The organism is Streptomyces sp. NPDC088785, from assembly GCF_044750685.1.
Lineage (GTDB): Bacteria > Actinomycetota > Actinomycetes > Streptomycetales > Streptomycetaceae > Streptomyces.
In genome coordinates, this window is sequence record NZ_JBIVKH010000009.1 from 165,701 (window position 1) to 220,643 (window position 54,943).

General features: G+C 73.0%; 51 protein-coding genes and 1 pseudogene (1 of these 52 only partly in view). 23 read left to right on the forward strand and 29 right to left on the reverse strand.

The genetic code is table 11. The annotated features are described in order from the left end of the window. A protein-coding gene (locus ACIP5K_RS24235) for a hypothetical protein (RefSeq protein WP_401412563.1) crosses the window boundary here: on the reverse strand, positions 1-44 show its beginning. The gene continues 265 nt to the left of window position 1, outside the view; 44 of the gene's 309 nt are visible here — the first part of the coding sequence; its start codon is at positions 42-44; its stop codon lies beyond the left edge, outside the window. A gap of 7 nt (positions 45-51) precedes the next feature. Then, the gene (locus tag ACIP5K_RS24240; protein WP_401412564.1) at positions 52-687 is read right to left on the reverse strand and encodes an ATP-dependent Clp protease proteolytic subunit; all 636 of its coding nucleotides are present in this window, start codon (positions 685-687) and stop codon (positions 52-54) included. A gap of 83 nt (positions 688-770) precedes the next feature. Between ACIP5K_RS24240 and ACIP5K_RS24245 the strand changes: the two genes are divergently transcribed. After that, positions 771-1,061, forward strand: a complete 291-nt coding sequence (locus tag ACIP5K_RS24245; protein ID WP_401412565.1) for a type II toxin-antitoxin system Phd/YefM family antitoxin — start codon at positions 771-773, stop codon at positions 1,059-1,061. A gap of 154 nt (positions 1,062-1,215) precedes the next feature. Here ACIP5K_RS24245 and ACIP5K_RS24250 read toward each other — a convergent pair whose 3' ends face one another. Further along, positions 1,216-2,208: an ABC transporter permease gene (locus ACIP5K_RS24250; protein ID WP_401412566.1), complete on the reverse strand. Its 993-nt coding sequence runs from the start codon at positions 2,206-2,208 to the stop codon at positions 1,216-1,218. A 104-nt stretch (positions 2,209-2,312) separates the two neighbouring features. Between ACIP5K_RS24250 and ACIP5K_RS24255 the strand changes: the two genes are divergently transcribed. The 8 genes from ACIP5K_RS24255 (at position 2,313) to ACIP5K_RS24290 (ending at position 9,544) form a co-directional block, all read left to right on the forward strand. Beyond that, entirely contained in the window at positions 2,313-2,936 is a 624-nt protein-coding gene (locus tag ACIP5K_RS24255; RefSeq protein WP_401412567.1) for a TetR/AcrR family transcriptional regulator, read from the forward strand. A gap of 195 nt (positions 2,937-3,131) precedes the next feature. Beyond that, positions 3,132-3,434 (forward strand): urease subunit gamma, encoded by a 303-nt coding sequence (locus ACIP5K_RS24260; protein ID WP_401412569.1) that lies wholly within the window; start codon positions 3,132-3,134, stop codon positions 3,432-3,434. Between the two features lie 16 nt (positions 3,435-3,450). Next, positions 3,451-3,762 carry an urease subunit beta gene (locus ACIP5K_RS24265; RefSeq protein WP_401412571.1) on the forward strand — a complete coding sequence of 104 codons (312 nt, stop codon included), beginning with the start codon at positions 3,451-3,453 and terminating at the stop codon, positions 3,760-3,762. Continuing rightward, a complete protein-coding gene (locus tag ACIP5K_RS24270) occupies positions 3,755-5,476 on the forward strand; it encodes an urease subunit alpha (protein WP_401412573.1) in 1,722 nt (573 codons plus the stop codon). Before ACIP5K_RS24265 ends, ACIP5K_RS24270 begins: the two co-directional genes overlap by 8 nt. A gap of 22 nt (positions 5,477-5,498) precedes the next feature. Then, positions 5,499-6,173 carry an urease accessory protein UreF gene (locus tag ACIP5K_RS24275; protein ID WP_401412575.1) on the forward strand — a complete coding sequence of 225 codons (675 nt, stop codon included), beginning with the start codon at positions 5,499-5,501 and terminating at the stop codon, positions 6,171-6,173. A 151-nt stretch (positions 6,174-6,324) separates the two neighbouring features. Beyond that, entirely contained in the window at positions 6,325-7,008 is a 684-nt protein-coding gene (gene ureG, locus ACIP5K_RS24280) for an urease accessory protein UreG (RefSeq protein ID WP_401412777.1), read from the forward strand. Next, positions 7,008-7,775 (forward strand): urease accessory protein UreD, encoded by a 768-nt coding sequence (locus ACIP5K_RS24285; RefSeq protein ID WP_401412577.1) that lies wholly within the window; start codon positions 7,008-7,010, stop codon positions 7,773-7,775. The genes ureG and ACIP5K_RS24285 overlap by 1 nt, the downstream gene beginning before the upstream one ends. 131 nt (positions 7,776-7,906) lie before the next feature. Next, complete coding sequence (locus tag ACIP5K_RS24290; RefSeq protein WP_401412578.1) at positions 7,907-9,544, forward strand: alpha/beta hydrolase; 1,638 nt, start codon at positions 7,907-7,909, stop codon at positions 9,542-9,544. A gap of 50 nt (positions 9,545-9,594) precedes the next feature. Here the strand turns inward: ACIP5K_RS24290 and ACIP5K_RS24295 are convergent, their stop codons facing one another. The 7 genes from ACIP5K_RS24295 to ACIP5K_RS24325 all read right to left on the reverse strand — a co-directional run bounded on the left by ACIP5K_RS24295 (position 9,595) and on the right by ACIP5K_RS24325 (position 16,082). Further along, positions 9,595-10,629 carry an NAD-dependent epimerase/dehydratase family protein gene (locus tag ACIP5K_RS24295; RefSeq protein WP_401412580.1) on the reverse strand — a complete coding sequence of 345 codons (1,035 nt, stop codon included), beginning with the start codon at positions 10,627-10,629 and terminating at the stop codon, positions 9,595-9,597. Between the two features lie 63 nt (positions 10,630-10,692). Further along, complete coding sequence (locus tag ACIP5K_RS24300; protein ID WP_401412581.1) at positions 10,693-11,409, reverse strand: lysophospholipid acyltransferase family protein; 717 nt, start codon at positions 11,407-11,409, stop codon at positions 10,693-10,695. A 91-nt stretch (positions 11,410-11,500) separates the two neighbouring features. Next, positions 11,501-11,659, reverse strand: a complete 159-nt coding sequence (locus ACIP5K_RS24305) for a hypothetical protein (RefSeq protein ID WP_401412583.1) — start codon at positions 11,657-11,659, stop codon at positions 11,501-11,503. Between the two features lie 101 nt (positions 11,660-11,760). Then, positions 11,761-12,717, reverse strand: a complete 957-nt coding sequence (locus ACIP5K_RS24310) for a cytochrome c oxidase assembly protein (RefSeq protein ID WP_401412585.1) — start codon at positions 12,715-12,717, stop codon at positions 11,761-11,763. Between the two features lie 124 nt (positions 12,718-12,841). Further along, on the reverse strand, positions 12,842-13,867 hold the full coding sequence (locus ACIP5K_RS24315) for a 6-phosphofructokinase (RefSeq protein WP_401412586.1): 1,026 nt from the start codon (positions 13,865-13,867) through the stop codon (positions 12,842-12,844). 195 nt (positions 13,868-14,062) lie between these two features. Further along, entirely contained in the window at positions 14,063-14,797 is a 735-nt protein-coding gene (locus ACIP5K_RS24320; RefSeq protein WP_111663520.1) for a type 1 glutamine amidotransferase, read from the reverse strand. Between the two features lie 46 nt (positions 14,798-14,843). Next, complete coding sequence (locus ACIP5K_RS24325) at positions 14,844-16,082, reverse strand: MurT ligase domain-containing protein (protein ID WP_401412588.1); 1,239 nt, start codon at positions 16,080-16,082, stop codon at positions 14,844-14,846. A 129-nt stretch (positions 16,083-16,211) separates the two neighbouring features. On the opposite strand from ACIP5K_RS24325, the gene def reads away from it, so the two are divergent. Further along, entirely contained in the window at positions 16,212-16,760 is a 549-nt protein-coding gene (gene def / locus ACIP5K_RS24330) for a peptide deformylase (RefSeq protein WP_401412590.1), read from the forward strand. Positions 16,761-16,773: 13 nt separating this feature from the next. Here def and ACIP5K_RS24335 read toward each other — a convergent pair whose 3' ends face one another. Beyond that, positions 16,774-17,427: a TetR family transcriptional regulator gene (locus tag ACIP5K_RS24335; protein WP_401412592.1), complete on the reverse strand. Its 654-nt coding sequence runs from the start codon at positions 17,425-17,427 to the stop codon at positions 16,774-16,776. 163 nt (positions 17,428-17,590) lie between these two features. Here ACIP5K_RS24335 and ACIP5K_RS24340 point away from each other — a divergent pair, with 163 nt between their 5' ends. Next, complete coding sequence (locus ACIP5K_RS24340; RefSeq protein WP_401412593.1) at positions 17,591-18,817, forward strand: acyl-CoA dehydrogenase family protein; 1,227 nt, start codon at positions 17,591-17,593, stop codon at positions 18,815-18,817. A gap of 10 nt (positions 18,818-18,827) precedes the next feature. On the opposite strand, the gene ACIP5K_RS24345 is transcribed toward ACIP5K_RS24340, so the two are convergent. The 6 genes from ACIP5K_RS24345 to ACIP5K_RS24370 form a co-directional block, all read right to left on the reverse strand. Then, entirely contained in the window at positions 18,828-19,580 is a 753-nt protein-coding gene (locus ACIP5K_RS24345) for an SDR family NAD(P)-dependent oxidoreductase (protein WP_401412594.1), read from the reverse strand. A 5-nt stretch (positions 19,581-19,585) separates the two neighbouring features. After that, complete coding sequence (locus ACIP5K_RS24350; protein ID WP_401412596.1) at positions 19,586-20,149, reverse strand: cupin domain-containing protein; 564 nt, start codon at positions 20,147-20,149, stop codon at positions 19,586-19,588. Then, the gene (locus ACIP5K_RS24355) at positions 20,146-21,366 is read right to left on the reverse strand and encodes a cytochrome P450 (protein ID WP_401412598.1); all 1,221 of its coding nucleotides are present in this window, start codon (positions 21,364-21,366) and stop codon (positions 20,146-20,148) included. The genes ACIP5K_RS24350 and ACIP5K_RS24355 overlap by 4 nt, the downstream gene beginning before the upstream one ends. Next, entirely contained in the window at positions 21,363-22,442 is a 1,080-nt protein-coding gene (locus tag ACIP5K_RS24360; protein ID WP_401412600.1) for a type III polyketide synthase, read from the reverse strand. The genes ACIP5K_RS24355 and ACIP5K_RS24360 overlap by 4 nt, the downstream gene beginning before the upstream one ends. Before the next feature lie 101 nt (positions 22,443-22,543). Continuing rightward, positions 22,544-23,932 (reverse strand): SWF or SNF family helicase, encoded by a 1,389-nt coding sequence (locus ACIP5K_RS24365; RefSeq protein ID WP_401412602.1) that lies wholly within the window; start codon positions 23,930-23,932, stop codon positions 22,544-22,546. After that, entirely contained in the window at positions 23,929-26,865 is a 2,937-nt protein-coding gene (locus ACIP5K_RS24370; RefSeq protein WP_401412604.1) for a DEAD/DEAH box helicase, read from the reverse strand. The genes ACIP5K_RS24365 and ACIP5K_RS24370 overlap by 4 nt, the downstream gene beginning before the upstream one ends. 334 nt (positions 26,866-27,199) lie before the next feature. Here ACIP5K_RS24370 and ACIP5K_RS24375 point away from each other — a divergent pair, with 334 nt between their 5' ends. Further along, positions 27,200-28,237, forward strand: coding sequence for a fatty acid desaturase family protein (locus ACIP5K_RS24375; protein ID WP_401412606.1), 1,038 nt, complete (start codon positions 27,200-27,202; stop codon positions 28,235-28,237). 143 nt (positions 28,238-28,380) lie between these two features. Continuing rightward, positions 28,381-28,563 carry a hypothetical protein gene (locus tag ACIP5K_RS24380; protein ID WP_401412608.1) on the forward strand — a complete coding sequence of 61 codons (183 nt, stop codon included), beginning with the start codon at positions 28,381-28,383 and terminating at the stop codon, positions 28,561-28,563. A 314-nt stretch (positions 28,564-28,877) separates the two neighbouring features. Here the strand turns inward: ACIP5K_RS24380 and ACIP5K_RS24385 are convergent. The 3 genes and pseudogenes from ACIP5K_RS24385 to ACIP5K_RS24395 all read right to left on the reverse strand — a co-directional run. After that, positions 28,878-29,219: pseudogene (locus ACIP5K_RS24385) on the reverse strand (hypothetical protein); the annotation flags it as partial. Positions 29,220-29,331: 112 nt separating this feature from the next. After that, on the reverse strand, positions 29,332-30,303 hold the full coding sequence (locus ACIP5K_RS24390; RefSeq protein WP_401412609.1) for a hypothetical protein: 972 nt from the start codon (positions 30,301-30,303) through the stop codon (positions 29,332-29,334). 181 nt (positions 30,304-30,484) lie between these two features. Next, positions 30,485-31,102 (reverse strand): class I SAM-dependent methyltransferase, encoded by a 618-nt coding sequence (locus tag ACIP5K_RS24395; RefSeq protein ID WP_401412611.1) that lies wholly within the window; start codon positions 31,100-31,102, stop codon positions 30,485-30,487. A 216-nt stretch (positions 31,103-31,318) separates the two neighbouring features. Here ACIP5K_RS24395 and ACIP5K_RS24400 point away from each other — a divergent pair, with 216 nt between their 5' ends. Genes ACIP5K_RS24400 through ACIP5K_RS24420 form a run of 5 tightly spaced genes read left to right on the forward strand, consistent with a single transcriptional unit; the run spans position 31,319 to position 36,132 of the window. Continuing rightward, a complete protein-coding gene (locus tag ACIP5K_RS24400) occupies positions 31,319-32,095 on the forward strand; it encodes an MHYT domain-containing protein (RefSeq protein WP_401412612.1) in 777 nt (258 codons plus the stop codon). A 49-nt stretch (positions 32,096-32,144) separates the two neighbouring features. Further along, complete coding sequence (locus ACIP5K_RS24405; protein ID WP_401412614.1) at positions 32,145-34,631, forward strand: nitrate- and nitrite sensing domain-containing protein; 2,487 nt, start codon at positions 32,145-32,147, stop codon at positions 34,629-34,631. Then, the gene (locus tag ACIP5K_RS24410; RefSeq protein WP_401412616.1) at positions 34,628-35,065 is read left to right on the forward strand and encodes a roadblock/LC7 domain-containing protein; all 438 of its coding nucleotides are present in this window, start codon (positions 34,628-34,630) and stop codon (positions 35,063-35,065) included. Before ACIP5K_RS24405 ends, ACIP5K_RS24410 begins: the two co-directional genes overlap by 4 nt. Positions 35,066-35,081: 16 nt before the next feature. Further along, positions 35,082-35,552, forward strand: coding sequence for a DUF742 domain-containing protein (locus tag ACIP5K_RS24415; protein ID WP_401412617.1), 471 nt, complete (start codon positions 35,082-35,084; stop codon positions 35,550-35,552). Beyond that, positions 35,533-36,132 (forward strand): GTP-binding protein, encoded by a 600-nt coding sequence (locus ACIP5K_RS24420; protein ID WP_401412618.1) that lies wholly within the window; start codon positions 35,533-35,535, stop codon positions 36,130-36,132. Before ACIP5K_RS24415 ends, ACIP5K_RS24420 begins: the two co-directional genes overlap by 20 nt. Before the next feature lie 14 nt (positions 36,133-36,146). Here the strand turns inward: ACIP5K_RS24420 and ACIP5K_RS24425 are convergent, their stop codons facing one another. After that, positions 36,147-36,575, reverse strand: coding sequence for a PPOX class F420-dependent oxidoreductase (locus ACIP5K_RS24425; RefSeq protein WP_401412620.1), 429 nt, complete (start codon positions 36,573-36,575; stop codon positions 36,147-36,149). Between the two features lie 119 nt (positions 36,576-36,694). On the opposite strand from ACIP5K_RS24425, the gene ACIP5K_RS24430 reads away from it, so the two are divergent. Further along, positions 36,695-37,108: a roadblock/LC7 domain-containing protein gene (locus tag ACIP5K_RS24430; protein WP_401412622.1), complete on the forward strand. Its 414-nt coding sequence runs from the start codon at positions 36,695-36,697 to the stop codon at positions 37,106-37,108. A gap of 127 nt (positions 37,109-37,235) precedes the next feature. Further along, positions 37,236-38,144 carry a DUF6397 family protein gene (locus ACIP5K_RS24435; RefSeq protein ID WP_401412624.1) on the forward strand — a complete coding sequence of 303 codons (909 nt, stop codon included), beginning with the start codon at positions 37,236-37,238 and terminating at the stop codon, positions 38,142-38,144. Between the two features lie 19 nt (positions 38,145-38,163). Here ACIP5K_RS24435 and ACIP5K_RS24440 read toward each other — a convergent pair whose 3' ends face one another. From ACIP5K_RS24440 to ACIP5K_RS24450, 3 genes are all read right to left on the reverse strand, one after another. Further along, the gene (locus tag ACIP5K_RS24440; RefSeq protein WP_401412625.1) at positions 38,164-38,697 is read right to left on the reverse strand and encodes a tetratricopeptide repeat protein; all 534 of its coding nucleotides are present in this window, start codon (positions 38,695-38,697) and stop codon (positions 38,164-38,166) included. Further along, positions 38,694-39,566 carry an acyl-CoA thioesterase gene (locus ACIP5K_RS24445; RefSeq protein ID WP_401412626.1) on the reverse strand — a complete coding sequence of 291 codons (873 nt, stop codon included), beginning with the start codon at positions 39,564-39,566 and terminating at the stop codon, positions 38,694-38,696. Before ACIP5K_RS24445 ends, ACIP5K_RS24440 begins: the two co-directional genes overlap by 4 nt. Before the next feature lie 82 nt (positions 39,567-39,648). Beyond that, entirely contained in the window at positions 39,649-42,222 is a 2,574-nt protein-coding gene (locus ACIP5K_RS24450) for a DEAD/DEAH box helicase (RefSeq protein WP_401412628.1), read from the reverse strand. A 133-nt stretch (positions 42,223-42,355) separates the two neighbouring features. Between ACIP5K_RS24450 and ACIP5K_RS24455 the strand changes: the two genes are divergently transcribed. Next, a complete protein-coding gene (locus ACIP5K_RS24455; RefSeq protein ID WP_401412630.1) occupies positions 42,356-43,150 on the forward strand; it encodes a metal-dependent hydrolase in 795 nt (264 codons plus the stop codon). Positions 43,151-43,179: 29 nt separating this feature from the next. Here ACIP5K_RS24455 and ACIP5K_RS24460 read toward each other — a convergent pair whose 3' ends face one another. Further along, on the reverse strand, positions 43,180-44,967 hold the full coding sequence (locus ACIP5K_RS24460) for an ABC transporter ATP-binding protein (RefSeq protein ID WP_401412632.1): 1,788 nt from the start codon (positions 44,965-44,967) through the stop codon (positions 43,180-43,182). Then, entirely contained in the window at positions 44,964-46,916 is a 1,953-nt protein-coding gene (locus ACIP5K_RS24465; RefSeq protein ID WP_401412633.1) for an ABC transporter transmembrane domain-containing protein, read from the reverse strand. Before ACIP5K_RS24465 ends, ACIP5K_RS24460 begins: the two co-directional genes overlap by 4 nt. A 242-nt stretch (positions 46,917-47,158) precedes the next feature. On the opposite strand from ACIP5K_RS24465, the gene ACIP5K_RS24470 reads away from it, so the two are divergent. Continuing rightward, positions 47,159-47,902, forward strand: a complete 744-nt coding sequence (locus ACIP5K_RS24470) for a L,D-transpeptidase family protein (RefSeq protein ID WP_401412634.1) — start codon at positions 47,159-47,161, stop codon at positions 47,900-47,902. Between the two features lie 28 nt (positions 47,903-47,930). On the opposite strand, the gene ACIP5K_RS24475 is transcribed toward ACIP5K_RS24470, so the two are convergent. The 3 genes from ACIP5K_RS24475 to ACIP5K_RS24485 form a co-directional block, all read right to left on the reverse strand. Further along, positions 47,931-49,439, reverse strand: coding sequence for an ArnT family glycosyltransferase (locus ACIP5K_RS24475; RefSeq protein WP_401412635.1), 1,509 nt, complete (start codon positions 49,437-49,439; stop codon positions 47,931-47,933). A 120-nt stretch (positions 49,440-49,559) separates the two neighbouring features. Next, a complete protein-coding gene (locus tag ACIP5K_RS24480) occupies positions 49,560-52,505 on the reverse strand; it encodes an FAD-binding and (Fe-S)-binding domain-containing protein (RefSeq protein ID WP_401412637.1) in 2,946 nt (981 codons plus the stop codon). A gap of 50 nt (positions 52,506-52,555) precedes the next feature. Continuing rightward, positions 52,556-52,999, reverse strand: a complete 444-nt coding sequence (locus ACIP5K_RS24485; protein ID WP_401412639.1) for a MarR family winged helix-turn-helix transcriptional regulator — start codon at positions 52,997-52,999, stop codon at positions 52,556-52,558. A 95-nt stretch (positions 53,000-53,094) separates the two neighbouring features. Here ACIP5K_RS24485 and ACIP5K_RS24490 point away from each other — a divergent pair, with 95 nt between their 5' ends. After that, entirely contained in the window at positions 53,095-54,912 is a 1,818-nt protein-coding gene (locus ACIP5K_RS24490) for an ABC transporter ATP-binding protein (RefSeq protein ID WP_401412641.1), read from the forward strand. The last annotated feature ends 31 nt before the right edge of the window (positions 54,913-54,943 follow it).

Sequence of the window (54,943 nt, forward strand, 5' to 3'; positions counted from 1 at the left end):
GCGCGGGTCAGCGCGGGCAGCGGCGGAAGTTCGGGTGGATACACGGCCGCCTCACCTCGCGCCCTGCGCGCCCTGCTGGTTCTTCCGGTTCTGCACGACGTGGTCCACCAGGCCGTACTCCAGGGCCTGCCGGGCCGTGAGCACCGTGTCCCGCTCGATGTCCGCGCCGATCCGCTCCGCCGTCCTGCCCGAGTGGCGCGCGAGCAGTTCCACCAGCCGCTCCCGGGTGCGCACCATCTCGCGGGCCTGGATCTCCAGGTCGGTGGGCTGCCCCTGGGCCGGCTCGGCCAGCGCGGGCTGGTCGAGCACCACGCGGGCCCCCGGGAGCGCCATCCGGCGACCCGGCACCCCCGCGGCCAGCAGCACCGCGGCGACGGACGCGGCCTGCCCCAGGCAGGTCGTCTCCACCGGGCAGCTGACGTACTGCATCGTGTCGTAGATCGCCGTCATGGCGCTGAACGAGCCCCCGGGGGAGTTGATGTACAGCGCGACGCTCCGCTCCGGCGCCGTGTACTCGAGGTGCATCAGCTGCGCGATCACATCGTTCGCCGACGTGTCGTCGACGGGGGTCCCGAGGAAGACGATCCGCTCCTCCATGAGCTTGGAGTAGGGGTCGAGCGTGCGCTGTCCCGTCGTGGTGCGCTCGGTGAACTCGGGCAGGACGTAACGGCCGGACGGGCGGGTCATGGAGCCTCCAATGACGATCCGGGCGCGGCGGGCGTCGCTCCCGTAAAAAATGTACAGGACGTACATCACGTACGATGGGGAGCATGGCCTACGAGATTCCGGTGACGCAAGCCAGGGCTGAGCTCGCCGAACTGATCAACCGCGTGGTGTACGGCGGTGAGCGCGTGGTCGTCACCCGGCACGGCAAGCCGCTCGTCGCCCTCGTCTCGGCGGCTGACCTGGAGCGTCTCGAAGGCATGGGTGCGCAGGGCGGGGTCCCGGCCGAGGAGCCGGTGATCAGTTCCGTCTCCCGCATAGGGGCCCTCCCGTCCGCTCCGGGCGAACGGCAGCGGTTCGGCATCGCGGCCGAGCACCGCGGCCCCGAGACCAGGTGACGCTGCGGCCCACCTGAGAGCCCGCGGAGTCCCGTCCCTCTCCCTGTCTCTCCCCGTCTCTTTTCGCGCCCCCGGCGACAGGAAGACCGCGCGTCCCCGTCCGCTACAGCGGGGACGCGCGGTCGATCGGTGTCCGCCCCGGGGCGGGCGGAGCTCAGCCCACCGGTTGAGGGGTCCGGGCGGGGGCGGGAGCCTCCAGCCGCGCCGACGCCCGGCGGGCGCGCACCCCTCCGAACAGGACGGCGGCCAGGCCGAGTCCGGCCCACAGCGCGAGCGTGAGTGCCGGCGCCCCGGCGCGCGCCCCGTCGAAGTAGGCGACCGAGCGGATCAGCGAGCCCCCGGCGCCGGGCGGCAGCCCCTGCCCGAGCAGCCCCACCGGTTCGGGCAGCAGCTGCGGCGCCGAGGCCACCCCGGAGAACGGGTTGCCGAGCAGCACCATCAGCAGGGCGCCGACCCCGATGCCGGCCGGGCCGATCAGCGCGGCGAGCCCGGCGACCGTGGCGCCCACCGCGAGCGTCGACAGGGCCAGCGCCCCGGCCTGCGTCCACCAGTCGCCGGTCAGCACCCCGAGCCAGTTGTCGGCGAGCGCGGTCGCGGCGACCCCGACCACGGCCGAGGCCAGGACCAGCGTGAGCGCCGCCCGCACCCCGCGCAGCCGCAGCAGCGTCACGACCGAACCGCCCGCCACGCCCGCGATGGCGAGCGGCAGCACGCTCGAACTCAGGGCCGAGCCGCGGGGATCGGCGGCGGGCGCGGGCACCACGTCGGCCGTCGTCACCTTCGCCCCCGCCGGAGCCCGCGCGGTGACCGCCTGCGTGAGGAGCTGCGCGACGACCGGGCTCGCCGCCGACGCGGTCAGCACCTTCGTCCCGTCCGCCCCGGCGACCACCGCGCCGTACACGATCCGACCCTCGATCGCGTCGCGGGCCGCGGCCTCGTCGGCATACCGGTGGATCTCGAACGCGCCGTCCTCGGCGGCGAGCCCCCGCTCCACCGCGGCGGCCGCGGCGGGCGGGCCGGCCACACCGAGCGGCAGGTCGCGCGGGGCCGTGCGGGCGGCGGGCCAGGCGAAGGCCCACAGGGCGAGGGCGGCGAGCAGGGGGACGAGCAGGATCGTCGCGGCGGATTTCCGGTGCGGAGCGGGCATGCGGTCCCCCTGTTGAGAGAATGATCGTTCGTTTTACGGTGTCCCCACTGTCGGCACCGCACCGTGCCGTTGTCAAGAAGGAATGTTCGTTTTAGGTTGGGGGCATGGCCCGTGTATCCCAGGAGCACCTCGACGCCCGCCGCCGCCAGATCCTGGACGGCGCCGCCCTCTGCTTCGCCCGCAACGGCTTCCACGCCACGTCGATGCAGGACGTGCTGAAGGAGGTCGGCCTGTCCGCCGGAGCGGTCTACCGCTACTTCAGCGGCAAGGGGGAGCTGATCCGCGCGATCGTCACCGAGGTGCTGGACGACGTCCGGTCGGTGTACGAGGAGGCCGGCCGGCAGACGCCGCCCCCGCCGCCCTACGAGCTGATCGACAAGGTGCTCCGCGATGTGCACGGGCTGCGCCCCGGCCTGCGCGAGGGAGGCGTCCCCGTCTTCGCCCGCCTGGTGATCCAGGTGTGGACCGAGACGCTGCGCGACCCGGAGCTGGCCGTGATCATCCAGGACGGGTTCGCGAACGTCACCGCGGCGTGGGTGCGGATCGTCGAGGGCTACCAGCGGGCGGGGATGATGAACGCCGACGCGGATCCGGAGGCCGTCGCGCGGGTGCTGGTCGCCGCGGCACAGGGGTTCCTCACCCAGCAGGCGCTCTTCGACCGGGTGCCGGTCGAGTCCCTGGAGTCGGGTCTGCGCGGCCTGATGAGTATGGGGGAGGTCAGTCGATGACCATGGCGCGGTCAAGCGTCGGTTAACGTCTCCGAAACTCCGCCGCATTAGCCTGCGACCCACGCCACCAGGGGTTTTGGTAACCAGGGTGCGCAAGATCATGCGCACTTCTTGTGTGTTACATCTATATCCGTCGCGGTGGCCGCGGCAGCCGGGCCCCGCACGGCCCGGAGCGAAGGACTGTGAGGTGGGACCGTGCAACTGACCCCGCACGAGCAGGAAAGACTGCTCATCCATGTGGCCGCCGATGTGGCCGAGAAGCGCCGGGCCAGGGGGCTGAGGCTCAATCACCCCGAAACCGTCGCCCTGCTCACCTCCCACATCCTGGAGGGCGCCCGCGACGGCCGCACCGTCGCGGAACTCATGGCCTCGGGAAGGAAGCTGCTCACCCGCGACGACGTCATGGAGGGCATCGCCGAGATGATCCACGACGTGCAGGTCGAGGCCACCTTCCCCGACGGCACCAAGCTCGTCACCGTCCACGAGCCGATCGTCTGACGGGGAGACGGCAGCCATGATTCCCGGAGAGATCCTCTTCGCCGACGGACCCGTCGCCTACAACGAGGGCCGCGACGTCACCCGCATGACGGTGCTCAACGCCGCCGACAGGCCCGTCCAGGTCGGCTCCCACTACCACTTCGCCGAGGCCAATCCCGGTCTCGACCTCGACCGCGCCGCCGCCCGCGGCAAGCGGCTGAACATCGCCGCGGGTACCGCCGTGCGCTTCGAGCCCGGCATCCCCGTCGACGTCGAACTCGTCCCCCTCGCGGGCCGCCGGATCGTCCCCGGGCTGCGCGGCGAGACCGGAGGTCCCCTCGATGCCTGAGCTGTCCCGCGCCGCCTACGCCGACCTGTTCGGCCCCACCACGGGCGACCGCATCCGGCTCGCCGACACCGACCTGTTCGTCGAGATCGAGGAGGACCGCAGCGGCGGCCCCGGCCGCTCCGGTGACGAGGCGGTCTTCGGCGGCGGCAAGGTCATCCGCGAGTCGATGGGCCAGTCCCGCGCCACCCGCGCGGAGGGCACCCCGGACACCGTCATCACCGGCGCCGTGATCATCGACCACTGGGGCATCGTCAAGGCGGACATCGGCATCCGCGACGGCCGGATCGCCGCCATCGGCAAGGCCGGCAACCCCGACACCATGGACGGCGTCCACCCCGGCCTCGTCATCGGCCCCGAGACCGAGGTGCTGGCCGGCAACGGCAAGATCCTCACCGCGGGCGGCATCGACACCCACATCCACTTCATCTCGCCGACCATCGTCGACGAGGCACTGGCCTCCGGCGTGACGACGCTGGTCGGCGGCGGCACCGGACCGGCCGAGGGGTCGAAGGCCACCACCATCACGCCCGGCTCCTGGCACCTCGCCCGGATGTTCGCGGCCATGGAGAACAGCCCCGTCAACATCGGCTTCCTCGGCAAGGGCAACACCATGTCGAAGGAGTCGATGCGCGACCAGCTGCGCGCCGGCGTCTGCGGGTTCAAGATCCACGAGGACTGGGGCGCGACCCCGGCCGTCATCTCCGCCTGTCTCGACGTCTGCGAGGAGTCCGGCGCCCAGCTCGCCGTCCACTCCGACACCCTGAACGAGGCGGGCTTCGTCCAGGACACCTTCGACGCCGTCGGCGGCCGCACCCTGCACGCCTTCCACGTGGAGGGCGCCGGCGGCGGTCACGCCCCCGACATGATCACCGCCGTGCAGCTGCCCAACATGCTGCCGTCGTCGACCAACCCGACCCGCCCGCACACCGTCAACACCGTCGAGGAACACCTCGACATGCTGATGGTCTGCCACCACCTCAACCCGGCCGTCCCCGAGGACCTGGCCTTCGCCGAGTCCCGCATCCGGCCCACCACCATCGCGGCCGAGGACGTCCTGCACGACATGGGCGCCATCTCGATCATGTCCTCCGACTCGCAGGCCATGGGCCGCGTCGGCGAGGTCGTCATGCGCACCTGGCAGACCGCGCACGTGATGAAGCGCCGCCGCGGCCTGCTCCCCGGCGACCTGCGCGCCGACAACCAGCGCGCCCGTCGCTATGTCGCCAAATACACGATCAACGCGGCGATCGCCCAGGGCATCGAGGGCGAACTCGGCTCCGTGGAGCCCGGCAAGCTCGCCGACCTGGTCCTGTGGGACCCCCGGTTCTTCGGCGTGAAGCCGCTGGTGGTCATGAAGGGCGGACAGATCGCCTACGCGCAGATGGGCGACGCCAACGCCTCCATCCCCACCCCGCAACCGGTGCTCCCGCGCCCGATGTTCGGCGCGTACGGCAAGGCCCCGGCCGCCAACTCCCTCAACTTCGTGACCGAGGCGGCGATCGAGGACGGACTCGTGGAACGGCTCGGGCTCGACCGGTCCTTCGTCCCGATCCGGTCCACCCGCGGCCGCGGCAAGTCGGACATGATCAACAACGACGCCCTGCCGCGCGTCGAGGTCGCCCCCGACTCCTTCGCCGTGACCATCGACGGCGAACTCGTCGAACCGGACCCGGCCGCCGAACTGCCGCTCGCGCAGCGGTACTTCCTGTTCTGAGCCCGGAACAGGCAGGTATCCCATGACACGCGCGACCCTGCTCGTCCTGGCCGACGGCCGCTTCCCCGCCGGAGGGCACGCCCACTCCGGCGGAGCGGAGGCCGCGGTCCGGGCGGGCCGCGTCACCGGCGGCGCCGACCTGGAGGAGTTCTGCCGCGGCCGCCTGCACACCGGCGGCGCCGTCTCGGCGGCCCTCGCCGCGGCGGCGGCGCTCGGCGTCGACCCGGTCGCCCTCGACACGGCGGCCGACGCCAGGACCCCGTCGGCCGCGCTGCGGGTCGCGGCCCGCAGGCTCGGGCGGCAGCTGATGCGGGCCGCCCGCGCCACCTGGCCGCACCCCGAACTCGACGCACTCGCCGCGCGGTTCCCCAAGGGCGCCCACCAGCCGGTGGTCCTCGGACTCACCGCCCGGGCCGCCGGGCTCGGACCCGAGGACGCCGCGTACTGCTCCGCCTACGAGGGGATCAGCGGACCCGCGACCGCGGTCGTGCGGCTGCTCAGTCTCGACCCGTTCGACGCCACCGGCGCCCTGGCGCGGCTCGCCCCGGACCTCGACCGGGTCGTCGCCGACGCCGTGGACGCCGCCCGCCGGGCCGTCGCCGAGGGGATCGACGTCCTGCCCGCGGGGAGCGCCCCGCTGCTGGAGATCGGGGCCGAGGCGCACGCCGCCTGGCCCGTCCGGCTGTTCGCCTCCTGACCCGTGCGGTCGTCCGCCCCCGGACGGACACCGCAGCCCCTCCGCCCCTTCCCGGTCCCGGGGCCCCCGCCCCGGACCCCTAGCGGCCCGAACGGCCCGCCCGCACACGCCGGACGGGCCGGGACGGCCACCTTCTGGAGCCGTGATCACCATGCACCAGCACCTCGGCCACTCGCACGACGAGGCCTCCGCCGTCTCCGCCGACGCGCGGCGGCCCGACGGGACCCGGCGCGCCCTGCGCATCGGACTCGGCGGACCCGTCGGGTCCGGCAAGACCGCCACCGTCGCCGCGCTCTGCCGGACCCTGCGCGACGAACTGTCCCTCGCCGTCGTCACCAACGACATCTACACGCGCGAGGACGCCGAGTTCCTGCTGCGCGAGGCCGTGCTGCCGCCCGAGCGGATCACCGCCGTGGAGACCGGCGCCTGCCCGCACACCGCGATCCGTGACGACATCTCCGCCAACCTGGAGGCCGTCGAGGACCTGGAGGACGAGGTCGGCCCGCTCGACCTCATCCTGGTGGAGTCCGGCGGCGACAACCTGACCGCGACCTTCTCCAAGGGACTCGTCGACGCACAGATCTTCGTGATCGACGTCGCGGGCGGCGACGACATCCCCCGCAAGGGCGGACCCGGCGTCACCACCGCCGACCTGCTCGTCGTCAACAAGACGGACCTCGCCCCCTACGTCGGCTCCGACCTGGGCCGGATGGCCGCGGACGCCAAGGCGCAGCGCGCCGAACTCCCGGTCGTGCTCCAATCCCTGCGCTCCGAGGGCGGGGTCGGCGACGTGGCCGCCTGGGTGCGCGGCCGGCTCGCCGCCTGGACGGCGTGATGACCGCGGGTGTCCGGTCCACCGCCCGGATCGCCGCCCGCGGCGACGGCCGGCGCGGCACCGCCCTGCCGGTCCTGGAGGGCGAGGGCTCGCTCGCCGTGCGCCGCACCCGGGCCGCGCACGCCGACGAGGCGCGCGTCATGCTCGTCGGCGCGATGAGCGGCCCGCTCGGCGGCGACCGCTTCACGGTCGAGGCCCGCGCGGACGAGGGCGCCCGCCTGCACGTCGGCTCGGTCGCCGCCACGCTCGCCCTGCCCGGCCAGGCCAAGGGCGAGGCCCGCTACGACGTCCGGCTCACCGTCGCCGACGGCGCCCGCCTCGACTGGCTGCCCGAGCAGCTGATCTCGGCCCGCGGCAGCGACCTGCGCGTCACCACCCGCGCCGAACTGGCCGCGGGCGCCCGGCTCGTCCTGCGCGAGGAGCAGGTCCTCGGCCGCACGGGGGAGGAGCCGGGCCGGCTCACCAGCCGGCTCACCGTGTACCGGGCGGGCCGCCCGCTCCTGGATCAGGAGCTGGCCTGCGGCCCCGGCGCGCCCGGCGGCTGGGACGGCCCCGCCGTCCTGGCCGGGCACCGCGCCCTGGGCCAGCTGGTCGTCGTACGGCCCGAGTTCGAGACCGACCGGCCGGCCGCCGCGGTCCTGGACGAGGAGGGCACGGCCGCGCTCACGCCGCTCGCGGGCCCCGCCGTCCTCGTCACCGCGGTCGCTCCCGATGCCCTGCGGCTGCGCCGCACCCTCGACGCGGCACTGCTCCGTCTGGCCGACTGACCGCTCACCGGGGCGAGTTATCCCGTTTATCGGATTGGTAAAGATCGGACGCCGCGACTGTCCTCAGGGGGCTCACAGCCGACAGGATCCCGGTACCGGTCGGCAACCCGATCGACGTAATGATCGAATCCATGTACGGGAGGGCTCTCTTGAGACGGACTCGACAGACGCGAGGCGGCAGGCGGCGGGTGGCGGCCGGCTCCGCCGGTGCCGTCGCCGTCGCGGCGCTGATAGCGGGAGCGGTCACCGCCCCCGTCGCCAACGCCTCGGCGCCGCGCTCGCACGGAGCGGGTGCGCACGACCGCGAGGCGCTCGGCGCGGCCGTCGCCGCGGCCCGGGCGGCCAAGCACGGCATCGACTGGCAGGACTGCCCCGCGGACTGGGGCTTCGCCAAGCCGATCCAGTGCGGCTACGTCAGCGTGCCGCTCGACTACGCGAAGCCCTTCGGCAAGCAGATCAAGCTCGCCGTCGACCGGGCCGCCAGCACCGGCACCAAGGGCGAGCGCCAAGGCGCCCTCGTCTACAACCCGGGCGGCCCCGGCGGCTCCGGCATGCGCTTCCCGACGCGCGTGACCACCAAGAACCCGCTGTGGACGAAGACCTCGAAGGCGTACGACTTCGTCGGCTTCGACCCGCGCGGCGTCGGCCACTCCGCGCCGATCTCCTGCGTCGACCCGCAGGAGTTCGTCAAGGCGCCCAAGGCCGACCCGGTCCCGGACAGCGAGGCGGACAAGCGCGCCCAGCGCAAGCTCGCCAAGGAGTACGCGGACGGCTGCTACGAGAAGAGCGGCGCGACGCTGCCCTTCATGACGACGCCGAACACCGCGCGCGACCTCGACGTCATCCGGGCCGCGCTCGGCGAGAAGAAGCTCAACTACCTGGGCGTCTCCTACGGCACCTACCTGGGCGCCGTCTACGGCACCCTCTTCCCGGGCCACGTCCGCCGCATGATCGTGGACAGCGTCGTCGACCCGGACCGCGACAACATCTGGTACGAGGCGAACCTGAACCAGGACATCGCCTTCGAGGGCCGCTGGAAGGACTGGCAGGACTGGGTCGCCAAGAACGACGCGACCTACCACCTCGGCGACACCCGCGCCGAGGTCCAGCACCAGTGGGAGACGCTGCGCGCCGCCGCGAAGAAGAACCCCATCGGCGGGGTCGTCGGCCCGGCCGAGCTGATCGCCTTCTTCCAGAGCGCCCCGTACTACGACTCCGCGTGGGCGCCCACCGCCCAGGTCTGGAGCGCGTACGTCGGCGGTGACACGCAGGCCCTGGTCGACGCCGCCGCCCCCGACCTGTCGGACACCGCGGGCAACGCGTCCGCGGAGAACAGCAACGCGGTCTACACCGCCGTCGAGTGCGCCGACGCCAAGTGGCCCACCAGCTGGTCGAAGTGGGACCGGGACAACACGGAACTGAACAAGAAGTACCCGTTCATGACGTGGGCCAACGCCTGGATGAACCTCCCCTGCGCGACCTGGCGGACCAAGCAGCAGTCGCCGGTCGAGGTCCGCACCGGCAAGGGCCTGCCGACGGTCCTGATCGTGCAGTCGGAGCGCGACGCCGCCACCCCGTACCAGGGCGCGGTCTCGCTGCACAAGCGCTTCAAGGGCTCCCGCCTGATCACCGAGAAGGACGCGGGCTCGCACGGTGTCACCGGTCTGACCAACCCCTGCATCAACGACCGGGTCGACACGTACCTGCTCACCGGCGAGGTCGACAGCAAGGACGTCACGTGCACCCCGCACGCCGTCCCGAAGCCCTGACCCGCTGAGAGCGAGCGGCCCGGCCCCCGCGCAGGGGGCCGGGCCGTCCGTCATTTCCGCTCCGCCAGCCAGGCGTCCTCGGCCGCGTAGTCGAAGATCCCGGCCCCGTACGAGGCCAGCATCTTCGGGAAGCCCTCCCGCCAGTCCCGCCCGCGCAGCCGCGCGGCCAGCCACTCCACCGTCTCCGGCAGCGCCTCGGCGTACGTCGTCACCGGCCGGTAGCCGAGCTCGCGGGCCGCTGCCGACATGTCGACGATCAGCGGGTGCGGCACCGACCACGGCGAATCCCCGACGTTCGGCGCGGGCGGCGGCCCGTCGACGAGCACCGACTCCGTCTCCACCCCCATCAGCGCGTCGACCATCGCGCCGATCCCAGCGACCGAGGGGTGATCGGGATCGGCCCCGTTCAGCACCCGCGACCCCGGCCGCGCCGCCGCCAGCCGCACCAGCTCGGCGAGATTGTGCACGCTCGCCGGATGGAAGACGCTCCGCCCCTTGTACGCGAGCACCCGCGTCCGGCGCCCGTCCAGGTTCCGCTTCACGAAGTACAGCTCGCGCGGGGTGCGGCAGTGCGGCCCGTACACGGCGGACGCCCGCAGCACGGTCGTCGGCAGCCGCTCGCCGAGCGCCAGCAGGTCCCGCTCGATGCGTATCTTGCGCGGGCCGTAGCCGTCGCCCGACGGGTCATGCGTGTGCCAGGTCTCCGGGACCGGCACGGGGTACTCCGGCCAGCCGTCCGGCTCCTCCTGCGTGTGGAAACCCCGGCCGCGCCCGTCCACGTAGACCGAGCCGCTCGACACCACGACCGCCGACCCGATCCGGCCGGCGAGGTCCGCCAGCTGCCGCCCGTGCTCCGGCGTGAACGCCACCAGGTCGACGACGAGGTCGACCCCGTCCCCGACGAGCGCCGCGACGGCGGCCCCGTCCTCCCGGTCCAGCCGCACCGGCCGCACCTCGTCCGGCCACCCCGCGTCCCGGCCGCCCCCGAGCGAGGCGGCCGTCACCGCCCACCCGTCCCGCGCGAGCGCCCGCACCGCGGGCCGCCCGATCTGTCCTGCCGCACCGATCACCAGAGCTGTCTTCATGTCCCGGACCGTACGGTGACCGGGGCGCCCGGGCCCATGCTCTTCTGCTCACCGCAGAGAGACTCAGCCGAAGGGCATCCGCGGGAACTTCCTGGCGCGGGCCTCCTCGGCCTCCGCCTTGACCTGCGCCGCGTACGTGTCGACGTACTCCTGACCGGACAGCTCCAGGATCGCGTACATGATCTCGTCGGTGACCGCCCGCAGGATCACCTTCTCGTCGGCCATCCCCGCGTACCGCGCGAAGTCCAGCGGGCGGCCGAAGCGGATGGTGATGCGGCGCATGCTCGGGATCTTCTGGCCCGGCGGCTGCGCCTCGAACGTGCCGATCATCGCGCACGGGACCACCGGCACCCCCGCCTTCAGGGCCATCGCCGCGACCCCGACCTTGCCCTTGTACAGACGGCCGTCGTGCGAGCGGGTGCCCTCCGGGTAGATGCCGAGCAGCTCGCCGCGGCCGAGGACCCCGAGCCCCTCGCGGATCGCGGCCTGCCCCGCCTCCTTGCCGGAGCGGTCGACCGGGATCTGCCCGGCGCTGCGGAAGAACGCGGCCGTCAGCCGGCCCTTCACCCCGGGACCGGTGAAGTACTCGGCCTTCGCCAGGAACGTGATGCGCCGCTTGAGGATCGCCGGCATGAGGAAGTGGTCCGAGAACGACAGGTGGTTCCCCGCGACGATCGCGGCCCCCTCGTCCGGGACGTGCTCCAGCCCCTCGATGCGCGGCCGGAACATCAGCCGCAGCAGCGGCCCGAGGATCACATACTTGAGCAGTCGGTAGAACATGACCGTCGCCTTCCCCCAGAGAGCACGTACGAGCGCGAACGCACGGTGACCGGTGCCCGGCGCGCACGCGTGGGCCGGGCCGCGTGCGGTGTCAGGGGTTGTTCGAGGCGACCATCGCCACGGTGATCAGGCCCAGTACGATCCAGCCGAACCACAGCCAGCCGTTGCTTCCGAGCGCCACCGTGTAGGCGGTCACGGCCACCAGGCCGCCGACGGTGAACACGCCCATCGTCTTCGTGGATCCGGGCATCACACACCCTCCTCCCGGCAGCCGGGACGCCGTACGGCGGTGTTGTGCGGCGCCCGTGCCGCGGCCAGGGGACCATCCTCACCCGGGAGGGCCCCGTGGCGCTACTGCCCGCGTGCGTTCAGCGAGGCCAGATAGGCGTTGTACGCCTCCAGTTCCTTGTCGCCGTCCCGGTCCGCGGCGCGGTCCTTGCGCCGCGCCTGGCGCTCCTCGGACTTCTTCCACTGGAACAGCAGCGCGAGCAGCACGAGCACCGACGGCACCTCGCTGAACGCCCAGGCGATGCCGCCGGCGGCCGTCTGGTCGGACATCGGATCCAGGCCCAGGGAGGCCGGCGGGTTCTCGAAGGTGCCGACCATCGTGGTGCTCGCCATCATCAGCGCGATCCCGAAGAACGCGTGGAACGGCATGCCCGCGAACAGCTCCAGCATCCGCATCACGTAGCCGGGCCGGTGCGGTCCCGGGTCCACGCCCATGATCGGCCAGAAGAAGACCACGCCCACGGCGAGGAAGTGCACCATCATCGCCAGGTGCCCGACCTGCGAGCCCATCAGGAAGTCGAAGAGGGGCGTGAAGTACAGGACGTACAGGCTCGCGATGAACAGCGGGATGGTGAACGCGGGATGCGTCACGATCCGCATGTAGCGGCTGTGCAGCAGCATCAGCAGCAGCTCGCGCGGGCCCTTGCTGCCGCGCTTCGACGCCACCGGCAGCGCCCGCAGCGCCAGCGTGGCCGGGGCGCCCATCAGCAGCAGGATCGGCGACAGCATGCTGATCACCATGTGCTGCACCATGTGCACGCTGAACATGACCATGCCGTAGTCGTTGAGCTTGGTGCACATCACCAGGCCGATGGTGACCACGCCCACGCCGAACGAGAGGGTACGGGCCACCGGCCAGGCGTCCCCGCGCCGCGCGAGGCGGACGACGCCCCAGCCGTAGAGCGCCAGGGCGAGGAGGCAGCCGACGAGGAAGAAGGGGTCGGCCGACCATTGAAGGCCGTTCCCCAGCGTGAACGGCGGCAGATCCATGCCGTCCATGCCGTGCCCGCTGTGATCCATCGGCCGGCTCCCGGTGCTCGATTCGTACGGATTGTGCGCCACCAGACTAGAACCGCCCCCGGCCGTGACATCGGCCGGGGGCGGTTCTCCGTCGGGGGAGGGGCCGACAGGGGCGGGAGGGGAGCTAGAGCACGCACTCCGCTTCGGCGTAGCGCTCCTCGGGAACCGTCTTGAGGGTCTCCACGGCCTCGGCGAGCGACACCATGACGATGTCGGTGCCGCGCAGCGCGGTCATGTGTCCGAATTCGCCGCGGTGCACGGCCTCCACGGCGTGCCAGCCGAAGCGGGTGGCCAGCACCCGGTCGTACGCGGTCGGGGTGCCGCCGCGCTGCACATGGCCGAGGATCACCGGCCGGGCCTCCTTGCCGAGCCGCTCCTCCAGCTCGATGGAGAGCTGGCGGGCGATCCCGGCGAACCGCTCGTGGCCGTACATGTCCTTGACGCCCTCGTCGAACGCCATCGACCCGGCGCGCGGCTTGGCCCCCTCGGCGGCGACGACGATCGCGAACTTCTTGCCCGCGTCGAACCGCTTGCCGACCTTCGCGGCCAGCTCGTCGATGTCGAAGGGGCGCTCCGGCACGACGACGGCGTGCGCGCCGGCGGCCATGCCCGAGTGCAGCGCGATCCAGCCGGTGTGCCGGCCCATGACCTCGACGATCAGCACCCGCTGGTGCGACTCGGCGGTGGTCTTCAGCCGGTCGAGGGCCTCGGTCGCGACACCGACCGCGGTGTCGAAGCCGAAGGTCACGTCCGTGACAGCGATGTCGTTGTCGATCGTCTTCGGTACGCCGACGATCGGCAGCCCGTTGTCGGACAGCAGCCGGGCCGCCTTCAGCGTGCCCTCGCCGCCGATCGGGATGATGGCGTCGAGGCCGAGGTCGGCGACGTGGCCCTTGGCCCGGTCCACGCCGTCACGCAGGTGCGCGGGCTGCACCCGGGACGAGCCGAGGATGGTGCCGCCGCGGGCGAGGATGCCGCCCACCGCGTCCAGGTCCAGCTTCCGGTAGTCGCATTCGAGCAGCCCCTTCCACCCGTCGTGGAAGCCGATGACCTCGTCGCCGTGGTCGACGACGGCCCGGTGCACGACCGAACGGATCACTGCGTTCAGGCCGGGACAGTCGCCGCCTGAAGTGAGGACACCAATACGCATAAGCCCGGAATACCTTTGCAGACGTGGCCCGACGACCGGACCACGTCGTCCGGCTGGATCGCGGCTACCTTAGCCGCGTCCGGGGGGCTGCCCGTAAGAGGCGTCCGCCAGGTGGACACGGCCGCTCATTTGGGCGAGGAAGCGCCCCGAAGGGGCTCGGGGAGCCGTGTGATCGGCCGCCCCGGGGGCGGGCGATCAGGCGGGCTGGGCGGCGGTCGCCGACGCGATCCGCTCGTTGCGCAGCGCCTCGTACCACCGGTCGTCGACCGGCGGCAGCGCGTTGACGTCCAGCGCCAGCTTCAGCAGCAGGTCGGCGATCTGCGGGTTCCGTGCGAGCACCGGCCCGTGCATGTACGTGCCGAACACCGTGTCGTTGAACGCGCCCTCGGTGCCGTCCCCCGTGCCGTTGCCCTTGCCGATGCGGGTACGGGCGAAGGGCCGGGCCGACGGGCCGAGGTGGGTGATGCCCTGGTGGTTCTCGAACCCGGTCAGCGGCGGCAGCCCCAGCTGCGGGTCGATGTCGCCCAGGACGTCGCCGACGCACCGCTCGCCCTCGCCGCGGGTGGAGACGACGTCGAGCAGGCCGAGGCCCGGCTCCCGCTCCCCGAGGTCGTTGATGAACTCGTGGCCGAGGATCTGGTACCCGGCGCACACCGAGAACACGATGGCGCCGTTGGCCACCGCGCGTTGCAGGCCGCCGTCGCGGCGCAGCCGCTCCGCGGCCAGCCGCTGCGGCCGGTCCTCGCCGCCGCCGATCAGGTAGATGTCGCCGGAGGTGGGGACCGGCTGGTCGCTGCGGACGTCGGCCCGCTCGACCTGGAGGCGGCGCTGGTTGGCCCGGCGCTCCACCACCAGGGCGTTGCCCTGGTCTCCGTACGTGCTGAGCAGGTCGGGGTAGACCCACACGAGACGCAGGCTGCTGTCACTCATGCTCATGATCCTTCGCTGGCTCGAGCCGCTGAACTGGGGTTCCGGGTCAGTTGCCGACGCGGCGGCGGACGTCCTGGAACGCGGTGTAGTTGGCGATCAGCTCGATCCGTCCGGGCGGGGAGGCCTGCACGGCCTGGTCGAGGGTGTCGCAGACCTGGAATTGCAGGCCGGCCACCTCCAGACGCACCGCGAGGTCGAGCTTGCGGTCGCCGATGACGGCGATCGGGTGCCCGGCCAGCCGGGTGTAGTCGACGTCCCACAGCCAGGAGGTGTCGGTGCCGTCCGCGCCCCGCGCGTTCACCGAGAGGATCACCGGGGTGGGCGGCGGGTCGATCAGAGTGAACGTTTCGAGCCAGCCCGCCGGGTTCTTGGCGAGCAGCAGCCGCAGGTCGCGGCCCTGGAACTGCACGACGTCGTAGCGGCCGGCCACGGCCTGCACCTGGTACATCCGCTCCAGGGCCACCTGCGGCGGCACGCCGAAGCAGGCGGCGACGGCGGCGGAGGTCGCCGCGTTCGCCTTGTTGGCCCGGCCCGGCAGCTGGAGGTGGATCGGCCAGGCGGAGCCGTGCGGGTCGAGGACGTAGTCGCCCTGGAGCGCCCAGCTCGCCGTCGGGCGGCGGAATCCGCACTCGCCGCAGAACCAGTCGTCGCCCGGGCGCTGCATCACACCGCCGCAGGCCGGGCAGGACCAGGCGTCGTCCTTCCACTCCTGCCCCGCCGCGACCCATACGACGTTCGGCGAGGACGACGCGGCCCAGACGACCAGCGGGTCGTCCGAGTTCGCGATGATGATGGCCTTCGAACCGGCCAGCCCCTCGCGCCACTTCTCGGCGAGCATGCGGGTCTCGGCCGCGCGGTCGAGCTGGTCGCGCGAGAGGTTGAGCAGCGCGATGGCCTTGGGGGCCACGTCCCGGGCGACACCGGCGAGGTACTTCTCGTCGACCTCGATGACGCCGAACCTGGCTTCCGAACCGCCGGCCAGGGCGGAGGTGATTCCGGCAGGCATGTTCGCGCCCAGCGCGTTCGAGACGACCTCGCCGCTGGCGCGCAGGGCCTCGGCGATGAGGCGGGTGGTGGTCGTCTTGCCGTTGGTGGCCGAGACGAGCACCGTGTCCAGGTGCTGGGCGAGCCGCCCGAGCAGCTCGGGGTCGAGCCTGAGCGCGACCTTGCCGCCGATCACCGAACCGCTGCCGCGGCCTGCCGCGCGCGACACCGCGGCCGCGGCCTTGCCCGCCGTCACGGCGAGCTTGGCCCGCGGAGTCATCGACTCCGAGTTGCCTGCCATCTTTTTGGGTCCTCCTTGCGTACGGCGCCGCGCCTGCCCCCGGCATCGCTTTCCTGGCCCAGCCTATCGAGATCCCCTGACAAGCCCGAACTGCGGCTCGGGGTACCGCTCGACCGTACCCTTGCGCACATGCGACACGGCTCTGTACCGGGCGCCTCCGGGCGCGTTCGACCCCTGACCCTGCTCGGTGACCCCGTGCTGCACGACCCGTGCGCCGAGGTGACGGACTTCGGCCCGTCCCTCGCCCGGCTCGTCGAGGACATGTACGCGACAATGTACGCGGCTCAGGGCGTCGGCCTCGCCGCGAACCAGATCGGTGTGTCCCTGCGCGTCTTCGTCTACGACTGCGAGGACGACGACGACGTCCGCCACGTCGGGCATCTGGTGAACCCGCGGCTGGTCGAGGCGGACGGGGTCGTGGTCCGCGGCCCCGAGGGCTGTCTGTCGCTGCCGGGCCTGGAGGCGGGGACCCCGCGCTTCGACCACGCGCGCGTGGAGGGCCGGAATCTGGCGGGCGACCCGGTCGTGGTCCACGGCACGGGCTGGTTCGCCCGGTGCCTCCAGCACGAGTGCGACCACCTGGAGGGCCGGATCTACGCCGACCGGGTCACCGGCTGGCGCCGCCGCCGGGTGCTGCGCCAGGCGGCTAGGGCGCCGTGGGCCAAAGCGCTCCGCTAGGGCCGGGCGCCGGTCAGAAGCCGGGCCCGCCCTCCTTGTCGCCCGCGGCGGCGAGCCGCCCCCACAGCAGATCGGCGAGCCCGCGCACCAATTCGGCCCGCGAGCACGGCCGTTCGCCGAGCCACCAGTCACCGGCGGCGTGCATCATCCCGACGATCCCGTGCCCCCACACGCGCGCGAGCTGCTGGCTCCCGGGCCCGAGCTCGACCCGCTCCTCGACGACCTCGGCCAGTTCCTCGCCCATCCGGCGCAGCAGCGGCGCGGAGTGCCGTCCCACGTCGAACCCGGCTTCGACGGGGGCGCCCTCCGCCGGATGCATCAGGAAGCGGTAGACCTGCGGCCTGGCCTCGATCGCGGCGAGGTAGGTGTCCAGCGTGGCCTCGACCCGCTCGCGCCGCTCCGCGGGGGCGTCCAGGGCCGCCCGCAGCGAGGACAGCAGGGCGTCCGTGTGCCGCTTGGCCAGGGCCGCGTACAGTCCGCCCTTGTCGCCGAAGTGCCGGTACAGGATGGGCTTGGTGATCCCGGCCTCGGCGGCGATGGCGTTCATCGAGGCCCCGGGGCCGTCCCGGAGCACCACGCGGTCCGCGGCCTCCAGCAGCTCACGCCGCCGGCGCTCGGCGGCGGACTGCTGCTCCGCGCGCTGGTCCGTCCGTTGCCTGGTCTCCATGACGATCTCCCCGCCCGTGCGATTGCTTGACGCACGCGAAAGGTAACACCCGCCACCGAAGCGGGATCGAACGCCCGCTCGGAGGTTGACAGGGGCTACTGGCGAGTAACAGACTCTCGTTACCGCAAGTAACACATGCAGTGCACGCAGCCCTGGAGGGGTCATGGCCGAGTTCACGATGGATCTCAACGACGAGCAGAAGGAAGTCCGTGCCTGGCTGCACGGCTTCGCCGCCGACGTGATCCGCCCCGCGGCCGCCGAGTGGGACGAGCGCGAGGAGACCCCCTGGCCGGTCATCCAGGAAGCGGCCAAGCTCGGAATCTACTCCCTCGACTTCTACGCGCAGCAATTCTTCGACCCGAGCGGCCTCGGCATCCCCATGGCCATGGAGGAGCTGTTCTGGGGCGACGCGGGCATCGCGCTGTCCATCGTCGGCACGGGCCTCGCCGCGGTCGGCGTCCTCGCCAACGGCACCGAGGAGCAGATCGGCACCTGGATCCCGCAGATGTACGGCGACGTGAACGACGTGAAGGTGGCCGCCTTCTGCTCCTCCGAGCCGGACGCGGGATCGGACGTCGCGGCCATGCGCACGCGCGCCGTCTACGACGAGGCCAAGGACGAGTGGGTGCTCAACGGCACCAAGACGTGGGCGACCAACGGCGGCATAGCCAACGTCCACGTGGTCGTCGCCTCCGTGGACCCCGCGCTCGGCTCCAAGGGCCACGCGTCCTTCATCGTGCCGCCGAACACCCCGGGCCTGTCCCAGGGCCAGAAGTTCAAGAAGCACGGCATCCGCGCCTCGCACACCGCCGAGGTCGTCCTGGAGAACGTGCGGATCCCCGGCTCCTGCCTGCTCGGCGGCAAGGACAAGCTGGACGAGCGGCTGGCCCGCTCGCGCGAGAAGGCCCGCAAGGGCGGCGAGCGCGTGAAGAACGCCGCCATGGCGACCTTCGAGGCCTCCCGCCCCGCCGTCGGCGCGATGGCGGTCGGCACCGCCCGCGCCGCCTACGAGGAGGCGCTGGAGTACGCCAAGACGCGTGAGCAGTTCGGCCGCCCGATCATCGACAACCAGGGCGTCGCCTTCCAGCTGGCCGACATGCGCACCTCGATCGACGCCGCGCGCCTGCTGGTGTGGCGCGCCTCCTGGATGGCGACCACCGGCAAGAAGTTCGAGAACGCCGAGGGCTCCATGTCCAAGCTGTTCGCGAGCGAGACCGCCAAGAAGGTCACCGCCCAGGCCGTCCAGATCCTCGGCGGCAACGGCTTCACGCGTGAGTACCCCGTGGAGCGCATGCACCGCGACGCGGCGATCTACACGATCTTCGAGGGTACGAGCGAGATCCAGCGCCTGGTCATCGCCCGCACCCTGTCCGGCATGCCGATCCGCTAGCGGCCACCGCTCAGGGGTCGGCCAGCGCCCCGCACGAGACGTTCACCGTCGCGGACGTCATCGTGCGGGCGCGGTCGCTGGCCACGAACGCGGCGACCTCGCCCACGTCGGCGAGGGTCGCCGCGCGGCCCAGCAGCGTGGGGGCGGTCAGCTGCTCGGTCAGCTCCGCGCGCCCTTCGAAGTCGGCCGGCAGGCTCTCCGGGATGCCGCCGGTCTTCAGCGTCACCACCCGGATCCCGGACGGGCCCAGCTCACAGGCCCACTGCCGGCGCAGCCCCTCCAGCGCGTCCAGGGACACCTTGAAGCCGCCCAGGCCCGGTTGGGTCTGCGGGCCGGAACCGCCGAAGGCGAGCACGACGCCCGAGCGCCGGGCCGCCATGTGGCGGGCCGCCGCGCGCGTGGTCAGGAACTGGGTGCGCATCGTGTTCTCGATCGGCGCCAGGAACTCGTCGACCGTCAGCTCCGTCAGCGGCTTCTGGACGTCGCCGACGCCGATGAGGTTGAACGAGATGTCGATCCGGCCCGTCCGCTCCGCGAGGCCGTCCACGAAGCCCTGTACGGCGCTCTCGTCGAGCGCGTCCACCTCGAAGGCCTCCGCGGTGCCCCCGGCCTCCCTGATCGCGGCAGCGACCCGCTCGGCCGGCGCCAGGGACCTTCCCGCGAGGAACACCGAGGCCCCCTCCCGCGCGAAACCGCGTGCGGCGGCGCCGCCGATGGCCCCGCCCCCGCCGTACACGAGCGCGACTCTCCCGTCGAGCAACATGGCTCTCAACTCCTCCTGCTTGGCGCGTCGTCGAGGTGACCACCATGGCGCAACGGCGTCAGCTGTTCGATGTCGTAGCGCGAACGCAGGTCGGCGATCGCCGCGTGGTCGGGCGGGCCGTCCGCCGAGAGGATCTCCAGCAGTTCCTCGAAGTAGCGCTCGTGGTCCGGCGGGGGAGACGCCTGGAAGAACATCTTCGCCGGGGTGTCCGCCGGGTTGGCGAACGCGTGCGGGCAGCCCGGCGGCACCACGATCACCGTGCCCGGCGTCGCCCGCACCACCCCGTTGCCCGAGGGGGACCGCCAGCGCCGCCAGTCGTCGGGCGTCCGCACCCGCGGTTCGAAGGCGAGCACGTCCAGCTCCCCTTCGAGGACGTAGAACAACTCCTCGCTCCGCGTGTGCACATGGGCGCCGACGTCGAAGCCCGGCGGCACCACGACCTCGAAGCTGGACGCGCTGCGCGAGTGGTCCCCGGTGACCTTGAAGGTGACCTGCTGGGCGGGCGTGCGCACGGTGCGGCCGTGCCCGGGCGGCACAAGGAGCCCCTCCGGGGGCGTCAGCGCCGTCATCCGGCCGTCGACCAGGTCACCGGAAGGGCCTCGGGGCCGCGGATCAACGCGCCCCTGCGGAACGGGACCCGCTCCGGCGGCACGTCGAGGCGCAGCCCGGGGAAGCGGTCGAGCAGCGCGTCCACCAGCAGCTCCGACTCCAGCTTCGCCAGCATGCCGCCCACGCAGTAGTGCGGTCCGAAGCCGAAGGAGACGTGCGGATTGGCGCCCCGGTCGAAGTCGATCCGGTCCGGATCCGGGAAGACGTCCGGGTCGCGATTGGCCGCCAGGTAGGACACGTAGACCGGGTCGCCCTCGCCGATGCGCACGCCGGCCACGTCGACGTCCTCCAGGGCGATGCGGGACAGGCCGACGGCGCTGCGGTGCGGGATGTAGCGCAGCAGCTCGTCGATGGCCCGGGGGCGCAGCTCCGGCTCGGCGCGCAGCCGCTCGGCGAGGTCGGGACGCGTGAGCAGGATGTAGAGCATGTTGCCGCTGTTGTTCGTGACGGCCTCGCCGCCGATCTGCACGAGGACCGCGAGGCCGACCGCCTCGTCCTCGGTCAGCTCGCCCGCCCCCACGGCCGTGCCGAGCAGGGAGGCGACGTCCTCGCCGCTGCCGTCGTCGCGCGAGCGGATCAGCCGGGCGAAGTAGGCCGACATCTCGTCCTTGGCGCGCTCGCTGGCATCGGCCCCGTGCGCCGACGACAGGATCAGCTGCGTCCAGGTGTGCATCAGCTGCCGGTCCGCGGCGGGCACCCCCATCAGCTCGCAGATGACCGCGATCGGGAACGGCGCCAGCAGGCGCTCGGTGAGGTCGGCGGGCGGACCGTCGCGCAGCAGGCCGGTCACCAGCTCGTCCAGCATCTCCTGCGCGCGCGTGCGCAGCCGTTCCACCCCGCGCGTGGTGAACGCCGACGCCACGGCCCGCCTGAGCCGCGTGTGCTCGGGCGGGTCGGCGAAACCGACGGCTCCCGCCTGCGGGATGAAGTGCGGGGCGAGCCGGGTGACCTGACGCCCCACGACCGCCTCGCGGCTGAAGCGCGGATCGTTGGTCACGGCGCGCACGTCGTCGTAGCGCGTGACCAGCCAGGCCCAGCCCTCGCCGTGGGGCAGCCGGACGCGCGTCACCGGGCCCTCGGCCATCAGCTCGCTCAGCACGGGATCGAAGTCGACCCCGTGCAGGTCCAGGGCCGGCCACGGCCGGACCGGCGGCCTGGTGGTGGTCTCCTCGGTCATACGGCGGCCTCCACGAGCGCCGCACGGTCCCGCGAGGTCCAGCGGCCCAGCGACATCTCCGCGGTGATCCCGGGGCCGAACCCGGCGAGCATGCCGCGGGCCGTGTCGTGCGCGCCGCCCTCGTCGAAGAGCCGGCGCAGCGCGTCCAGGACCACGGCACTGGCGATATTGCCGTACTCGGTGAGCGTGGCCCGGCTGAACCGGAACGCGTTCGGCGGGACCCGGAGGAACTTGCTGAGGTCGTCCAGGATCCGCGGCCCGCCCGCGTGAATGATGTAGAAGTCCAGCTCCGAGGCGTTCCAGCCGTGCAGCCCCGCCAGCTCCTGGAGCGCCGGAGCGAGCGGTTCCATGGTCGTCGGCACCCGCTTGTCGAGCAGGAAGTGGAATCCGGTGGCGCGCACGTCGTACGCGATCCAGTCCTCGGTCTTCGGGATGAGGTACGAGCCGTTGCGCTCCAGGGCGATGCCCGTGCCGCCGCGGCCGCGCACCACGGCCGCCGCGACGCCGTCGCCGAAGAGCCCGTTCGACAGCAGCGAGCCGATGCCCAGGTCGGTCGGCTGGTAGCACAGCGAGCAGAATTCGCAGGCCACGATCAGCGCGTTCGCGTCCGGGTAGGCCGTGCAGAAGTCGTGCGCCCGGTTCACCGCGGCGCCGCCCGCCGCGCAGCCCAGCTGGGCGATCGGTATCTGCCGGGTGTCGCTGGAGAAGTCCATCTCGTTGATCAGCCAGGCGGTCAGCGACGGCATCATGAAGCCCGTGCAGGACACATAGATGATCACGTCGATGTCGGCGGCCCTGAGCTGCGCGTCGTCCAGCGCGCGCCGCACCACGGCGGGCACCCGGGCCTTCGCCTCCGCCTGGTAGAGCGTGTTGCGGTCCTCGAACCCGGGGTGCTTCAGGGTCTCCTCGATGGGCTGCACGAGGTGCCTGGTCCGGACGCCCGTGTTCTCGATGAGGCGCAGCGCCAGCGGGAGTTGGGGGTGGTCGGCGTGGTGGGAGCGGGCCAGAGCGAGCGTCTCTTCCATGGTGATGACGTGTTCGGGCACGGAGACAGCGGGTCTGCACAAAGTGGCCATGAGCCTGCGCCTTCTGGTCGCCCCCCGGCTGAAGATGGACCTCCCTGTCACCAGGGAGGTCCACCCACGATCACCCGCCGCGTGCCGTACGTCCCGTCGGACTACTCCATGCCGGTCGCGCGGCCGGTGCCCAGCGCACCGGCGAGCGCGGCCGCCGGATCGGACGCGGCGGGGCCCGCGGGCGCCCAGCGGCCCCGTTCCTTGCGGTACGGCCACCACCGCCCGTCGCGTCCCAGCCGCACCTGTGCCGTTCCGTCCCGGACCGTCCAGCGCCCGCGCGCGCCCGTGAGAGCCGGCCGCTCGTCGTCCTCCCAGGCCGCTTCGAGTGCCGCACGCGCGCGTGCGGCACTCTTGGCGTCGGGGGTCCACGCCTCCTCCAGGACCGCGAGGGCGGCGACGCCCCCCAGGTCCCAGGCGCGGGCCGCCAGCGCGAGACCCTCCCGGTCCCTGCCCGACGCCCGGGCGAGCCGGGCGGCGATGTGCTCCGGCGGTCCTGCGGAGGCCAGCCGCGCGGCGTCCGCCGAGGGCGACAACGCCGCCGGTGCGGGCCGCTGTTCGTGCCCGGTGGTCAGGGCGTCGGCCAGCATCCGGTGGGCCTCGGCGGCGGCCTGTGCGGCCAGGAACTCCAGCGCGTCGACGTCCGTGTCCCCGCCGGGCGCCGTCTCGGTGTCCAGGGCGGGCGGCAGCCCCGGCCCGTCGGGCAGGGGCGGCGCCGGGGGCAGGGGCGGCAGCACGATCGCCGACGCGTAGGCATCGGCGGCGTCCACCCCGGCGGTCTCCGCGCCCTCGGGCCGGGGCGGCGCGGGGTCGGCCGCCGCCGCGCTGCGCACCTGGAGTTCGTCGAGCAGCGACCGTTCGTCCCGCCCGCGCAGCAGGAGCAGCACGAAGGGGTCCTGGTCGAGGAGCCGCGCCACCTGGTAGCTGAGCGCGGCCGTGTGCGCGCAGTGGTCCCACGCGTCACAGCCGCACCGGGGCTCCAAGTCGCCGATCCCCGGCAGCAGTTCCACGCCGGCCGCCGCCGCGTCCTCCACCAGGTGCGGCGGCATCTCGCGGTCCAGGAGAGCCGCGATGTGCCCCGACCGTTCGACGGCCATCCCCAGGAGGCGGTCCCAGTCGTCGCCGTCCAACTGGTGCAGCAGCACGTCCGAGCGGTGCGGGGCGCCGCTCCGGTCCCGTACGACAGCGGTGATCCGGCCCGGCCGCACGGACACCGCGCCGACCGCCCCGGCCCGTGCCAGCCCGCGGCCCGCCTTGAGCTGGGAGAGGTCGAGGGCGGTGTCCTCCAGGGCCTTGAGCCAGGCCCGGCCCCACCAGGTGTCCGCGAAGCCGCGGCCCCGGGCGGGCGGCAGGGCCGCGAAGATGCGCTCGTGGGCGTCGGTGTCGTCGCCGGTGTCGTCGCCGGTGCCGCCGGACGCGTCCCGGTCGTCGTACACGTCGTCCGTGCCGTCGTCCGTGCCGCCGTCCCCCGGGGCGTTCAGCGGGCCGCTCATCGGGATCCCCCTCGCAGTTCGACCAGATCGGCCAGGTCGGCGTCGCTGAGCTCGGTCAGGGCCGCCTCGCCCGCGCCCAGGACCGCGTCCGCCAGTTCGCGCTTGCGGACCAGCATCTCGGCGATGCGGTCCTCGATCGTGCCCTCCGTGATCAGCCGGTGCACCTGGACCGGGCGCGTCTGCCCGATCCGGTGGGCGCGGTCGGTGGCCTGGGCCTCCACCGCCGGGTTCCACCACCGGTCGTAGTGCACGACGTGCTCCGCGCGCGTGAGGTTGAGCCCGGTGCCGGCCGCCTTCAGGGAGAGCAGGAAGACCGGCACCTCCCCCTCCTGGAAGCGCCGCACCATCTCCTCGCGCCGCGCGACCGGGGTGCCCCCGTGCAGGAACTGGCTCGCGACACCCCGGTCCGCCAGGTGCCGCTCCACCAGACGGGCCATCTGTACGTACTGCGTGAAGACGAGGACACCCGCGTCCTCGGCCAGGATCGTGTCGAGGAGTTCGTCGAGCAGTTCCAGCTTGCCCGAGCGGCCGGCGATGCGCGGCCGCTCCTCCTTGAGGTACTGCGCCGGATGGTTGCAGATCTGCTTCAGCGCCGTCAGCAGTCTGACGACGAGACCGCGCCGCGCGAAGCCCTCGGCTCCCGAGATCTCCGCCAGCGTCTCGCGCACCACGGCCTCGTACAGGCCGGTCTGCTCCTTCGTCAGCGACACGGCGCGGTCGGTCTCGGTCTTGGGCGGCAGCTCGGGCGCGATGCCGGGGTCCGACTTGCGGCGCCGCAGCAGGAACGGCCCCACCAGGCGCGCGAGCCGCTCGGCCGCCGCCGGGTCCTTGCCGCCCTCGACGGCCTGCGCGTAACGGGTGCGGAAGGTGCCGAGCCGGCCCAGCAGACCCGGCGTCGTCCAGTCCAGGATCGCCCACAGCTCGGAGAGGTTGTTCTCCACCGGGGTGCCGGTGAGCGCCACCCGCGCGCGTGCGCCGATGGTGCGCAGCTCCCTGGCCGTCGCCGAGAAGGGGTTCTTCACGTGCTGGGCCTCGTCGGTGACCACCATCCCCCAGGACACGGCGGCCAGCTGGGCGGCGTCGAGGCGCATCGTCCCGTACGTGGTGAGGACGAACTCGCCGTCCGCCAGGTCCTCCAGGGAGCGGCGCCCGCCGTGGAAGCGGCGCACCGGGGTGCCCGGCGCGAACCGTTCGATCTCGCGCTGCCAGTTGCCCATCAGCGACGTCGGACACACCACCAGCGTCGGCCCGGCGGTCCCGGCCGCCGACTGCCGGTGCAGATGCAGGGCGATCAGCGTGATCGTCTTGCCGAGGCCCATGTCGTCGGCGAGACAGGCGCCCAGGCCCAGCGAGGTCATCCGGGCCAGCCAGTTCAGACCGCGCAGCTGGTAGTCGCGCAGATCCGCCGCCAGCGCGGCGGGCTGCTCGATCCGGTGGGCGGGGTCCGCCGCCTCGGGGTCCGCGAGCCGGTCCCGCAGCCCCGCCAGCCACCCCGTGGCCCGGACGTCGACCCGGCGGCCGTCCACCTCGGTCGAGCCCGTCAGGACGGCGCTCAGCGCGTCGACCGGGGTGATCTTGCGGTCCAGGTGGGCGCGGGCCCGCCGCGCCTCGTCCGGATCGATCAGCACCCACTGGTCGCGCAGGCGCACCACCGGCCGGTTCGCCTCTGCCAGCCGGTCCAGCTCGGCGCGGCTCAACTCCTGGTCGCCGAGGGCGAACGACCAGTCGAACGCCAGCAGCGCGTCGGCGGACAGGAACGACGGCCCGCCCGACGCGGGCCGGTCCGCGCCCTTCCCGTCGGCCCCGTCGCCGTCGCCATCGCCGTCCGGTGGTCCGATCACCGCGCGCGCCGTCAGCTTCCGGGCGAGTTCCTTCGGCCAGTGCACCTCGACACCGGCCGCCGACAGGGCGCGCGCCCCCTCTCCGAGCAGTTCGGTGACCTCGTCGTCGGCCAGCTCCACGGCGTCCGGCACGGCGGCCGACAGCAGCGGAGCGAGCGGCGCCCACGCGCGCGAGGCGCGGCGCAGCGCCAGCAGCGCGTCCATCCGGGCCCGCGCCCCGAAGGCCCGCGCGGCCGGACCGCCGCCCGCCCAGACCTCCGCCGCGTCCGCCATCAGCGTGGGGTCGGCGACGCTGTGCAGCTGCGGCACGGCCCGGAACACGGTCCGGGTCTCCTCGTCGGTGGCCCGCGCCAGCCCCGGCACCTCCACCCGCAGGGAGATCCGCACCCCGGCGTCGTGCCCGGCCGCGACATCCGCCGCCCACGCGCGCAGCTCGGGCGCCCGGCGCGGGCCCGGCGCCGCGAACCCGGCGGATCCGGTGGCCGCCGGAGCGGCGGGGGAGCGCGGCAGCGTGTCGGCCACCGCGTCCAGGAAGGCCCGCAACAGGCGCTCCGGGGTGTGCAGCCGGGGCGGCTCGTGGCCTTCCAGCGGCACGGCGTGCGCCTGCGGCGGCATCGCGGCGGCCAGCTCCCGCAGCCGTTCCAGATCCTGTGCGCTCAGGGGGGCGCACCGCCACGCGTCGTGGTCCTCGGCACTCAGCCCGGGCAGCAGGAGCCCCCGGGCGGCGAACTGCAACGCCAGCAGGGCGGCGGCGCCCCAGAAGGCCGCGGTCGGATCGGCGTCCGCGGCCGCACGCGCGCGGGTGAGAACCGGCAGGGCGGCCCGCACCGGCAGGGCCACGGCGGACACCGTCACCCGCTCGACTGCCTGCTCGCCGGGCAGCACCAGGGGCACCTGGACCCGGGAAGCGGCCTCCGGCAGGACCACCTCGTCGCCGTCCGGGTCCCAGAAGGCGACGGTCGAGGCGCGCGCCGGGTCGGCGGGCAGGAACAGGGCGCCGCAGCGCACGAGTTCCGCCGTCTCGGCGGCGGTGGGTGCGGGATGCGTGTGCTCGGAGATGGCTGCTTCCTCGTTCTTCCGTCTCGAAGACATGCGGACTCCCGGAGTCGTCCGGTCCCGGGCGCCCGCCCCGGTCGCCGACCGCGGCCGTCCGGTGCAGACGTTAAGTCGTCAAATTTGACTACCCGCTCCGAAGGCGCCGAGAGTACATCGCCCGCACCGGCGGACGGACATCCTCCAGTCGTGACCTGGATCACCCGACCCTTAAGGGTGTGGCTAACCCCCCGCCCGTGGTGGGTCTGCCCCCTGGGGCGGTCGGGTGGTGGCGCCATGGCTGTCCGCGGCCCTCGATCCGTAGGTTCGACGAGGTCGGGCCGACGCGTAGCCCGCCGCTCCGCCGCCGCCCACCACAGACCGGAGGACAGCCATGCCGCTGGCCGTCGCCGCACCGCCGACCCCGCCCGACACGAGCAGTGAGTTCACACCGTTGCTGAGGGAGGTCAGAGGCCGGGGGCTGCTCGCCCGGCGCACCGGCTGGTACGTGCGCACCATCGCGGTCAACGCCCTCGCGCTCGCCGCCGTGGTGACCGGCGTGGCCCTCATCGGCGGCTCGTGGTGGGTGCTGGCGCTCGCGCCCGTCCTGGCCGTCCTCGGCGCGCGCACGGCGTTCATCGGCCACGACGCCGGCCACGCGCAGATCACCGCCAACCGCTCCGTGAGCCGGGCCATCGGCCTCGTCCACGGCAATCTGCTCCTCGGCATGAGCTACTCCTGGTGGAACCACAAGCACAACCGGCACCACGCGAACCCGAACCACATCGACAAGGACCCCGACGTCGCCGCCGACGTCCTCGTGTTCACCAGTGGGCAGGCCGCCAGGCGCACCGGCTTCCGCGGCTGGCTCACCCGCCACCAGGCATGGTTGTTCTTCCCGCTCACGCTCCTCGAAGGGCTCGCCCTGAAGGTGTCCGGGTTCCAGGACCTGCGTCGCCAGAGCGGCCGCGAGCGACTGGTGGAGGGCACGCTGCTCATCGCCCACGTCGTCGGCTACGTCACCCTGCTGCTGACGCTCATGCCGCTCGGCCACGCCCTCGCCTTCGCCGCGCTGCACCAGGCGCTGTTCGGGCTGCACCTGGGCATGGCGTTCGCGCCCAACCACAAGGGCATGGAGATGCCCGACCCCGACGGCGACAAGTGGGGGCACCTGCGCCGCCAGGTCCTCACGTCGCGCAACATCGAGGGCGGCGTCCTGACCGACTGGTTCCTCGGCGGCCTCAACTACCAGATCGAGCACCACCTGTTCCCCAGCATGCCCCGCCCCCACCTGCGCCTCGCGCAGCCACTGGTGAAGGCGCACTGCCACCGGATCGGCGTCCCGTTCACGGAGACCGGCCTGGTCGACTCCTATCGGCAGGCGCTGCGGCACATGTATGAAGTGGGAGAGCCGCTGCGGGCCGACATCTGACCGGCCCCGCCCCGGGGCGGCGGGATCAGGGACATCTCAGGGTCGTCCACCGGAACCGTGGACGCCGCGAGCCCGTTTTTCACAACAGAGGCGGGCCCGCTCCACCCATCCGCGGGCGGGCCGCCCCGAAGGAGGCCAGACACATGTCGAGGAACGCGAAGATCGCCGTGGGCGGCGTGGCGGCCGGGATCATCCTGTGGATCTGGCTGCCCTGGTGGGCCGCCCTGCTCATCGTGCTGGGCGTGCCGGCCGCGGCCTACCTGGCACTCGACCCGTCGCAGCGCCGCAGGCTGCGCCGCGTGTCCCGCCGGGAGATCGGCCGCTAGGGGCCGCTAGGACCGGCGCGACGGCGGGTCCGGACCGGCCGCCCGGAACGTCGACCCGGAACGTTGGCCCGGATCGGCGGGCCGGAACGTCGGCCCGGGACGGGCGGCTTCCGCGCGGCAGGGCCAGGTCCCTAGGAGGCGCCGATGGAGCAGGAGTTGACGACGTCACCGCGCGCGGGCCGCCGCACCGTGTGGTCGGCGGGCGGCCTCGTGCCGTCCTCCACCCATCGGGTGAGTGCGTCGAAGGCGTCCCGGTAGCACGGCAGGATCGGCCGCAGCCGGTCCGGATACGTGTCGAACAGGCCGTCCGCGTGCGTACCGTCGCGGAAATAGCCGTCGAGCTGGATCCCGGGCACCCCGGAGGGACTGCGGGTGCCCCTGGCGGTCAGCCCGGCCTGATCGGCCATGTCGGTGTACGCGGTACCGGCCAGGCCCGCCGTGGTCAGGTCGCTCAGGCAGGCCTTCCGCTGAACGGCGGCGCCCGGCACACGCGCGTGGTCCAGCCGTGCGCACCGGGTGGACTGGGTGGACCGGGTGGCCTGGACGGCCTGTGGCGTGATCGCCGACGCGGCCGCGCCCGCGGGAGGCGACGCCCCCGAGGCGACCGGCATCACGAGAGCGGCGGCCAGCAGGGGAACGACTCTGGGCATGCGCATCGCACGGCCTCCTCATGAGGGGATGAAGAGGCCCCATCGTCGGCGCACGACCCGCACGTACCTATGGGGCGGGCCCACACCGGGTGTCAACGCCCTATGGGGCAGCAGCCGTTCAGACGGGACGCACGGCCATCTTGTCGAGCGCGTCGAGCAGCGCCGGAAGTTCGGCGCCGCGGCCGACCGGGAGCACTTCCCCCGGCTCGTCGTCGAGCAGGACGAAGGCGATGTCGTCCGTCCGCGCCACCATCGACCAGCCGGGCCCGTCCGCCCGCAACGTCCGGGCGTCGCCGGACGCGAACGCCGAGCGCACGCGGCCCGGCGGCGGCGGTGAGTCGATGTAGGCGCGAGCCTCGGCCAGCACCCGCCGGATGCCCGCATGGGACGCGCGCGGGCCCGCCGCGCCCTGCTCGGCGTCGCCGGTGGCCGTAGTGGCCGTAGTGGCCGTGGTCGCCGTAATGCCCGTTCGGGCTGGGTCTGTGGTGTCTGTGGTGTCTGTGATGCCTGCGATGTGTGCGGTGTCCGCGGTATCTGCGCTGTCTGCGGGGGCGCTCGACGCTCTCGCGGTGTCGTCCGCGGCGAACTGGTCGTCGTCGATCTGCCCGCGCCACTCGGCCCACTGAAGGGCGATCTCGTCCGCCCCCAGACGCCGCTGGGCCGGCCCCCAGGTCGCGGTGTCGGGCGGCGTGAGCGGAGGCCCGTCGTCCGCCTCGGGGTCGGGCGCGGGATCGTGCGGCGCGGGAACCCCCGGAGCCGCCACCGCGAGCGCCAGCGGCCAGCCGGGCAGCGCCGACACCATGCTCCTCTCGTCGGGCGAGAGGTCGTACTCCATGCCGCAGTCCCAGGACGCGATGGCGACGGCGACGAGCGACACGTCGTCCACGACGACCGTCCAGCGGGCGCCGTCCCCGTCCTGACCGAGCACCAGGCCGTAGCCGTCGGCCAGCGGCGCGAGCCCCAGGGCCGCACACGCCTCCGGGTAGTCGTCGCCGAGCACGCTCGGGAACTTCGCGGGTGTCAGCAACACCGCGGTCAGTACGTACAGCGCGTCGTCCGCGGTGGCGACTGCGTCGTCCGTCCCGGCCATGCCAGCCTCCCCTGAGCTACGTTCCGTCGGCGTGACCTTAGCCAGTCGCGGACGATGTCGTACAGGGGCGATGACCAGGAAAATCAGTCTCCGGGTCAGGCATGTACGCGGCCGGTGGACAGCATGTCGACAAGGCGTGTGCGCTTTGTGTGCCCCACGGGCCGCGACGCGTCCGGCGGCGTCACCCCGGCGACGACGCGTCCCGCTCCCGGGCCGCCAGCGCGAGGAAGCGCTCGTCCTCGTCGACGTACGACGTCAGCCGCCAGCCCGAACCGGACAGCAGGGAGCGGAGGTTCGGCTCCGCCCGCAGGTCGTCCGCGGTGAGCCGGCGGCCGTGGCGCGCGGCCAGCGCCGCCCGGCCGATCGGATGGAAGAGGGCGAGGACCCCGTCGGGGCGCACCACGCGCGCGAGTTCGCGAAGGTTCTCCTCGGGGTGCGGCAGGTGCGAGATCAGGCCCGCGCCGAAGACCGCGTCCAGGGCAGCCGGGCGCAGCGGCAGCCGGGACACGTCGGTCAGGAGCAGCCGTCCGTGACCGTCCCGGCCCGCCCGCACGGCCGCCGCCAGCATCGCCGGGGTCAGGTCGGCGCCCAGGACCGTCCCCGAGGGCCCCACGGCGGCACGCAGCGGCGGCAGCGCCCGTCCCGTGCCGCAGCCCGCGTCGAGCACCCGGTCGCCGGGGCGCAGCCCCAGCGCGGCCACCGCCGCCGTGTACGCGGGACCGTCGTCGGGGAAGCGGGAGTCCCAGTCGGCGGCCCGCGCCGAGAAGAATTCCTGCACGCGTGCGGGATCGTCGCTCATGCGCACCATGATGGCGCAGACCACCGACGACCACGGCGGTCCGCGGGACGGCGCGCGGTCGAAAGGTCCCGGTCCGAACCGAAAGGGTCGCAAGCGCGTACGGTGCACACGTTCGACCCTGGCGTGGTCGTTCCGTGCCGCACCTCGGTCAACTTCCCACACCTTTCGAAATGCGCCCCAGTTGTGCGCCCCCACCGGGGCTAGCGTCCGTGGGCCATGGGACACCTGGACCACGCGACCTTCGGCTGGCTGACCCCCGTGCTGTCGTATCTGATGGCGTGCGTCGGGGCGGCGCTCGGCCTGCGCTGCACGGTGCGCGCCCTCGACGCCACCGGGCGTACCCGGCGCAACTGGCTCCTCACCGCGGCCTCGGCCCTCGGCACCGGCATCTGGACGATGCACTTCGTGGCGATGCTCGGCTTCGGCGTCACCGGCACCGACATCCGCTACGACGTGCCGCTCACCCTCCTGAGCCTCGTCGTCGCGATGGCCGTCGTCGGCGCCGGGATCTTCGCCGTCGGCCACAGTCGGGACCGGGGCCGGGCCCTCGCCCTGGGCGGCCTCACCACCGGGCTCGGCGTCGCGAGCATGCACTACCTGGGCATGGCCGCCCTGCGGCTGCACGGCAGCATCGGCTACGACCCCGTCCTCGTGGCGCTCTCCGTGGTCGTCGCCGTCGTCGCCGCGACCGTCGCGCTCTGGGCGGGTCTGCACATCACGTCACCGGCGGCGGTGACGGTCGCCTCCCTCGTCATGGGCGGCGCGGTGAGCAGCATGCACTACACCGGCATGCTCGCGGTGAGTGTGCGGGTGGCGCCCGCCACGGCACCCCTGTCCGGCGCGTCGGCGATGCAGTTCGTCTTCCCCCTCGCGGTGGGGCTCGGCTCGTACCTCTTCCTGACCTCGGCCTTCGTCGCGCTGTCCCCGACCGAGCGGGAACGCGACGCGCCCGCGCCCGCCCCGCACCCCCTGGAGGACAGCACGGTCCGCTGACCGTCGGCCCGCGACGCGTCCGCCGCACCCCACCCCGATCGAGGAGCCCATGCGCCCGCCCCGCCGTACCTCCGGTTCAGGTCCGCCGCCGAGACCCGCGTTCCTCCCGCGCGGGCGGCGCGCCCACGCGGGACCACCCGCCGCCGAGGACGCCGCCACCGCCGGCGGACCGGCACCGGACCCGCCGCCCACGCGCGCGGGAGGGAGGCACCTGCGGCCCCGCACGGTCCGGGCGAAGATCATCTGCCTGCTGATGGTGCCCGTCGTGTCCCTGCTCGCCCTGTGGGGCTACGCGACCGTGGCGACGACCCAGGACGTCGCGCGGATCCGGCAGGCGCAACGGGCCGACGCGACGATCCGCGGGCCCGTCCTCCGGGCCGTGACGGCGCTCCAGGCGGAACGGGAGGCGGCGGTCGGCTACGCCAGCGCGCCCGCGGCCGACCGGGGCGATGTCGTCAAGCGGCTCGGCACCGCGACCGACCGTGCCGTCGCCGCCCTGCGTCCCGGCCGCGGCATCACCGTCGCCGACGGCGCGGACCTGCCGCACGCGGTGGCCGACCGGCTCGGGGCCTTCACCTCGGGCGCCGACCGACTGCGCACCGCACGCGTCGCGCTGCTGGAGCGGCGCACCGGCTGGGACGCCGCCTACGAGCGGTACACCCGGAGCATCGAGGCGGCCTTCGCCACCGTCGGCGCGCTCACCGGCATCCAGGACCCGGCGACGGACTCCGACGCGCGCGTCCTGCTCGAACTGGGCCGCGCGGCCGAGATGCTGTCCCGCGAGAACACCCTGCTGACGAGCGCCCGCCTGGCCGGGGACCTGGACGACGTGCGGCTGCGGCTGTTCGTCGGAGCCGCGCAGGCCCGCAGGACACTGACCGACACGGCGACCACCGACCTGCGCGGACCCGGACGGGCCGCGTGGGACCGGCTGGCGGCGGGCGACGCGTACGGCGACGTACGCGCCGTCGAGGACCGGGTGCTCCGCGCACCGCCCGGCCGCACGACGCCCGCCGCGGCGACCACGGCCGCCTGGGTCGTCGCCCACGCCACCGTGCAGGACGGCATGCGGGCCATCGGGGTCGGCACCGCGACGGGCCGCACCGATCCGATCACCAGGGGGCTGCTCTCACCGGCGGGCGCGGCCGTGCTCTTCGGCCTCGTCGCCGTGGCCGCCTCCCTGGTGATCTCCGTGCGGATCGGCCGCGGTCTCGTCGTCGAACTGACCGGCCTGCGCACCACCGCCCTGGAGATCGCCCGGCGCAAACTCCCGCACGCCATGAGCAGACTGCGGGCCGGACAGGAGATCGACGTGGCGGCGGAGGCGCCCCAGGGCCCACCCGCGGAGGACGAGACCGGGCAGGTCCGCGAAGCGCTCACCACCGTGCACCGCGCGGCCCTGCACGCCGCCGTGGAGCGCGCCGAACTCGCCGGCGGCATCTCCGGCGTCTTCGTCGATCTGGCCCGGCGCAGCCAGGTCCTCGTCCACCGTCAGCTCGCTCTCCTGGACACCATGGAGCGCCGCACCGAGGACCCCGGCGAACTCGCCGACCTCTTCCGCCTCGACCACCTCACCACCCGGATGCGGCGCCACGCGGAGAGCCTCATCATCCTCTCCGGGGCCGCACCCGGCCGCGCCTGGCGGGTGCCCGTTCCGCTGACCAACGTCTGCCGGGCCGCCGTCTCGGAGATCGAGGACTACGCGCGCGTGGAGATACGCCACCTCGCGGCCGTCGACGTCGCGGGCGCCGCCGTCGCGGACCTCACCCACCTGCTGGCCGAACTGGTCGAGAACGCCGCACAGTTCTCACCCCCGCACACCAGGGTGCGCGTCAGCGGTGAACCCGTCGCCAACGGCTACGCCGTCGAGATCGAGGACCGCGGACTCGGCATGGGCGAAGAGATCCTCGCCGAGGCGAACGAACGCATCCGGCAGTCCGACACGCTCGACCTGTTCGACAGCGACCGGCTCGGCCTCTTCGTGGTGAGCCGGCTGGCCCGGCGCCACGCCATCAGGGTGAGCCTGCGCACGTCCCCCTACGGAGGCACCACCGCCGTGGTCCTCATACCGGCCTCCCTGCTGCACGAGCACGGCGCCCCCACAAAGAACTCCCAGCCACCACCCGAAGAAGAGCGCCGCTACGCGCGCGTGCCCGAGCCCGAAGCAGCGCCCATGAACAAGAACCCCGTCCCCGCGCCCGCCCCCCGCCCGGCACTCGCCCCCCTGGGACCGGCGCCGGACGGCACTCCGCCCCCGTCCGGTGCCACCCCGCTCCGCCCGCGCGTGCCGCCCGGCCCGGGCGGCGACGAGGACGCGGACACCGGCGGCCTGCCGCGCCGGGTGCGCCAGGCCAGCCTCGCGCCCCAACTGCGGACGCGCGCCGAGGACCGGCCCCCTTCGGTACGGAACGTCGCGGCACCGGGGGAACCCACCCCCGCACAGGTCAGGGCCCGCATGACGTCCTTCAGGGACGGCTGGGTCCGGGGCGGCGGTCGCCCACCAGGCAGTCACACCAGCGGAGGAGACCTCACATGATCAAGGAACCGCCCACCGGCGCCGCCCACGGCGCCGGCGAACTCGACTGGCTCCTCGACGACCTGGTCACGCGGGTCACCGATGTGCGGCACGCGGTGGTGCTCTCCAACGACGGCCTCGCCGTCGGCGCGTCGCACGGGCTACGCCGCGAGGACGCCGAACACCTCGCCGCCGTCGCCTCCGGGTTCAACAGTCTCGCCAAGGGCACCGGCCGCCACTTCGGCACCGGCGGGGTGCGGCAGACCATGGTGGAGATGGACGACGCGTTCCTGTTCGTGGCCGCCGCGGGGGACGGCTCCTGCCTCGCGGTCCTGAGCACGGCCATGGCCGACATCGGACTCGTGGCCTACGAGATGGCGCTCCTGGTGAAGCGGGTGGGCGAACACCTGCGTACCCCGGCCCGGTTCGGCGGACCGTCGGCCCCCGCGGGCTGAGGGGTCGCCGACGCCCATGGACAACGACGCGGACTACCGGCACCACTTGGACGACGACCTGTCCGACGCCCCCCGCGGCAGCGCGGGAGCCCGCGCTCCGCGGACGTCGGGCAGCCAGTGGTTCGACCGCGAGGCCGGCCCGATGGTGCGCCCCTACACGGTGACCGCCGGCCGGACCGCGGCCGGCCCCGAGGGCGCGCGGTGCGACGTGATCGCCCTGGTGTCGCTCGACGACGCCGTGCCGACGGTCCACGACGACACCGCGCTCGGGCCCGAACACCGGTCGATCCTCGAGATGTGCCGCGTGGAGACCCGGACCGTCGCCGAACTCGCCGCCGGCGCCGAGGTGCCCGTGGGCGTGGTCCGGGTGCTCCTCGGCGACCTGCTCGACCTGGGCCGCGTCAAGGTCACCGCCCCCGTCCCGCCCATCCGGCTGCCGGTCGAAACGATCTTGAGGGAAGTCATCGATGGACTCCGAGCACTCTGACGGCACGGCCGACCCCGCCCTGGCCCTCAAGATCCTGGTCGCGGGCGGCCTCGGGGCGGGCAAGACCACCCTTGTCGGCGCCGTCAGCGAGATCCGGCCGCTGCGCACCGAGGAACACCTCAGCGAACGGGGCCGGCCGGTGGACGACACCGCGGGGGTCGACGGCAAGAGCACCACGACCGTCGCCATGGACTTCGGGCGCATCACCATCAGGTCCGGCCTGTCGCTCTACCTGTTCGGCACCCCGGGGCAGGACCGCTTCTGGTTCCTGTGGGACGAGCTGTCACAGGGCTCCCTCGGCGCGGTCGTCCTCGCGGACACCCGCCGGCTGGAGGACTGCTTCCCCGCCGTGGACTACTTCGAGCACCGCCGCATCCCGTTCGTCGTGGCGGTCAACTGCTTCGCCGGCGCCCGGGCGTTCGGCGCGCACGACGTGGCCCGGGCCCTCGACCTCGACCGCGGGACCCCCGTGGTGCTGTGCGACGCGCGCGACAAGGACTCCGGGAAGGAGGTGCTGATCCGGCTCGTCGAGTACGCCGGGCGGACGTACACCGCCCGGCTGCTCGACTCGGTGGGCTGACCGGCCCGCCCGGCTCAGTCGGCTACGTCACCGAGCGCCACGACCTTGTCGACGCGGACCCGGACGACGAGTTCGCCGGGGACGCCGTTGCGCCTGCCGAACTCCTCGGCGCGGTCCGCGCCCATGTACCGGCCGCCGATCCGGGTCGCCGAGTCCACCAGCTGCGCCGGGTCCTCGCTGAGTTCCGCGTGCCCCTGGATCGTCACGAACGAGAACGGCGGCCGCTCGTCGTCCACGCACAGGGCGACCCGGCCGTCCCGGGCCAGATTGCGGCCCTTCACGGTGTCCTTGCCGGTGTTGAAGACGATGTCGTCGCCGTCCAGGACGAACCACACCGGCGCGATGTGCGGACTGCCGTCCGCCCGCACCGTGGACAGTTTGGCCGTGCGCGTGCCCTCGGAGACGAAGGCGTGCCATTCCTCATCGGTCATCTTGTGTGCCATGCGCCCATCCTGCTTGCCCGGAGGGCAGCCGTGGGGAAGGCTTGCGAGACACATCCTCCGGGCAGCTGAGCGCCACGCCCGGACAACGGGGAGCCACAGGGGAACGGGGAGACGGGAACATGGCGGAGAACAGAGGACTCGGTTGGCTGCTCGACGACCTGACGGGTCGTGTCGAACACGTGCGCCACGCCCTGGTCCTGTCCAACGACGGACTCGTCACCGGCGCCAGTTCGGATCTGGGCCGGGAGGACGCCGAGCACCTCGCCGCCGTCTCCTCCGGGCTGCACAGCCTCGCCAAGGGCTCGGGACGGCACTTCGGGGCGGGCGGCGTACGTCAGACGATGATCGAGTTCGATGACGCCGTCCTGTTCGTCACCGCCGCCGGCGACGGCAGCTGCCTGTGCGTGCTCAGCGACGCCGAAGCCGACATCGGACAGGTCGCCTATGAGATGACCCTCCTGGTCAACCGCGTCGGCGAACACCTCGGGGTCGACAAGCGACAGCCGGAGAGGACGCCCGCGCGAGAGTTCTGACCTGCGATTTCCCGGCGACAGCGGAGTTATCCACAGGCCCGCACGGCTTCGGTCGATCGGCGCTACGGTTTTCCCAGGCGGTCACGGAGAGTGACTGCCCGTCATCGTTCGACGGGGGAGAGCCATCATGCACGGAAACACCACGACCAGGCCGCAGGGCAGCGCGGCGCGGGAGCTGGGCCCGAAGAGGGGCGAGTTCGACCTGGCCGTACGCCTCGGCCGGATCCGCACCGTCGCGGCACCGGACGGCGGCGTGCGCCGGGTCCCGCACCAGGAGATCGACCGCATCCGCGAAACCGAGGGCTTCCCGGACGCCCTGCTCGAGCAGGTCCGGGTGGTGGGCACCGCGCAGGGCGCGGCGCTGATGGGCATCGCGTCGAGCCGGTTCACCCGGCTCGCGCGTGCGGGGATACTGACACCCGCGACGTTCTACGTGAACCGCTACCGCGCCGTGGTCTGGCTGTACCTGGCACAGGAACTGGCGGAGTTCGCCCGCTCCGAGGCGCATGCCCCGCTCCTGACCGGCCGGGCCCCACAGAAGATCCGCTCCCGGATCGCCGCGGGCGAGGACCTGCGGCCCCGGACCTGGCGGGCCCGGCACGCCGGGTATCTGCTCGGCCGGAGCGACGACCCCTGGGAGCGGGCCGCGGCGATCACCACGTTCCTCGACGCGGACCTGCTCGCCGAGCTGGTCGACAACCCCCACGAGCGGGCCCAACTGCTGCGGCTGCGGCCCCATGAGAGCTGGTACGGGACGCCGAGGTCGCCGACGGCCCAGGTGGTCGAAGGCATCCTGCGCGCCGACCACCCCGACGAGATCAGCCGGCTGCGGGCCCATCTGCTGCTGAGCCTGGAGAAGGCCCGCCGGCTGCGACCGGCCCCGCTCCGCGCCGGACCTCGACCCGACACCGACACCGACTCCGGCGGCGCGCCGCACGTCCCCGCGGCCCGGACGGGCGCCGAGCGTCCCACCGCACCGGCCCCGGCCGAGCCGGCCCGGAGCCTGTGGGGGCGCCTGCTCGGCAGACGAGGCTGAACCCCCGCGCGCCGTCGCCCTATTCGGGCGCCGGGGTGGACCCGCCCTCGACGGCGTCCAGATCCCGGGCGTAGTACTCGATCGCGGGCCGGTAGCCCACGATGTCCGGGTCGGCGCTGGTCGCCGCCAGCACGCTCAGCAGCAGCCGCATGCCGTCGTGAGCCCGCCCCACGTTGTAGAGGGCCATCGCCAGGAACGTCCTGAGCGCGTTGTCCTCGGGGAACTCGGCGATCGCCCCGCTCAGGGTGGTCACCGCGTCCGCGTGGCGGCCGAGCGTGCGATAGGTGCTGCCCAGTCCGAGCAGCGCGCCGCGCCGCTCCTCCGCGGACAGCCCCGGGCCCGCGACCGCGTCGACATAGTGCGGGACGGCGGCCTCCTCCAGACCGAGACCGTCATGGACCCACGCCGTCTGGTACGCGACCCGGGCGTCCTCGGGGAAGCGGGCGCGCAGCGCGAGCAGCTGCCCCCGCGCCTCCTCGCGGCGACCGGCCTCGCGCAGCCGCACGGACCGCGCGAGCAGCGTCTCCAGATCGTCCGACGGCGCGCCGCTCATCCGCCCAGCTTCCGGAACAGCCCCTCCTGCACCACGGACACCAGCAGCCGCCCCTCGGCGTCGTAGATGCGCCCCCGGGCCAGTCCACGGCCACCCGTCGCGATCGGCGACTCCTGGTCGTACAGGAACCACTCATCGGCACGGAAAGGACGGTGGAACCACATGGCGTGGTCGAGCGAGGCCATGTCGAAGCCGCGCGGCCCCCACAGCGGCTCGACCGGCAGCCGCACGGCGTCGAGCAGCGTCATGTCGCTGGCGTACGTGAGCGCGCAGGTGTGCACCAGCGGGTCGTCGCCGAGCGGACCGACCGCACGCATCCACACGGCGCTGCGCGGCTCCGCGCTCGCGACCTCCTCCGGGGTCCAGCGCAGCCGGTCCACGTACCGGATGTCGAAGGGCTGGCGCCGCGCCATCCGCTCCAGGGCGTCGGGCAGGGCGCCCAGATGGCCCTCGATCGCTTCGGCGACGGTCGGCAGCGACTGCGGGTCCGGCACCTCCCGGGCCGGCGGCAACTGGTGCTTGAAGGCTCCCTCTTCGGGCTTGTGGAAGGAGGCGGTGAGATTGAAGATCGTGCGACCCTGCTGCACGGCGGTGACCCGGCGCGTGGTGAACGAACGGCCGTCGCGGACCCGCTCCACCTGGTACACGATGGGCACACCCGGCCGGCCCGGGCGCAGGAAGTACGCGTGCAGCGAGTGCACGGGGCGGTCCCCCTCGGTGGTGCGGCCCGCGGCCACCAGGGCCTGCCCCGCCACCTGCCCGCCGAAGACACGCTGGAGGGACTCCTGCGGGCTGCGCCCACGGAAGATGTTGACCTCGATCTGCTCCAGGTCGAGCAGGTCGACAAGCCGCTCCGCGGGATTCGTCATGCGTGGTTCTCTCTCGTATCGGCGACCGGACGGATCCGGCGCGGGAACACGGCCGGATCCTGTCGTCCGTCCGCCCGGGGCGCTACAGCTGGCCGACGTCCGTGACCCGGACGATGGCGCGCCCCTCGGCGTCGGAGGCGGCCAGGTCGACCTCGGCGCTGATGCCCCAGTCGTGATCGCCGTTCGGGTCGGCGAAGGTCTGGCGGACCTTCCACAGACCGTGCTCGGCGTCCTCCTCGATCATCAGCAGCTTGGGGCCGCGTGCGTCGGGCCCGGTGCCGAGGTCCTCGTACTCGTCCCAGTACGCGTCCATGGCCTCGCCCCAGGCGTCCGCGTCCCAGCCCGCGTCGCCGTCCAGCTCGCCCAGCTCCTCGACGTTGTCGAGCGCGGCGAGCTCGACCCGGCGGAACATCGCGTTGCGGACGAGGACACGGAAGGCGCGGGCGTTCGCGGTGACCGGCTTGACCTGGTCGGCCTTCTCCTGGGCCTCCTCGGCCGTCATCTCCTCCGGATTGGCCAGCTGCTCCCACTCGTCCAGGAGGCTGGAGTCGACCTGGCGCACCATCTCGCCCAGCCAGGCGATGAGGTCCTCCAGGTCCTCCGACTTGAGATCGTCGGGCACGGTGTGGTCCAGCGTCTTGTAGGCGCTGGCCAGGTAGCGCAGCACGATGCCCTCGGTGCGCGCCAGCTCGTAGTACGAGACGAACTCGGTGAAGGTCATCGCCCGCTCGTACATGTCCCGGATCACCGACTTCGGCGACAGCGGGTGGTCGCCGACCCACGGGTGGCTCGTGCGGTACGTGTTGTAGGCGTGGAAGAGCAGGTCCTCCAGCGGCTTCGGGTAGGAGACGTCCTGGAGGCGCTCCATGCGCTCCTCGTACTCGACCCCGTCCGCCTTCATCAGGGCGACGGCCTCACCGCGCGCCTTGTTCTGCTGGGCGTGCAGAATCTGCCGCGGGTCGTCGAGCGTGGACTCCACGACCGACACCATGTCGAGCGCGTACGACGGCGACTCCTTGTCGAGGAGGTCGAAGGCGGCGAGCGCGAAGGTCGACAGCGGCTGGTTGAGCGCGAAGTCCTGCTGGAGGTCGACGGTCAGGCGCACGATGCGACCCGTGGCGTCCGGCTGGTCCAGCTTCTCGACGATGCCGCCGTCGAGCAGCGAGCGGTAGATCGCGATGGCCCGGCGGATGTGCCGCAGCTGCGCCTTGCGGGGCTCGTGGTTGTCCTCGAGGAGCTTGCGCATCGCGTCGAACGCGTTGCCCGGGCGGGCGATGACCGACAACAGCATCGTGTGCGTGACGCGGAAGCGGGAGGTCAGCTGCTCCGGGTCGGAGGTGATGAGCTTGTCGAAGGTGCTCTCCGTCCATCCGACGAAGCCCTCGGGCGCCTTCTTGCGGACGACCTTGCGCCGCTTCTTCGGGTCGTCGCCCGCCTTCGACAGCGCCTTCTCGTTCTCGATGACGTGCTCGGGCGCCTGGGCCACCACGAAGCCCGCCGTGTCGAAGCCGGCCCGCCCGGCGCGGCCCGCGATCTGGTGGAACTCGCGGGCGCGCAGCGTGCGCACCCGGGTGCCGTCGTACTTGGTGAGCGCCGTGAACAGCACGGTGCGGATCGGGACGTTGACGCCGACACCGAGCGTGTCGGTGCCGCAGATGACCTTCAACAGGCCCGCCTGGGCGAGCTTCTCGACGAGGCGGCGGTACTTGGGCAGCATGCCCGCGTGGTGCACGCCGATGCCGTGGCGCACGTAACGGGACAGGTTGCGGCCGAACTTGGTGGTGAACCGGAAGTTGCCGATCAGCTCGGCGATCTGGTCCTTCTCCTCCCGCGTGCACATGTTGATGCTCATCAGCGCCTGCGCGCGCTCGACGGCCTGCGCCTGCGTGAAGTGCACGATGTAGACCGGGGCCTGCTTGGTGTCGAGCAGCTCGGTCAGCGTCTCGGTGAGCGGCGTCAGCCGGTACTCGTAGGACAGCGGCACCGGGCGGGTGGCCGAGCGGACCACCGAGGTGGGACGCCCGGTGCGGCGCGTCAGGTCCTTCTCGAACATCGAGACGTCGCCGAGCGTCGCCGACATCAGGATGAACTGCGCCTGCGGCAGTTCCAGCAGCGGGATCTGCCAGGCCCAGCCGCGGTCGCCCTCCGCGTAGAAGTGGAACTCGTCCATGACGACCTGACCGACGTCGGCCCGGGTGCCGTCGCGCAGCGCGATGGAGGCCAGCACCTCGGCGGTGCAGCAGATCACGGGCGCGTCCGCGTTCACCGACGCGTCTCCGGTGAGCATGCCGACGTTCTCGGTGCCGAAGATCTTGCACAGCTCGAAGAACTTCTCGGAGACGAGCGCCTTGATCGGCGCCGTGTAGAAGGTGACCTCGTCCCGGGCGAGCGCCGCGAAGTGCGCGGCGGCCGCGATCATGCTCTTGCCGGAGCCGGTGGGCGTCGACACGATCACGTTCGCCCCCGACACCACCTCGATCAGCGCCTCCTCCTGGTGCGGATAGAGGGTGAGACCACGCTCCTGGGCCCACGACTCGAAGGCGTCGTAGAGGGCGTCCGGATCTGCGGTCTGCGGGAGCTGATCGATAAGGGTCACATCACCATCTTGCCTGGCTTCCGCTCCGATCCGGCAATCGGATGCCCGTACGAAGATCACGAAGGTTACTCTGGGTCGCCGACGGGGCGTCAGGGCGCGCACCCCCTCAGGGGGTCAACAGAGCGTCGGTACAGGGAACATGTCGACACGTCGCGGGCGGTCGGCACAAGCGGGACAGGGGCGGAACAGCGCGATGATGGGACCGGCACACTCGTTGTCAGGAGCGGCGGCCTGGCTGGGGGTGGGCGCGGCGGCAGCGGCCGCGGGGCACCCGATGCCCTGGCCCGTCGTCCTGGTCGGCGCGCTGATCTGCGCGGGTGCCGCGCTCGCCCCCGACCTCGACCACAAGGCGGCGACCATCTCGCGCGCCTTCGGCCCCCCGTCGCGCTGGCTCTGCGAGATCGTCGACAAGGTCTCCTACGCCGTCTACAAGGCGACCAGGAAGCCCGCCGACCCCCGCCGCTCGGGCGGACACCGCACCCTCACCCATACGTGGCTGTGGGCCGTCCTCATCGGCGTCGGCGCCTCCGTCACGGCGGTCACCGGCGGCCGGTGGGCCGTCCTCGGGATCCTGTTCGTCCACATGGTGCTCGCCATCGAAGGACTGCTGTGGCGGGCCGCCCGCGGATCCAGCAGCGACGTGCTGGTGTGGCTGCTCGCGGCGACCAGCGCCTGGATCCTCGCCGGCGTCCTGGACCAGCCGCACAACGGCTCGGACTGGCTGTTCACCGACCCCGGCCAGGAGTACCTGTGGCTGGGCCTGCCGATCGTGCTCGGCGCCCTGGTCCACGACATCGGGGACGCCCTCACGGTCTCGGGCTGCCCGATCCTGTGGCCCATCCCCGTCGGCCGCAAGCGCTGGTACCCGCTCGGCCCGCCCAAGCCCATGCGGTTCCGGGCCGGCAGCTGGGTGGAGCTGAAGGTGCTCATGCCCGTGTTCATGCTGGCCGGCGGAGTGGGGTGCGCGGCCGCGCTCAACTTCATCTGAGCCCGGCCGCACCCCGCACCCCGGCCCGGTCACCCGTGCCAGGACCGCCACAGCGCCGCGTACGCCCCGTCGGCGGCGACCAGCTCGTCGTGGCTGCCCAGCTCCCGGATACGGCCGTCCTCGACCACGGCGATCACGTCCGCGTCGTGCGCGGTGTGCAGCCGGTGCGCGATGGCCACGACGGTGCGGCCGTCGAGGACCCGGGCGAGCGAACGCTCCAGGTGGCGGGCCGCCCGCGGGTCGAGCAGCGACGTCGCCTCGTCCAGGACCAGCGTGTGCGGGTCGGCGAGGACCAGCCTGGCCAGGGCGATCTGCTGCGCCTGCGCCGGGGTGAGCGCCGTGCCGCCCGAGCCGACCTCGGTGTCGAGGCCCTCGGCCAGGGTGTGCGCCCACTCGTCGGCGTCGACCGCCCCGAGCGCCGCCCACAGCTCGGCGTCCTCGGCGTCGGCGCGGGCGAGCCGCAGGTTGTCCCGGAGCGAGCCCACGAAGACGTGGTGCTCCTGATTGACGAGCGCCACGTGCGAGCGGACCCGCTCCGCCTGCATCCGGGACAGCTCCGCACCGCCGAGCGTGACCTGCCCGGTCCGCGGCGCGTAGATCCCGGCGAGCAGCCGGCCCAGCGTCGACTTGCCCGCACCGGACGGCCCCACCAGGGCGAGCCGGGTGCCGGGCCGCACCTCGAGCGACACCTTCCGCAGCACGTCGACGCCCTCGCGGTAGCCGAAGTGCACCTCGTCCGCGTGCACGTCACGCCCCTCGGGGCGCACCGACGGGTCGCCCGCGTCCGGCTCGATGTCCCGGACGCCGACAAGCCGGGCCAGCGAGACCCCGGCCACCTGCAACTCGTCGTACCAGCGCAGGATCAGGCCCACCGGATCCACCAGCATCTGCGCGATCAGGGCGCCGGTCGTCAGCTGGCCGACGTCGATCCAGCCCCGGAGGACGAAGACACCGCCGATCAGCAGGACGGACAGGAGGACCAGGACGTGCACCGCGTTGATCACGGGGAAGAGGACCGAGCGCAGGTAGAGGGTGTAGCGCTCCCACGCCGTCCACTCCTTGACGCGGCGCTCGGACAGCTCCACCCGGCGGTCGCCGAGCCGGTGCGCCTCGATGGTGCGCCCGGCGTCCACCGTCTCCGCGAGAGCCGCCGCGACGGCGGCGTACCCCGCGGCCTCCGAGCGGTAGGCGGACGGGGCCCGCTTGAAGTACCAGCGGCAGCCGATCACCAGGACCGGCACCGCGATCAGGATGACCGGGGCGAGCGGCGGCGCGGTGACCGTGAGCCCGCCGATCAGCAGGACCACCCACACGACGCCGATGGACAGCTGCGGCACGGCCTCCCGCATGGCGTTCGCCAGCCGGTCGATGTCCGTGGTGATCCGGGACAGCAGGTCGCCCGTCCCGGCCCGCTCCAGGACGCCCGGCGGCAGCCCGACGGAACGCACCAGGAAGTCCTCGCGCAGGTCCGCCAGCATCCGCTCGCCGAGCATCGCCCCGCGCAGCCGTACCTGCCGGGTGAAGACGGCCTGCACGACGAGCGCGCACACGAACACCGCGATGACGCGTTCCAGGTGCAGATCGCGCAGCGCGGCCGGGTCCGTGACGTCCTCGATCAGGCCGCCCAGCAGATAGGGGCCGACCATGGACGCGACGACCGAGACCGTGTTCACGCCGATGAGCACCAGGAAGGCGCGCCGATGGCGCCGGTACAGCTCGCGCACGTAGGCGCGCACCGTCGCCGGGGCGCCGATCGGCAGGGTGTTCGCGGTGGTCGGGGCCGCCGGGTCGTAGGCCGGGGGCGCCACGCCGATCATGCCGTCTCCTCGATGTCGATCTCGATGCTGTCCGCGGCGGCCGTGGCCGGTCCGGAGCGCACGGCCGCCGGTTCCGCGTCGTCGCGGGTGACGACCGCGCGGTACCGGGGTTCGGTCCGCACCAGGTCGCGGTGCTCGCCGACCGCGACGGCCGCGCCGTCCTGGACGAACACCACGCGGTCCGCCCGGTCCAGGAGCAGCGGTGACGAGGTCAGGACCACCGTCGTGCGGCCCTGTCGCAGGGTGCGCAGTCCCTGGGCGATCCGCGCCTCGGTGTGCGAGTCCACGGCGGACGTGGGCTCGTCGAGCACCAGGGCCTCCGGGTCCGTGACCAGCGAGCGGGCCAGGGCCAGCCGCTGGCGCTGGCCGCCCGACAGGGAGCGGCCGCGCTCGGTGATCCGGGCGTTCATCGGGTCCTCGTCCAGGGACGCCTGGGCCAGCGCGTCGAGCACGTCGGAGCACTGCGCCGCGGCGAGCGCCTCGTCGGGCCGGACCGCTCCGGAGGACGGCACGGACAGGAGTTCGGCGAGCGTGCCCGAGAGCAGCACCGGGTCCTTGTCCTGCACCAGTACCGCGGAGCGGGCGACAGCCAGGGGCAGCTCGTCCAGCGGCACGCCGCCCAGCAGGACGGAGGGCGGACCGGCCGCCTCCCCGCCCCCGGGGCCGGCCGCGGGCCCGCCCCCCAGATCCTCCCCGCACTCCGTCGCACCGGCACCGGAGCCGGGGGCGGTGCCTGGCGCGGTGCCGGGAGCGGAGCCCTTCACGGCGTCCGGCGCGGCCGGTTCCGTCGCGGCCGGGTGGCCGCCGAGCCGGTCGGCGAGCCGCCCCGCCAGGTCCGGGTCACCGCACACCACGGCGGTGAGGAGCCCCGCCGGGGCCAGGACGCCGGTGGCCGGGTCGTACAGGTCACCGGTCGGGGCGCCCGCGTCCAGGAGCCCGCCCGCGGGCTCGGTGACCCGCTGGAGCGCGAGCACCCGGGCCGCGCGCTGCGCCGACGGCCGCGAGAAGGAGTACGCCATGGCGATCTCCTCGAAGTGCCGCAGCGGGTAGTTGAGCATCATCACCGCGCTGTACACGGTGACCAGTTCACCCACGCTGATCCGGCCCTCACGGGCGAGATGGACGCCGTACCAGACGACCACGACGAGCAGCAGCCCGGGAAGGAGGACCTGGATCGCGGAGATGAGCGCCCACATGCGGGCACTGCGCACGGCGGCCCGGCGCACCTCCTGGGAGGCGCGGCGGTAGCGGTCCAGGAAGAGCTCCTCGCCGCCGATGCCGCGCAGCACGCGCAGCCCGGCGACGGTGTCCGAGGCGAGTTCGGTGGCCCGGCCCGCCTTCTCCCGCTGGTGGTCCGCGCGCCGGGTGGCCCGGGGCAGCAGCGGCAGGACGGAGAGGGCGAGGACCGGCATGCCGATCGCGACCACGACGCCCAGCGCGGGCTGGTACACCACGAGTCCGACGCAGACCAGGACCACGGTGAGCGCGGCCGCCGCGAAGCGCGACAGGGCCTCGACGAACCAGCCGATCTTCTCGACGTCAGCGGTGGACACCGCGACGACCTCGCCGGCGGCGACGCGCCGGGTCAGCGCGGCGCCGAGCGCGGCGGTCCTGCGGGCGAGCAGCTGCTGCACGCGGGCGGCCGCGGTGATCCAGTTGGTGACCGCGGTGCGGTGCAGCATGGTGTCGCCGAGCGCGATGGCGACACCGAGCAGCACGATCAGCGCGCCCGCGAGGGCGAGCCGGGTGCCGGAGCGGTCGACGACGGCCTGCACGGCCAAGCCCACCCCGTAGGGTAGGCCGGCCACCGAGCTGAAGTGGAGCAGTCCCCAGGCGAGGGATCTGAGCTGGCCACCGGTCTGGTTCCGGCCGAGCCAGAGCAGGAACCGGGGGCCGGAGCGCGTGTCGGGCACGCCCGGATCGGAGTACGGAAGGTCGGAGATCTGCATGACGTCCCAGGTATCGACAAGTCGATAAGAAGAGGTGGGGAGGGTGGCGGGCGGCGAGAGGGGAGCGGGTGGTGTGAGGGGAGCGGGCGGGGAAGCGGACGGAACAAACCGTGAAAGGTTCGCGCCTCTCAGTGACCGGAAGCAAACGGTTTTTAGCCGGGCGGCAAAGATTCGGCCGGGAACGTACGCGGTGGCCCGGCCCGGCGCCGGGCTTCTCCGGCGGGGGTGCGAGCATGGATCGCATGCGTATTGCGGGTGCGGTTCGGGCGGGCGTCGCTGCGGCGGCGTGCGGAGTGTTGCTGACGACGGTGGCGGCGTGCGGCTCCGACGGTGGAAGTGCCGCGTCAGGAGGGCACAGCTCCCAGGACGACGGGCACACCGGCGCGGCGCGGCCGGCCGACTCGAAGACGATCCCGGACGTCGGCGCCCGCTACCAGAAGCAGATCCCGGCGAACGCGCGGCAGGTCGTCGCCGTCTACGGGGACGGCAAGAACTCCGCGGACTCGACGATCGCGCTCTACACCAAGTCAGGGGACACCTGGAAGAAGGCCCGCGGCTGGTCCGGGCACAACGGCAAGAAGGGCTGGACGACGAACCACCGGGAGAACGACAAGCGCAGTCCCGTCGGCGTGTTCACGCTCAGCGACGCCGGTGGCGTGCTGGCCGACCCGGGAGCGAAGCTGCCCTACACGCAGTCCGCGTCGATCCAGGCACCGCACTACTGGGCGAAGTCGCACTGGCACGACTTCGACTACGTCATCGCGATCGACTACAACCGGGCCAAGGGCACCCCGCCGAACGACCCGACGCGTCCGCAGGGGCAGACCAAGGGCGGCAGCATCTGGCTGCACATGGACCACGGCAGCGGTACCTCGGCCTGCGTGAGCCAGTCCAAGGCGGACATGGAGTACCTGCTCAAGACGCTCGACCCGGCACAGCACCCGGTCGTGGTGATGGGGGACAAGGCCGAGCTGAAGGCGGCCTGACCGCACGGTGCCCGGCGCGCCACCGGGCTCAGTAGGCGCGCCGCAGGGACGGCCACAGCGTGGACCACGTCGGGTGCGGGCCGGTGCACAGGACGACGGAGGCGCCCTGTTCCTCGTTGTCGACGCCCTGGCCGTTGTCGACGCGGGCCACGGTGCGGCAGCCGGAGAAATGCCGCTCGATGCGGGAGGCGTCGCGCGCCCGGACGAGCAGAACGGGCCCGTCCGCGGAATCGGGCGGCGGCCCCCAGTCGGCGTAGCTCATGTGGCCGGAGTAGGGGCGCGGCAGTCCGCGCCCGGGACCGTACCGCTCCAGGGCGCCCGCCTCGCCGTAGTTGACGGAGAACAGCACCGCCCGCGACCGGTCCCCGGCCGGGACGGCGGACCAGCCCTCGCGCGCCGCGTCGGCGAGTTCGGGCCAGCCGAGCTGTTCCCCCTGCTCCGGGTCGGCCGCCATCGGGACGGACAGCCGGTCGGGCGGCAGCACCGGCAGGACCAGTACGGCGTTGACGACGGCCGAGACGAGCACCATCGCTGCGACGAGAGCACCGCGGACGCGCGCACGCCCGTCCCGCGCCCATCGCAGCACCGGCTCGCACCCCGCGGCCAGCAGCACCACGAGCAGCGGCACGGTGTAGTACCCCTTGCCGCCCGCCGCCAGCGTCACCCCGCACAGCAGCGGGTAGGCCACGGCGAACGCCCGCGCCCACCGCAGATCGGCGGCGCGCCACAGCCGCAGCCAGCCGGCGATCCAGACGGGCACGAACAGCGGGGAGAGATAGACGAGTTGCTGCGGCACGAGCAGCAGCCGGTTCTCCGCGCCGTCGTCCTCGCTGATGCCGCGCGCCACCGTGAACTGCGGCCAGTCGTGCGCCGCCTGCCACACCAGGTTCGGCGCGGCGAGCGCCAGCGCGAGAACACCCCCGAACACGGGCCAGCGGGTGCGCAGCACCGCACGCGGCCCCACCCACACGATCGCGACCAGCAGCACGACGATCAGCGCCACCACCAGGTACTTGTTCTGCACGCCCAGCCCCGTCACCGCACCGGCCGCGAGCCACCAGCGCCGGTCCCCGCCGCGCAACAGCCGCAGCACCACCAGGCTCAGCGTCACCCACACCAGCAGGTCGAAGGTGGCGGTGGAGACCATGTGCCCGACGGCGAGCAGTTGCGCGCCGATCGCCGCGAGCGCCGCCGCGAGCAGCTGGGCCCCGCACGCGCCACCCAACTCCCGTGCGATCAGGGCGACCACGAACACGGTGAGCGCCGCGCCGAGGGTCGCGCACACCCGCAGCCCGACGAGACTGTCACCGAAGACGCCGGTGGAGGCGCGGGCGAGCAGCGGCGTCAGCGGCGGCTGATCGACGTAGCCCCACGCGAGGTGCCGGCCCGCGGCGCGGAAGTACAACTCGTCGCGGTGGTAGCCGTAGCGCGCCGACAACAGGCTCAGCCCGGCCGCGTACAGCGCGCCGATACCCAGCAGCGGCCACCGTGCCACCGGCGCCAGCCCGCCCGCGCCCCGCCGTTCGCCCTCGACCATGGTGCGCCCCCCGCCGTCGACCGGTGAGCCGGGAGCGTACTGGCGGTACCGGGGCCGGTCGAGAGGACCGCCCCGAATACCGCCCGCCATACGGCCCGTCACACCGCCCGCGCCGCGGGCTCAGCCGCGGCCGAGCGCGCCGCCGGCCGCCGGTCGCGTCGCGCGCTCCAACTCCACGAGAACCGAGTAGTAGGTCCGGCCCGTGGCGTGGTCCATGCCCACCTCGCACATCCGGTTCGCCGACAGGTGCGCGTCGTAGGCCCGGGACGTGACCTCCGCGGCCTCCTTCGCCGTGGCCGACTCCGTCAGCTCCTTGTGGAGCATGCCGCGGTCGCCCGCGAAGGCGCAGCAGCCCGCGTCGTCCGGCAGCACGACCTCGTCGGCGCACGCCTCGGCAACCGCCCTCAACTGCTCCACGTCGCCCAGGTGCTCCATCGAGCAGGTCGGGTGCAGCACGGCCGAGCCGATCGTCCGCTCCACGGTGAGGTGCGGCAGCAGCTCCTCGGCCGCCCAGACCAGCGAGTCGACGATTTTCAGTTCGGCGTGCAGCTCCCGATGGTGGTCCGTCAGATACGGCACCACCTCGTGCGCGATGCCGAGCGTGCACGACGACGCGTCCACGACCAGCGGGAGACGGCCGCCGGCGGTCCAGCCCCAGGCCGCCTCGACGATCCGGTTCGCCATGATCGTGTTGCCCTCGTCGTAGCCCTTGGAGTGCCAGATGGTGGCGCAGCACGTCCCGGCCACGTCGTCCGGGATCCAGACCGGCCTGCCCGCGCGCGCGGAGACCGCGACGACCGCCTGGGGGAGGGAGATGTCACCGGGAGTGCCGAAGATGCGGTTCACGCACGCCGGGTAGTACACGGCCGTCGCGCTCGCGCGTGCGGTGCGCGGCAGGGTGCGGGCCGCGGCGGCGGGGATCTCCGGCAGCCACTCCGGGACGAGGTCGGGGCGGACCGCCTTGCGGGCGGCGGTCGTGACGCGCGTCAGCAGCCGGTCACCGATCTTGTCGGCGGCCGCGACCGCCAGCCGGGCCGACGCCTCGACGGCCTTGAAGTGCTTCGCCGTGAGCGCGGCCACCTTCTCCTCGCGCGGCGAGTGCCGCGCGTGCCGGAAGCCCTTCATGAAGGCGCCCGTGTCGATACCGACCGGACAGGCCAGCTTGCAGGTGGAGTCCCCGGCGCAGGTGTCCACCGCGTCGTAGCCGTAGGCGTCGATCAGCTCGTCCTCGACCGGCGAACCCGACGGCTGGCGCATCATCTCGCGGCGCAGCACGATCCGCTGCCGGGGCGTCGTGGTCAGGTCCTCGCTCGGACAGGTGGGCTCGCAGAAGCCGCACTCGATGCACGGATCCGCGATCAGCTCGACCTTCGGGATCGTCTTCAGACCGCGCAGATGCGCCTTCGGGTCACGGTCCAGGACGATGCGCGGGGCCAGCACCCCGTCCGGGTCGATGACCTGCTTGGTGCGCCACATCAGCTCCGTCGCCCGGGGGCCCCATTCGAGCTCCAGGAAGGGCGCGATGTTGCGGCCCGTGGCGTGCTCCGCCTTCAGCGAGCCGTCGAACCGCTCCACCGTCAGCCCGCAGAAGTCGTCCATGAAGGCCGCGTACCGGTCCACGTCCGCGGGCAGCCCCGCGTCGAACGCCAGCAGGAAGTGCAGATTGCCGTGCGCGGCGTGTCCCGCCACGGCCGCGTCGAAGCCGTGCCGCGTCTGGAGGTCGAGCAGCGCCTCGCAGGCCTCCGCCAGCCGCGCCGGCGGCACCGCGAAGTCCTCGGTGATCAGCGTCGTCCCCGAGGGCCGCGAACCGCCGACCGCCGTCACGAACGCCTTGCGCGCCTTCCAGTAGCCCGAGATCGTCTTCGCGTCCCGCGTGAACGCATTGGTCACCGACGCGACGGGGGCGACCAGGTCGAGCCCGTCGAGCACCTGTGCGGCCTTCTCCTCGTAGGCGGCCTGCCGCTCCTCGTCCGGCGCGCGGAACTCCACGAGCAGCGCCGTCGTCTCCTTCGGCAGCTCGGCCCAGTCCTGCGGCACGCCCTGCACGCTCACCGAGGCACGCAGCGTGTTGCCGTCCATCAGCTCGACGGCCAGCGCCCCCGCCTCGTTGAAGACCGGCACCGCCGCTGCCGCCGCCGTGAGCGAGGGGAAGAACAGCAGCGCCGTCGACACCTTGCGGTCCAGCGGCAGCGTGTCGAAGACGACTTCGGAGATGAAGCCGAAGGTGCCCTCCGAGCCCACCATCAGGCCGCGCAGGATCTCGACCGGCGTCGCGCCGTCGAGGAACGCGTCGAGCCGGTAGCCGTTGGTGTTCTTGATCTCGTACTTGGCGCGGATGCGGCGGGTCAGCGCGGGGTCCGCCTCGATCTCGCGCTTGATCGCCAACAGTCCCTCGCAGAGCGCCGGCTCGGCCTGCGCGAGGTCCGCGTCCGCCCGCGGATCGGCGGTGTCGACGACCGTGCCCGACGGCAGGACGAAGGTGAGCGAGGCGAGGGTGCGGTACGAGTTCCGGGTCGTGCCCGCCGTCATGCCCGACGCGTTGTTCGCGACCACGCCGCCGAGGGTGCAGGCGATCGCGCTCGCCGGGTCGGGGCCGAGGACCCGGCCGTGACGGGCGAGCGTGGCATTGGCCCGCACGATGGTGGTGCCGGGGCCGATCCTGGCCCGCTCCCCGTCGCCGAGCACCTCGATGCCCGACCAGAACCGCCGGACGTCGACGAGGATGTCCTCGCCCTGCGCCTGTCCGTTCAGCGACGTGCCCGCCGCGCGGAAGACGACCTCACGGCCCTTGCCGTGCGCGTACGACATCACCGCCGACACGTCGTCGATGTCCTCGGCGACCACGACGACCTGCGGGACGAAGCGGTACGGGCTCGCGTCCGACGCGTAGCGCACCAGGTCCGAGATCTTCGTCAGCACCTTGTGCGCGCCGAGCAGCTCGGTCAGGTCCGTGCGCAGGGGTTCGGGCGTGCCGCCGGCCTGCCGGCCCGGGACCCGGTCGGGCGCCGGGTCGGACGATCGGGTCCCCGGACGCAGGGCTTCCGGCTTCGGCTCCAGCAGGGGCATGGCTCTCCTCGATCGGCGGACGGTCGACGGACGGTCGGCGGTCCGCGGTGTCAGCAGTCCCGCTCGCGCGGGGCTTCGAACAGGGCGTTCAGCAGCACCGTCAGCTCGGCGCGCTGCTCCGTGTCCAATGGGGCCAGGATCTCCTCTGCCGCCGCGCGGCGCGCGCTGCGCAGCTCCCGCAGGGCGGCGCGGCCCCCCTCCGTGAGCTCGATCCGGATGACCCGGCGGTTGGTGGGATCCGGCACCCGCCGGACCAGCTCGACCGCCTCCAGGCCGTCCACCACGGTGGTCACGGCCCGGGGCACCACCTCCAGGCGGTCGGCCAGGTCGGCCATCCGCGGCGGTGTGTCGTAGTGCACGAGGGCGCGCAGCAGCCGGGACTGGGCAGGGGTGATCCCGACCGGCTCCAGCTGGCGCTTCTGGATGCGGTGAAGGCGGCGGGTGAGCCGCAGCAGCTGCTCGGCGAGGAACCCGTCGGCGTCCGGGATGGTCATGCCGGGAACATTACCAGGACTTTGTGCATTGTGAGTATAGGTAACAATGAGCTATGCTCCTCGAATCGTTCGGAATCCCAGAATCTAGGAGGCCCATGCCCCGCGACGACATCACCTGGACGCCGCCCCCCGATGCCACGGGTTCGGGCCAGCCGCGCCAGATCCGACGCATCCTGTCCCTCTTCCGCCCCTATCGCGCCCGCCTCGCCCTCGTCGGGCTGCTGGTCGCCGCCGCGTCCCTGGTCACGGTGGCGACGCCGTTCCTGCTCCGAGAGATCCTCGACGTCGCCATCCCGCAGGGCCGCACCGGGCTGCTCAGCCTGCTGGCCCTCGGCATGATCGTCAGCGCCGTGGTCACCAGTGCCTTCGGTGTGCTCCAGACGCTCATCAGCACCACCGTCGGCCAGCGCGTCATGCACGACCTGCGCACGGCTGTCTACGGCCGGTTGCAGAGCATGTCCCTCGCCTTCTTCACGCGGACCCGCACGGGCGAGGTCCAGTCCCGCATCGCCAACGACATCGGCGGCATGCAGGCGACCGTGACCTCCACGGCGACCTCCCTGGTCTCGAACCTGACGAGCGTCGTCGCCACGATCGTCGCGATGGTCGCCCTCGACTGGCGCCTCACGATCGTGTCCCTGCTCCTGCTGCCGGTCTTCGTGTGGATCAGCCGCCGGGTCGGCCGCGAGCGCAAGAAGATAGCCACCCAGCGTCAGAAGCAGATGGCGGCGATGGCCGCCACGGTCACCGAGTCGCTGTCCGTCAGCGGCATCCTGCTGGGCCGCACCATGGGCCGGGCCGACTCCCTGACCCGGTCCTTCGCCGCCGAGTCGGACGAGCTGGTCGACCTGGAGGTCCGGTCGAACATGGCGGGCCGCTGGCGCATGGCCATCATCTCCATCGTCATGGCCGCCATGCCCGCGGTCATCTACTGGACGGCCGGCATCGCCCTCCAGCTCGGCGGCCCCACGGTCTCCATCGGCACGCTCGTCGCGTTCGTCTCGCTCCAGCAGGGCCTGTTCCGGCCGACCGTGAGCCTGTTGCAGACCGGCGTCCAGATCCAGACCTCGCTCGCCCTGTTCCAGCGCATCTTCGAATATCTCGACCTGCCCGTCGACATCACCGAGCGGCCGGACGCCGTCCACCTCGACACCGTCAGGGGAGAGGTCCGCTTCGAGGACGTCGAGTTCCGCTATGACGTCGGGGACGACCGGCGCGGCCCGGTGCTCGACGGCATCGACCTCACGGTTCCCGCGGGCGGCAGCCTCGCCGTCGTCGGCCCCACCGGCTCCGGCAAGTCCACGCTCAGCCATCTGGTGCCCCGTCTGTACGACGTCACGGGCGGCCGGGTCACGGTCGACGGGGTGGACGTGCGCGACCTGGACTTCGACACCCTCGCGCGGTCCGTCGGCGTCGTCTCCCAGGAGACCTATCTCTTCCACGCCTCCGTCGCGGAGAACCTGCGGTTCGCCAAGCCCGACGCCACCGACGCGGAGCTGCACGCCGCGGCCCGGGCCGCTCAGATCCACGACCACATAGCCTCGCTCCCGGACGGCTACGACACCGTGGTCGGCGAGCGCGGACACCGTTTCTCGGGAGGCGAGAAGCAGCGCCTGGCCATCGCCCGGACCATCCTGCGCGATCCGCCGATCCTGATTCTCGACGAGGCGACCAGTGCCCTGGACACCCGGACCGAGCACGCCGTGCAGGAGGCCATCGACGCGCTCTCGGCCGACCGCACCACGCTGACCATCGCGCACCGCCTGTCCACGGTCCGCGGCGCCGACCAGATCGTCGTCCTGGACGCCGGTCGCATCGTCGAGCGCGGTACCCACGACGAGCTGCTGGACCGCGACGGCCGGTACGCGGCCCTGGTGCGGCGCGACGCGCAGTTGGAGAAGACGGCGGCCTGAAAACCGGGGCCCGTCGCGGGCACTGACCCAC

Bases quoted from the DNA above. Each gene is read 5' to 3' on its own strand.
- ACIP5K_RS24285 (WP_401412577.1), top strand. From the start codon at position 7,008: ATGACCGCGGGTGTCCGGTCCACCGCCCGGATCGCCGCCCGCGGCGAC.
- ACIP5K_RS24390 (WP_401412609.1), bottom strand. From the start codon at position 30,303: ATGGCCGGGACGGACGACGCAGTCGCCACCGCGGACGACGCGCTGTAC.
- ACIP5K_RS24240 (WP_401412564.1), bottom strand. From the start codon at position 687: ATGACCCGCCCGTCCGGCCGTTACGTCCTGCCCGAGTTCACCGAGCGC.
- ACIP5K_RS24395 (WP_401412611.1), bottom strand. From the start codon at position 31,102: ATGAGCGACGATCCCGCACGCGTGCAGGAATTCTTCTCGGCGCGGGCC.
- ACIP5K_RS24465 (WP_401412633.1), bottom strand. From the start codon at position 46,916: ATGCAGATCTCCGACCTTCCGTACTCCGATCCGGGCGTGCCCGACACG.
- ACIP5K_RS24335 (WP_401412592.1), bottom strand. From the start codon at position 17,427: ATGGAGACCAGGCAACGGACGGACCAGCGCGCGGAGCAGCAGTCCGCC.
- ACIP5K_RS24455 (WP_401412630.1), top strand. From the start codon at position 42,356: ATGATGGGACCGGCACACTCGTTGTCAGGAGCGGCGGCCTGGCTGGGG.
- ACIP5K_RS24265 (WP_401412571.1), top strand. From the start codon at position 3,451: ATGATTCCCGGAGAGATCCTCTTCGCCGACGGACCCGTCGCCTACAAC.
- ACIP5K_RS24435 (WP_401412624.1), top strand. From the start codon at position 37,236: ATGCACGGAAACACCACGACCAGGCCGCAGGGCAGCGCGGCGCGGGAG.
- ACIP5K_RS24415 (WP_401412617.1), top strand. From the start codon at position 35,082: ATGGACAACGACGCGGACTACCGGCACCACTTGGACGACGACCTGTCC.
- ACIP5K_RS24345 (WP_401412594.1), bottom strand. From the start codon at position 19,580: ATGTTGCTCGACGGGAGAGTCGCGCTCGTGTACGGCGGGGGCGGGGCC.
- ACIP5K_RS24400 (WP_401412612.1), top strand. From the start codon at position 31,319: ATGGGACACCTGGACCACGCGACCTTCGGCTGGCTGACCCCCGTGCTG.
- ACIP5K_RS24430 (WP_401412622.1), top strand. From the start codon at position 36,695: ATGGCGGAGAACAGAGGACTCGGTTGGCTGCTCGACGACCTGACGGGT.
- ACIP5K_RS24425 (WP_401412620.1), bottom strand. From the start codon at position 36,575: ATGGCACACAAGATGACCGATGAGGAATGGCACGCCTTCGTCTCCGAG.
- ACIP5K_RS24370 (WP_401412604.1), bottom strand. From the start codon at position 26,865: ATGTCTTCGAGACGGAAGAACGAGGAAGCAGCCATCTCCGAGCACACG.
- ACIP5K_RS24290 (WP_401412578.1), top strand. From the start codon at position 7,907: ATGTACGGGAGGGCTCTCTTGAGACGGACTCGACAGACGCGAGGCGGC.
- ACIP5K_RS24320 (WP_111663520.1), bottom strand. From the start codon at position 14,797: ATGAGTGACAGCAGCCTGCGTCTCGTGTGGGTCTACCCCGACCTGCTC.
- ACIP5K_RS24445 (WP_401412626.1), bottom strand. From the start codon at position 39,566: ATGACGAATCCCGCGGAGCGGCTTGTCGACCTGCTCGACCTGGAGCAG.
- ACIP5K_RS24325 (WP_401412588.1), bottom strand. From the start codon at position 16,082: ATGGCAGGCAACTCGGAGTCGATGACTCCGCGGGCCAAGCTCGCCGTG.
- ACIP5K_RS24375 (WP_401412606.1), top strand. From the start codon at position 27,200: ATGCCGCTGGCCGTCGCCGCACCGCCGACCCCGCCCGACACGAGCAGT.
- ACIP5K_RS24380 (WP_401412608.1), top strand. From the start codon at position 28,381: ATGTCGAGGAACGCGAAGATCGCCGTGGGCGGCGTGGCGGCCGGGATC.
- ACIP5K_RS24470 (WP_401412634.1), top strand. From the start codon at position 47,159: ATGCGTATTGCGGGTGCGGTTCGGGCGGGCGTCGCTGCGGCGGCGTGC.
- ACIP5K_RS24295 (WP_401412580.1), bottom strand. From the start codon at position 10,629: ATGAAGACAGCTCTGGTGATCGGTGCGGCAGGACAGATCGGGCGGCCC.
- ACIP5K_RS24245 (WP_401412565.1), top strand. From the start codon at position 771: ATGGCCTACGAGATTCCGGTGACGCAAGCCAGGGCTGAGCTCGCCGAA.
- ACIP5K_RS24255 (WP_401412567.1), top strand. From the start codon at position 2,313: ATGGCCCGTGTATCCCAGGAGCACCTCGACGCCCGCCGCCGCCAGATC.
- ACIP5K_RS24315 (WP_401412586.1), bottom strand. From the start codon at position 13,867: ATGCGTATTGGTGTCCTCACTTCAGGCGGCGACTGTCCCGGCCTGAAC.
- ACIP5K_RS24480 (WP_401412637.1), bottom strand. From the start codon at position 52,505: ATGCCCCTGCTGGAGCCGAAGCCGGAAGCCCTGCGTCCGGGGACCCGA.
- ACIP5K_RS24270 (WP_401412573.1), top strand. From the start codon at position 3,755: ATGCCTGAGCTGTCCCGCGCCGCCTACGCCGACCTGTTCGGCCCCACC.
- ACIP5K_RS24310 (WP_401412585.1), bottom strand. From the start codon at position 12,717: ATGGATCACAGCGGGCACGGCATGGACGGCATGGATCTGCCGCCGTTC.
- ACIP5K_RS24305 (WP_401412583.1), bottom strand. From the start codon at position 11,659: ATGCCCGGATCCACGAAGACGATGGGCGTGTTCACCGTCGGCGGCCTG.
- ACIP5K_RS24275 (WP_401412575.1), top strand. From the start codon at position 5,499: ATGACACGCGCGACCCTGCTCGTCCTGGCCGACGGCCGCTTCCCCGCC.
- def (WP_401412590.1), top strand. From the start codon at position 16,212: ATGCGACACGGCTCTGTACCGGGCGCCTCCGGGCGCGTTCGACCCCTG.
- ACIP5K_RS24350 (WP_401412596.1), bottom strand. From the start codon at position 20,149: ATGACGGCGCTGACGCCCCCGGAGGGGCTCCTTGTGCCGCCCGGGCAC.
- ACIP5K_RS24440 (WP_401412625.1), bottom strand. From the start codon at position 38,697: ATGAGCGGCGCGCCGTCGGACGATCTGGAGACGCTGCTCGCGCGGTCC.
- ureG (WP_401412777.1), top strand. From the start codon at position 6,325: ATGCACCAGCACCTCGGCCACTCGCACGACGAGGCCTCCGCCGTCTCC.
- ACIP5K_RS24360 (WP_401412600.1), bottom strand. From the start codon at position 22,442: ATGGCCACTTTGTGCAGACCCGCTGTCTCCGTGCCCGAACACGTCATC.
- ACIP5K_RS24355 (WP_401412598.1), bottom strand. From the start codon at position 21,366: ATGACCGAGGAGACCACCACCAGGCCGCCGGTCCGGCCGTGGCCGGCC.
- ACIP5K_RS24300 (WP_401412581.1), bottom strand. From the start codon at position 11,409: ATGTTCTACCGACTGCTCAAGTATGTGATCCTCGGGCCGCTGCTGCGG.
- ACIP5K_RS24340 (WP_401412593.1), top strand. From the start codon at position 17,591: ATGGCCGAGTTCACGATGGATCTCAACGACGAGCAGAAGGAAGTCCGT.
- ACIP5K_RS24410 (WP_401412616.1), top strand. From the start codon at position 34,628: ATGATCAAGGAACCGCCCACCGGCGCCGCCCACGGCGCCGGCGAACTC.
- ACIP5K_RS24250 (WP_401412566.1), bottom strand. From the start codon at position 2,208: ATGCCCGCTCCGCACCGGAAATCCGCCGCGACGATCCTGCTCGTCCCC.
- ACIP5K_RS24485 (WP_401412639.1), bottom strand. From the start codon at position 52,999: ATGACCATCCCGGACGCCGACGGGTTCCTCGCCGAGCAGCTGCTGCGG.
- ACIP5K_RS24420 (WP_401412618.1), top strand. From the start codon at position 35,533: ATGGACTCCGAGCACTCTGACGGCACGGCCGACCCCGCCCTGGCCCTC.
- ACIP5K_RS24365 (WP_401412602.1), bottom strand. From the start codon at position 23,932: ATGAGCGGCCCGCTGAACGCCCCGGGGGACGGCGGCACGGACGACGGC.
- ACIP5K_RS24475 (WP_401412635.1), bottom strand. From the start codon at position 49,439: ATGGTCGAGGGCGAACGGCGGGGCGCGGGCGGGCTGGCGCCGGTGGCA.
- ACIP5K_RS24405 (WP_401412614.1), top strand. From the start codon at position 32,145: ATGCGCCCGCCCCGCCGTACCTCCGGTTCAGGTCCGCCGCCGAGACCC.
- ACIP5K_RS24490 (WP_401412641.1), top strand. From the start codon at position 53,095: ATGCCCCGCGACGACATCACCTGGACGCCGCCCCCCGATGCCACGGGT.
- ACIP5K_RS24460 (WP_401412632.1), bottom strand. From the start codon at position 44,967: ATGATCGGCGTGGCGCCCCCGGCCTACGACCCGGCGGCCCCGACCACC.